Source organism: Clostridium sp. Marseille-P299 (genome assembly GCF_900078195.1).
Taxonomy (GTDB): domain Bacteria; phylum Bacillota; class Clostridia; order Lachnospirales; family Lachnospiraceae; genus Lachnoclostridium.
The window spans coordinates 1,614,800-1,672,470 of sequence record NZ_FJVE01000007.1 but is presented as its reverse complement, the minus strand read 5'-3'; the positions used below and the strand labels follow the sequence as shown (position 1 = coordinate 1,672,470).

General features: G+C 32.0%; 56 protein-coding genes and 1 riboswitch (1 of these 57 cut by a window edge). Of the genes, 1 reads left to right on the top strand and 55 read right to left on the bottom strand.

From position 1 onward, the window contains the following. Nucleotides 1–189 precede the first annotated feature (189 nt). The 16 genes from spoIVA to BN4220_RS15130 all read right to left on the bottom strand — a co-directional run bounded on the left by spoIVA (nucleotide 190) and on the right by BN4220_RS15130 (nucleotide 18,703). Nucleotides 190–1,665 (bottom strand): stage IV sporulation protein A, encoded by a 1,476-nt coding sequence (gene spoIVA / locus BN4220_RS15205; RefSeq protein ID WP_066718236.1) that lies wholly within the window; start codon nucleotides 1,663–1,665, stop codon nucleotides 190–192. 175 nt (nucleotides 1,666–1,840) lie between these two features. Beyond that, nucleotides 1,841–2,584, bottom strand: coding sequence for an ABC transporter ATP-binding protein (locus tag BN4220_RS15200; RefSeq protein WP_148401751.1), 744 nt, complete (start codon nucleotides 2,582–2,584; stop codon nucleotides 1,841–1,843). Nucleotides 2,585–2,869: 285 nt separating this feature from the next. Continuing rightward, entirely contained in the window at nucleotides 2,870–3,637 is a 768-nt protein-coding gene (locus BN4220_RS15195) for a hypothetical protein (RefSeq protein ID WP_066718220.1), read from the bottom strand. Beyond that, on the bottom strand, nucleotides 3,634–5,445 hold the full coding sequence (locus tag BN4220_RS15190) for an ABC transporter ATP-binding protein (RefSeq protein WP_066718217.1): 1,812 nt from the start codon (nucleotides 5,443–5,445) through the stop codon (nucleotides 3,634–3,636). Before BN4220_RS15190 ends, BN4220_RS15195 begins: the two co-directional genes overlap by 4 nt. Before the next feature lie 202 nt (nucleotides 5,446–5,647). After that, nucleotides 5,648–6,064, bottom strand: a complete 417-nt coding sequence (locus tag BN4220_RS15185; RefSeq protein WP_066718214.1) for a hypothetical protein — start codon at nucleotides 6,062–6,064, stop codon at nucleotides 5,648–5,650. Between the two features lie 277 nt (nucleotides 6,065–6,341). Next, a complete protein-coding gene (locus BN4220_RS15180) occupies nucleotides 6,342–7,568 on the bottom strand; it encodes an MFS transporter (RefSeq protein ID WP_066718211.1) in 1,227 nt (408 codons plus the stop codon). Between the two features lie 223 nt (nucleotides 7,569–7,791). Beyond that, a complete protein-coding gene (gene udk, locus BN4220_RS15175) occupies nucleotides 7,792–8,421 on the bottom strand; it encodes a uridine kinase (RefSeq protein ID WP_066718196.1) in 630 nt (209 codons plus the stop codon). 149 nt (nucleotides 8,422–8,570) lie between these two features. Continuing rightward, nucleotides 8,571–9,212 (bottom strand): RpiB/LacA/LacB family sugar-phosphate isomerase, encoded by a 642-nt coding sequence (locus BN4220_RS15170; RefSeq protein ID WP_066718193.1) that lies wholly within the window; start codon nucleotides 9,210–9,212, stop codon nucleotides 8,571–8,573. A gap of 37 nt (nucleotides 9,213–9,249) precedes the next feature. Then, nucleotides 9,250–10,254: an NAD(P)H-dependent glycerol-3-phosphate dehydrogenase gene (locus BN4220_RS15165; RefSeq protein WP_066718190.1), complete on the bottom strand. Its 1,005-nt coding sequence runs from the start codon at nucleotides 10,252–10,254 to the stop codon at nucleotides 9,250–9,252. 128 nt (nucleotides 10,255–10,382) lie between these two features. Next, nucleotides 10,383–11,021 carry a glycerol-3-phosphate 1-O-acyltransferase PlsY gene (plsY, locus tag BN4220_RS15160; protein ID WP_066718187.1) on the bottom strand — a complete coding sequence of 213 codons (639 nt, stop codon included), beginning with the start codon at nucleotides 11,019–11,021 and terminating at the stop codon, nucleotides 10,383–10,385. 26 nt (nucleotides 11,022–11,047) lie between these two features. Continuing rightward, entirely contained in the window at nucleotides 11,048–12,373 is a 1,326-nt protein-coding gene (gene der / locus BN4220_RS15155) for a ribosome biogenesis GTPase Der (protein WP_066718183.1), read from the bottom strand. A gap of 118 nt (nucleotides 12,374–12,491) precedes the next feature. Beyond that, the gene (locus tag BN4220_RS15150; RefSeq protein ID WP_066718181.1) at nucleotides 12,492–13,811 is read right to left on the bottom strand and encodes a DUF512 domain-containing protein; all 1,320 of its coding nucleotides are present in this window, start codon (nucleotides 13,809–13,811) and stop codon (nucleotides 12,492–12,494) included. A gap of 342 nt (nucleotides 13,812–14,153) precedes the next feature. Next, nucleotides 14,154–15,710, bottom strand: a complete 1,557-nt coding sequence (locus tag BN4220_RS15145) for a nitrite/sulfite reductase (RefSeq protein WP_066718178.1) — start codon at nucleotides 15,708–15,710, stop codon at nucleotides 14,154–14,156. A gap of 289 nt (nucleotides 15,711–15,999) precedes the next feature. Continuing rightward, entirely contained in the window at nucleotides 16,000–17,148 is a 1,149-nt protein-coding gene (gene fucO, locus BN4220_RS15140) for a lactaldehyde reductase (protein ID WP_066718175.1), read from the bottom strand. Between the two features lie 260 nt (nucleotides 17,149–17,408). Beyond that, entirely contained in the window at nucleotides 17,409–18,200 is a 792-nt protein-coding gene (gene lepB / locus BN4220_RS15135) for a signal peptidase I (RefSeq protein ID WP_066718172.1), read from the bottom strand. Then, nucleotides 18,200–18,703, bottom strand: coding sequence for an RNA polymerase sigma factor (locus BN4220_RS15130; RefSeq protein ID WP_066718170.1), 504 nt, complete (start codon nucleotides 18,701–18,703; stop codon nucleotides 18,200–18,202). The genes lepB (BN4220_RS15135) and BN4220_RS15130 overlap by 1 nt, the downstream gene beginning before the upstream one ends. Before the next feature lie 154 nt (nucleotides 18,704–18,857). Between BN4220_RS15130 and BN4220_RS15125 the strand changes: the two genes are divergently transcribed. After that, complete coding sequence (locus tag BN4220_RS15125) at nucleotides 18,858–20,039, top strand: ribose-phosphate pyrophosphokinase (protein WP_066718169.1); 1,182 nt, start codon at nucleotides 18,858–18,860, stop codon at nucleotides 20,037–20,039. Nucleotides 20,040–20,191: 152 nt separating this feature from the next. Here BN4220_RS15125 and BN4220_RS15120 read toward each other — a convergent pair whose 3' ends face one another. The 39 genes from BN4220_RS15120 to BN4220_RS14930 form a co-directional block, all read right to left on the bottom strand. Beyond that, the gene (locus BN4220_RS15120) at nucleotides 20,192–20,593 is read right to left on the bottom strand and encodes a hypothetical protein (protein ID WP_066718168.1); all 402 of its coding nucleotides are present in this window, start codon (nucleotides 20,591–20,593) and stop codon (nucleotides 20,192–20,194) included. Nucleotides 20,594–20,762: 169 nt separating this feature from the next. Next, entirely contained in the window at nucleotides 20,763–21,293 is a 531-nt protein-coding gene (locus BN4220_RS15115; RefSeq protein ID WP_066718167.1) for a GNAT family N-acetyltransferase, read from the bottom strand. A 578-nt stretch (nucleotides 21,294–21,871) separates the two neighbouring features. Continuing rightward, complete coding sequence (locus BN4220_RS15110) at nucleotides 21,872–23,290, bottom strand: lipopolysaccharide biosynthesis protein (protein WP_066718162.1); 1,419 nt, start codon at nucleotides 23,288–23,290, stop codon at nucleotides 21,872–21,874. Next, on the bottom strand, nucleotides 23,287–24,414 hold the full coding sequence (locus tag BN4220_RS15105; RefSeq protein ID WP_066718154.1) for a hypothetical protein: 1,128 nt from the start codon (nucleotides 24,412–24,414) through the stop codon (nucleotides 23,287–23,289). Before BN4220_RS15105 ends, BN4220_RS15110 begins: the two co-directional genes overlap by 4 nt. A gap of 16 nt (nucleotides 24,415–24,430) precedes the next feature. Then, nucleotides 24,431–25,525 (bottom strand): glycosyltransferase family 1 protein, encoded by a 1,095-nt coding sequence (locus tag BN4220_RS15100; RefSeq protein ID WP_066718151.1) that lies wholly within the window; start codon nucleotides 25,523–25,525, stop codon nucleotides 24,431–24,433. 14 nt (nucleotides 25,526–25,539) lie between these two features. Further along, on the bottom strand, nucleotides 25,540–26,613 hold the full coding sequence (locus BN4220_RS15095; protein ID WP_066718149.1) for a sugar-transfer associated ATP-grasp domain-containing protein: 1,074 nt from the start codon (nucleotides 26,611–26,613) through the stop codon (nucleotides 25,540–25,542). Nucleotides 26,614–26,658: 45 nt separating this feature from the next. Next, complete coding sequence (locus tag BN4220_RS15090; protein WP_066718147.1) at nucleotides 26,659–27,531, bottom strand: ATP-grasp fold amidoligase family protein; 873 nt, start codon at nucleotides 27,529–27,531, stop codon at nucleotides 26,659–26,661. Nucleotides 27,532–27,612: 81 nt separating this feature from the next. Next, nucleotides 27,613–28,101, bottom strand: a complete 489-nt coding sequence (pssE, locus tag BN4220_RS15085) for a PssE/Cps14G family polysaccharide biosynthesis glycosyltransferase (protein WP_066718146.1) — start codon at nucleotides 28,099–28,101, stop codon at nucleotides 27,613–27,615. Then, entirely contained in the window at nucleotides 28,098–28,562 is a 465-nt protein-coding gene (pssD, locus tag BN4220_RS15080; protein ID WP_066718144.1) for a PssD/Cps14F family polysaccharide biosynthesis glycosyltransferase, read from the bottom strand. Before pssD ends, pssE begins: the two co-directional genes overlap by 4 nt. Further along, nucleotides 28,563–29,126: a hypothetical protein gene (locus BN4220_RS15075; RefSeq protein WP_066718141.1), complete on the bottom strand. Its 564-nt coding sequence runs from the start codon at nucleotides 29,124–29,126 to the stop codon at nucleotides 28,563–28,565. A 26-nt stretch (nucleotides 29,127–29,152) separates the two neighbouring features. Further along, nucleotides 29,153–29,884 (bottom strand): YveK family protein, encoded by a 732-nt coding sequence (locus BN4220_RS15070; RefSeq protein WP_066718138.1) that lies wholly within the window; start codon nucleotides 29,882–29,884, stop codon nucleotides 29,153–29,155. Nucleotides 29,885–29,888: 4 nt separating this feature from the next. Then, nucleotides 29,889–30,560: a sugar transferase gene (locus BN4220_RS15065; protein WP_082812335.1), complete on the bottom strand. Its 672-nt coding sequence runs from the start codon at nucleotides 30,558–30,560 to the stop codon at nucleotides 29,889–29,891. A gap of 490 nt (nucleotides 30,561–31,050) precedes the next feature. Then, the gene (gene leuS, locus BN4220_RS15060) at nucleotides 31,051–33,465 is read right to left on the bottom strand and encodes a leucine--tRNA ligase (protein ID WP_066718135.1); all 2,415 of its coding nucleotides are present in this window, start codon (nucleotides 33,463–33,465) and stop codon (nucleotides 31,051–31,053) included. Between the two features lie 218 nt (nucleotides 33,466–33,683). Further along, nucleotides 33,684–34,526, bottom strand: coding sequence for a peptidoglycan editing factor PgeF (pgeF, locus tag BN4220_RS15055; protein ID WP_066718132.1), 843 nt, complete (start codon nucleotides 34,524–34,526; stop codon nucleotides 33,684–33,686). 95 nt (nucleotides 34,527–34,621) lie between these two features. Next, entirely contained in the window at nucleotides 34,622–34,981 is a 360-nt protein-coding gene (locus BN4220_RS15050) for a YraN family protein (protein ID WP_197467945.1), read from the bottom strand. Between the two features lie 5 nt (nucleotides 34,982–34,986). Beyond that, nucleotides 34,987–35,310 (bottom strand): EscU/YscU/HrcU family type III secretion system export apparatus switch protein, encoded by a 324-nt coding sequence (locus tag BN4220_RS15045; protein WP_066718126.1) that lies wholly within the window; start codon nucleotides 35,308–35,310, stop codon nucleotides 34,987–34,989. Between the two features lie 167 nt (nucleotides 35,311–35,477). Next, a complete protein-coding gene (locus BN4220_RS15040) occupies nucleotides 35,478–36,233 on the bottom strand; it encodes a ribonuclease HII (RefSeq protein WP_066718122.1) in 756 nt (251 codons plus the stop codon). Further along, entirely contained in the window at nucleotides 36,217–37,083 is an 867-nt protein-coding gene (ylqF, locus tag BN4220_RS15035) for a ribosome biogenesis GTPase YlqF (RefSeq protein ID WP_066718120.1), read from the bottom strand. The genes BN4220_RS15040 and ylqF overlap by 17 nt, the downstream gene beginning before the upstream one ends. 43 nt (nucleotides 37,084–37,126) lie before the next feature. Next, on the bottom strand, nucleotides 37,127–37,828 hold the full coding sequence (gene lepB / locus BN4220_RS15030) for a signal peptidase I (RefSeq protein ID WP_082812425.1): 702 nt from the start codon (nucleotides 37,826–37,828) through the stop codon (nucleotides 37,127–37,129). 316 nt (nucleotides 37,829–38,144) lie between these two features. After that, the gene (gene rplS / locus BN4220_RS15025; protein WP_066718117.1) at nucleotides 38,145–38,492 is read right to left on the bottom strand and encodes a 50S ribosomal protein L19; all 348 of its coding nucleotides are present in this window, start codon (nucleotides 38,490–38,492) and stop codon (nucleotides 38,145–38,147) included. A 287-nt stretch (nucleotides 38,493–38,779) separates the two neighbouring features. Further along, nucleotides 38,780–40,447, bottom strand: a complete 1,668-nt coding sequence (locus BN4220_RS15020; RefSeq protein WP_066718115.1) for a peptide ABC transporter substrate-binding protein — start codon at nucleotides 40,445–40,447, stop codon at nucleotides 38,780–38,782. A gap of 50 nt (nucleotides 40,448–40,497) precedes the next feature. Continuing rightward, nucleotides 40,498–41,487 (bottom strand): ABC transporter ATP-binding protein, encoded by a 990-nt coding sequence (locus BN4220_RS15015; protein ID WP_066718113.1) that lies wholly within the window; start codon nucleotides 41,485–41,487, stop codon nucleotides 40,498–40,500. After that, on the bottom strand, nucleotides 41,474–42,571 hold the full coding sequence (locus BN4220_RS15010; protein ID WP_082812334.1) for an ABC transporter ATP-binding protein: 1,098 nt from the start codon (nucleotides 42,569–42,571) through the stop codon (nucleotides 41,474–41,476). The genes BN4220_RS15015 and BN4220_RS15010 overlap by 14 nt, the downstream gene beginning before the upstream one ends. Before the next feature lie 12 nt (nucleotides 42,572–42,583). Next, nucleotides 42,584–43,594 carry an ABC transporter permease gene (locus tag BN4220_RS15005; RefSeq protein WP_066718111.1) on the bottom strand — a complete coding sequence of 337 codons (1,011 nt, stop codon included), beginning with the start codon at nucleotides 43,592–43,594 and terminating at the stop codon, nucleotides 42,584–42,586. A 132-nt stretch (nucleotides 43,595–43,726) separates the two neighbouring features. Further along, nucleotides 43,727–44,653 (bottom strand): ABC transporter permease, encoded by a 927-nt coding sequence (locus BN4220_RS15000; protein ID WP_066718109.1) that lies wholly within the window; start codon nucleotides 44,651–44,653, stop codon nucleotides 43,727–43,729. Between the two features lie 726 nt (nucleotides 44,654–45,379). Further along, the gene (gene trmD / locus BN4220_RS14995) at nucleotides 45,380–46,156 is read right to left on the bottom strand and encodes a tRNA (guanosine(37)-N1)-methyltransferase TrmD (protein WP_066718107.1); all 777 of its coding nucleotides are present in this window, start codon (nucleotides 46,154–46,156) and stop codon (nucleotides 45,380–45,382) included. A gap of 86 nt (nucleotides 46,157–46,242) precedes the next feature. Then, complete coding sequence (gene rimM / locus BN4220_RS14990; RefSeq protein WP_066718094.1) at nucleotides 46,243–46,752, bottom strand: ribosome maturation factor RimM; 510 nt, start codon at nucleotides 46,750–46,752, stop codon at nucleotides 46,243–46,245. Nucleotides 46,753–46,821: 69 nt separating this feature from the next. Further along, the gene (locus BN4220_RS14985; protein ID WP_066718091.1) at nucleotides 46,822–47,781 is read right to left on the bottom strand and encodes a Gfo/Idh/MocA family protein; all 960 of its coding nucleotides are present in this window, start codon (nucleotides 47,779–47,781) and stop codon (nucleotides 46,822–46,824) included. A gap of 245 nt (nucleotides 47,782–48,026) precedes the next feature. After that, nucleotides 48,027–48,788, bottom strand: a complete 762-nt coding sequence (locus BN4220_RS14980; protein WP_242867840.1) for a sirohydrochlorin cobaltochelatase — start codon at nucleotides 48,786–48,788, stop codon at nucleotides 48,027–48,029. 261 nt (nucleotides 48,789–49,049) lie between these two features. Beyond that, a complete protein-coding gene (locus BN4220_RS14975) occupies nucleotides 49,050–49,901 on the bottom strand; it encodes an energy-coupling factor ABC transporter ATP-binding protein (RefSeq protein WP_066718085.1) in 852 nt (283 codons plus the stop codon). Further along, nucleotides 49,901–50,686, bottom strand: a complete 786-nt coding sequence (gene cbiQ / locus BN4220_RS14970) for a cobalt ECF transporter T component CbiQ (RefSeq protein ID WP_066718083.1) — start codon at nucleotides 50,684–50,686, stop codon at nucleotides 49,901–49,903. Before cbiQ ends, BN4220_RS14975 begins: the two co-directional genes overlap by 1 nt. After that, nucleotides 50,679–50,963, bottom strand: coding sequence for an energy-coupling factor ABC transporter substrate-binding protein (locus tag BN4220_RS14965; protein WP_066718075.1), 285 nt, complete (start codon nucleotides 50,961–50,963; stop codon nucleotides 50,679–50,681). The genes cbiQ and BN4220_RS14965 overlap by 8 nt, the downstream gene beginning before the upstream one ends. A gap of 11 nt (nucleotides 50,964–50,974) precedes the next feature. Next, nucleotides 50,975–51,739, bottom strand: a complete 765-nt coding sequence (locus tag BN4220_RS14960) for an energy-coupling factor ABC transporter permease (protein WP_066718072.1) — start codon at nucleotides 51,737–51,739, stop codon at nucleotides 50,975–50,977. 299 nt (nucleotides 51,740–52,038) lie between these two features. After that, nucleotides 52,039–52,236, bottom strand: a riboswitch (cobalamin riboswitch). Between the two features lie 173 nt (nucleotides 52,237–52,409). After that, complete coding sequence (locus BN4220_RS14955) at nucleotides 52,410–53,177, bottom strand: ABC transporter ATP-binding protein (RefSeq protein WP_082812332.1); 768 nt, start codon at nucleotides 53,175–53,177, stop codon at nucleotides 52,410–52,412. Then, nucleotides 53,170–54,165: a FecCD family ABC transporter permease gene (locus BN4220_RS14950; RefSeq protein WP_066718069.1), complete on the bottom strand. Its 996-nt coding sequence runs from the start codon at nucleotides 54,163–54,165 to the stop codon at nucleotides 53,170–53,172. Before BN4220_RS14950 ends, BN4220_RS14955 begins: the two co-directional genes overlap by 8 nt. Then, complete coding sequence (locus tag BN4220_RS14945) at nucleotides 54,152–55,207, bottom strand: ABC transporter substrate-binding protein (RefSeq protein WP_082812331.1); 1,056 nt, start codon at nucleotides 55,205–55,207, stop codon at nucleotides 54,152–54,154. The genes BN4220_RS14950 and BN4220_RS14945 overlap by 14 nt, the downstream gene beginning before the upstream one ends. 101 nt (nucleotides 55,208–55,308) lie before the next feature. After that, a complete protein-coding gene (gene cobI / locus BN4220_RS14940; RefSeq protein ID WP_066718066.1) occupies nucleotides 55,309–55,998 on the bottom strand; it encodes a precorrin-2 C(20)-methyltransferase in 690 nt (229 codons plus the stop codon). A 34-nt stretch (nucleotides 55,999–56,032) separates the two neighbouring features. Then, entirely contained in the window at nucleotides 56,033–56,674 is a 642-nt protein-coding gene (locus tag BN4220_RS14935; protein ID WP_066718063.1) for a precorrin-8X methylmutase, read from the bottom strand. A gap of 167 nt (nucleotides 56,675–56,841) precedes the next feature. Continuing rightward, nucleotides 56,842–57,671: the 3' portion of a cobyrinate a,c-diamide synthase gene (locus tag BN4220_RS14930; protein ID WP_066718060.1), read on the bottom strand. The gene runs 544 nt beyond the window's last position; only the last 830 of its 1,374 coding nucleotides appear in the window; the start codon falls outside the window, past its right edge; the stop codon is at nucleotides 56,842–56,844.

Here is a 57,671-nt window from a genome sequence, read left to right as displayed (position 1 = left end):
CTCCTCTATAAGACACAAAATATTACTTAATTTACTGTTAACACTATTCTAAAATTTTGATTTTCTTCAGGACTGAAATTTTCAAAGCTTATTGTTTTAACGGTTATAACAATTCGCTGCTATAAATAAAAAAAACAAGCCTATATCCGCTTGAAAAAGCTTGGGTATAGACTTGCTTACTAAGATAAGCTAAATTATTATGCAGATCAATCCACCACGACTGTCATTGATGATTTTTTGCATCGTTTCTTGTAGTTTCATTTGGCTTTCTTCTGATACTCTATTAATCTTAGTAGAAATGCCCTCTTCAACTAACTGACGCATAGTTTTACCAAAGATGTTCGTTTCCCATATTCCTTCTTTACCATTTTCTTGTTGCTCTTTCATATAACGGATTAAATCTCTAGCCTGATCTTCACTACCAACAATTGGAGCTATTTCAGTCTCGATATTTGCTTGGATCATATGGACAGAAGGAGCATTGGCACGTATTTTTACACCAAACTTATTACCATGACGAATAATTTCAGGCTCTTCCACTTGAATTTCATCCTGCATAGGTGATACTACACCATATCCTTTATATTTTACTTGTTCACAGGCACTGCTAACCTTTTCATATTCTTGTTTCTTAGCTGCAAGCTCTCTAATAACACTTAAGAACTCGTATTCGCCACAGATTGGCTTTCCAACAATTTCACTAATGATTTCATAATAAAATTTGTCATCAATATCAATATTCATACGTACGGTACCATCTTCCATCTTCATCCTATCAATTTTTATGCCATTGATATTCGGACTATCAACTGCACAATTCGCATTTGTTACATCTCTCATAACATGTAGTCTTGATAACACGCCCTTAACAGCACTAATGATTTCGCTCTTTAAATAGTGATCTCTTGGAAGCATTTCAACCCATTTTGGTAAGAAGAATCCAATTTCTGTTACAGGAAAAACTGCTAGTACATTTATTAAAATTCGTGTAATATCTTCCTTTTTTAATTGCTCGCAGTTTACTGGAAGTACTGTTTCATTATATTTGCTACTAAGTTCCTCAGCAAAAATTCTAGTTTCCTCTGAAAAAGGCCTATTTGTATTTAATAGTATTACAAATGGCTTACCAATTCTTTTTAGTTCTTCTATTGTTCTTTCTTCTGGTGCCACGTAATTACTTCTTGGGATATCACCAAAACTTCCATCTGTCGTAACAACAATACCAATGGTGGAATGATCATTTATTACTTTTTTAGTTCCAAGCTCCGCTGCTTGAGTAAAAGGAATCTCATAATCAAACCACGGGGTTTTTACTAATCTCTCTTGTTCATTTTCAATATGACCAATGGCACCATCTACCATATATCCGACACAATCTATCATTCGAATAGATAAATTTGTATCGTCTGATACTTGAATGTTAACTGCTTCCTTTGGTATAAATTTTGGCTCTGTTGTCATAACAGTTTTACCAGAAGCACTTTGTGGTAGTTCATCAATGGCTCTTTCTTTACTATGTACATCTTCAATGTTAGGAATAACTAATAAATCCATGAAGCGCTTGATAAATGTGGATTTTCCGGTTCGTACCGGTCCAACAACACCGATATAAATTTCTCCGTTTGTACGCGCTTTAATGTCTTTATATACATTATAATTGTCCAAATGAAATCCCTCCTAATATTCACTAATACAATGTATGCTAGGAGGGATTATGCTATTCCAATTATTTATATTATATTTTCTAGTAAAATGTTCTACCTACAGACCGATAAAATCTTAAAACTGTCTACTATAATTAAGTAATAGCATATCAAAAAACTTTTCTACAACCATCCGATTAATATTGTAAATTATACTTTTCTGCCTGCATTTGAAACATTTGCGCATACTTTCCATTTAAACTTATTAACTCATCGTGGCTACCTTCTTCAATGATACTACCCTTTTCAAGCATGTATATACGATCCACCATCCTTGCGCTAGATAATCGATGTGATATTATAATAACGTTTTTGTTCTCTGTTGCTTTTAACATTGTTTGATTAAAATTATATTCACTAATTGGATCAAAGGCGCTTGAAGGTTCATCTAAAATGACAATCGGTGTATCTTTAAGAAATATTCTTGCAATCGCTATTTTTTGAGCCTCACCACCTGAAAAATTAATTCCTTGTTCGTTAAACCCTTTAGTAACAGGAGTATCTAGTCCCTGATCTAAGGAATTTAATCGTTTCTTAAAACCGCTTTGATCTAGTGCATGTTCAATTGCATTATAATCCTCTTTCATAACCTTATCCATTTTCACATTCTCGGATAAAGAAGCAGCATATAATTTATAATCTTGAAATACACTTCCGTATAAATCTCTATAATCGTTTAATATAAAGTCTTTGATATCCTTACCATTAACATCAATTCTACCAGCACTCACATCATATAATCTCATAATTAATTTAATTAATGTGGTCTTACCTGCACCATTATAACCAACAATAGCTATCTTCTCCCCTGCTTTTATATGAAGACTAATATTTTTTAAAGTAGGTTCATCATTCCCATATGCAAATGAAACATTATGCATCGATAAAGACTCAAATTCATTGGTTTTTATAGAGTACTTCCCGTCTTTAACGTTTCTTTCAAACGCTAAAAAAGTTCGAATCTTCTCTATATATAAACTATGTTTTTGAAATTGAGGGATTAAGAGTGCAAATGATCGTAAGCTGTTCTTTAAATTTGAAGATGCATTAAACAAAGGAACAACACTACCATAACTTAGAACCTTTTTCACAACTGTTAAATAAACTAGATATCCTAAATAAAAAACCTCTAAACAAAGTGAGTTCCCTACAATTTCGCCCAGACTTCAAAAAAACGCTTGCTTGCCACCATATTTTTTTATAATTGGTGAAAATTTTTGATTTGTTTCTTTAAAGTCTTCTTGTAATTGCGTCCCAATCGGAGTAAGTCGTAGTTCTTTAGCATAGTCATTTAAATAAAAAACTCGACTAAAATAGTTTCGCTTTCTCTTTAAAGGCTTTAATTCATTTTCCATTTCAAACTCTATTTTCCCTAATTTAGAATTTGAAAACATAGTAATACCAAGTGAAATTAATACGATAAGAATTCCTAACTTATCTAATGCTATAATAAAAACTCCATTTATGATAATTCTTGTGATAAAACTAAAAAACTTTCCAATATCTACAATCAACTCATCAATTCGTTTGTCTGCTTCACTAATGCTCCATACAAAATCATTATAGCATTCCGGATTATCATATCTTTCTAAATCCAGCTCAACTGCCTTTTTATATAATTCATTTCTCATTTCTTTATGTAATTTTTCTTTTGCATTTGGTTCAATTTTAAAGGAATTAATTGCTGCCCAAAATAATTTAATTACGATTACGATACTAATAATTGTTAGATAAATTACTGCATCCTTAAATTCACCATTGTATTGAATTAAATCTACTAGGAATTTTATACAAAACGTAAACTCAAAAAATACTTCGACGGATGCGAACACCTCATACAAACATAAATTAACAATATAAAGTGGAGTGTATTTAAACGCATATTTTAACATAAAAACTATATTAGAAATCATTCGTCGAAAATTTACTTTCATAAATTCACTCCTTCCTGATAACTCTCGGCTTGCCTTTTAAACATGTCCGCATACACACCATTCTTTGTCATTAATTCTTTATGATTTCCTTGCTCAATGATTTGCCCCGCATCAAATAAATAAATTGTATCCGCAAGTACCGTTGACGATAAACGATGAGATATAAAGATAATCGTCTTATCTTTGCATACCTCCATTATGCTCTCATATAAGCGATATTCTGCAATCGGATCAAGTGCGCTTGTTGGTTCATCAAAAATAGCTACATTGCTATTTGATACAAATGCTCTAGCCACTGCAATCTTTTGCTTTTCTCCACCTGATAAAACTGCACCAGTACTATCAAATTCTTTTGTTAGTACAGTATCCATACCCTTTTGTAATGTCATTACCTTTTCATAAATTCCAACTTGTATTAAGGCCTTCTTCACCAAGTCATAATCTTGTTGATTTTGAGGTCTCCGTAACAAAACATTTTCCGCTACACTCATAGCAAATACCTGATAATCTTGAAATGCTGTTGTGAACACTTGTCGATATTTTTTTAGATTGTATTCCTTAATATCGACGTTATTATATAGAATCTTTCCATTCGTTACATCATATAAACGCATTAATAGTTTAATAAATGTAGTCTTACCTGCGCCATTAACACCAACGATTGCAATTTTTTCACCTGTATGAATCTTAAAATTAATATTCTTTAATACTTTCTCTTTCGACCCACGGTACCGAAAACAAACATCCTGAAAACATAGTTCTGCCTTTGATGTCTCTGGAATCACCCCATCTTGATCTTCTGATAATTTAGGTTGATAGTTTAAAAAGCTTCTTAAATTATCAATAAACAGTGCATTTTCAAGGCTTAATACGATATTGTTTGATAAACCAATCAATATCCAAGAGGCACTAACCATAGCACTACTTAAGACAATAAAGGAACTTAGATCCATTGACTTTACAACCATAGTCTTATAAACACTGTAAAATAATACACCTTGAAATATCACAAGAAATGAAAACACATTTTTTACTACCGCAAGTTGAATAAAAGAATTTGCAAATTTATCATTGATTTTTACTACTTCTTTATAACCATGTTCATAAATACCTTCCAAGACACGAAAGATATTTGACATTCGTATTTCTTTTGCATATTCTTCTAAATATAATGTTCGATTCACATAGTCCATCTCTCTTTGATATGGTATGCTACTTTTCGATTTTTGAAAGATACGTTTATTTAGCCATTTACCAAAAACAAAATTTCCGATGAATGGTGATATCACAAACAATGAAACAAAATGATCTACTTCATACATCATAAGTAGGACTACAATTGCTGCAATAATACCGAAAATAATATCAGCTATGGTCTCTAGAGAACTAACAATTCTAACCTCTGCATCTTTCATCGCTAAAGTATATTTGTTATAAAATGCAACATCTTCATAACACTCTAGTTCTACTTCCCTTGCTTTATCAAATAGTTTTTTATTTATCTGCTCATAAATAACAACGTCCGTTTGATTACGATAAATTCCTTTGTACCATTGACCAAAGATATTTAAAATTCCAAAGATCAATGCACTAATAACAATAAACGAGATAATCTGACTATAACTTTTACCACTCTCGATATATTGAAAAGTAGTTCGGATAAAAAACACACCATAAAAAACCCACGATGCATAATGAATTGCTTTCATAATAATATCTGCTATTACTCTCCCGGGACATATCCCCCATAAAAAGGATATAATATACCAGTTGTTTGCCATACTATTTACTCGCTTCACGTTCTCCATGATTAAGAATCTCCTTAATAGGTGAATTTTTATGTAAAAATATGTATCTTATCTATTAAAGTATAATTGCAATATGATATCAACTTATTTTCATATATAAACTATGCGGTTTAAACCTTTATACTTAGTTTTCCTAAAATAAAAAAGCCCTTAAGATAAAGATATTAAAGGCTCACACATTAAGTTTATTTAATAAACAAATTTAATATTTAGAATCCGGTATATAAACCGGCTTTTTTAAGTGTACATATATTCTATTAATGCTTAATGTTAACAACGGCACAAAAATTACATATGCACTTACCCAAAACCAAGTAGCTGTTTGCGGTTTTGCATTCCCTTCTTTTCCTTTATAATAATAAATATTAACTGAATCTTTTCCAGTTTTTATCGGAAGGCCGCTAAAATCGACGTAATATATCTGATCGTCCTCTGCAAGAAAAGATACGCTTATCATATTTTTAGAATACGGTAATGTTAACTGTTCCCCATTATGTACTAGCAAACCTTCTTTTACATTTAGAACTAATACGAACAAAGTTATAAAACCAAATATAATCGTTAAAATGAACCATAGTATCGTTTTATGCCTCTGTTCTTCATCCTCAACATCATACATAAAAAATACCTCCTTCTAGTGAATTGATACATTTACTATTGTTAAGTACTTCTTTTATACTTGTCTCAGTATTGTCAATATTATACAACATTCAACAAAATATTTTAATTAAAATCACATAATATACTAGTATTTTTATGTATTGATTCATTTTTAACTATTAAGCTAATTTCTATGATAGATGAAAGGGAATACAGCATCAATTCATGTAATGCAGAAAAATACTTGCAATGGAGTAATATACTTGTAACACAGAAAAATACTTGTAATGTATAACTTAATTCTCTCTTTGCCTATGTAAAAAAAATAATAAAATACAAAGTGCCAATGGAAACAAAATTGCAAGCATTAATCCTGATTTTAAACCGATTTCAGATGGACCTAAGTTATGAAAAATTCGGTGAAAAATTGTAGCATCTTTCGTAGAAACACGTGAAGATATTAGCCCAACAAGACTCGGCCCGCTCACACAACCAATATCTCCTGCAAGAGCTAGATAAGCAAACATTGCTGTTCCACCATTTTTAAAATATTTTGCTGTTAAGCTAAATACTCCAGGCCACATTAATCCCACAGATAAGCCTGTAAGTGCGCAGCCAATCAATGATAAAACTGGACTTTTTGAAAAAACAGTTACCATATAACTAGTTATACATAAGCCACCGCTTATTAATAAGGCATGTTTTAAATTTATTTTTGTCCCTTTTATCCCATAGAAAACTCTTGAAATCCCCATTAAAATTGCAAATGCACACGGACCTAATAAATCCCCCATAGTTTTTGAAACGTGAAGTCCTTTTTCAGCAAACATCGATGCCCATTGGGACATAGCAAGTTCAGAAGCACCTGCACAAACCATCAATAATATAAATACCCAAAATATACGTGCTTTCATTAACTTTTTCATTGGTATCACATCTTCCTCTTCCACCAGTTTACAAAGAGGAACTTTAGAAAATAAAAATGCATTCATCATAGGAATAATAGACCAAATTGCAGGTAAATAAAACCAATGCTTTGTACCTATTACTACAAAAAATAAAGTGGATAACAAAACAACTGATACTTGTCCCCAACAATAAAAAGAATGCAATAAGCTCATACTAGCTTCCTTTTCATCTCCAGGGAGTGATTCAATAATTGGACTAATTAAAACTTCAATTAATCCACCTCCGATTGCATTCAGTACTGTAGCCAAAACTAATCCTAAGTATGGACTAGGTAATATGTTCGGCAATACCCCCATAGATATTAATCCAACAAAACTAAAGGCATGAGCTAGTACTGCACCAGTACGATAACCAATACGATCAATATATCTTGCCGCTAGAATATCTGTAAGTATTTGTGTTCCGAAATTTATGACAATTAATAAACTAATATTGGCAAGGGATATTTGAAACTCTTCCTGAAATGTTACAAATAGTAACGGAGCTAAATTATTAACAATTGCTTGTGTAATATAACCGATATAACTTGCATATTTCGTATGTTTGTAATTCATCTGAATCTCCAATAATTTTCATGTTTTTAATTTCTACGTTAATATAGTACAAAGCTTTCATGCTATTATTTCCCTAAAAACTAAAAAAAGCTGTTGTAAAATAGAGTTCCACATGCATTATTTCTTGTGTCTTTAAAATGATATAAAGAAAACATAGAAAAACACATATAAAACAAATCTATTTTTCAACAGCTTTAATTAAATGTAAATAAGCGAATGCTCTTTACATCTTTTCACCTTCAGCAACAATTGCCTTAATACGATTCATTACCATAGTAAGGGCAACTGTATTTTCACCGCCTCTTGGAATAATAATATCTGCGTACTTTTTGCTTGGTTCAACAAATTGTTCATGCATTGGTTTTACAGTATTAATATATTGTGAAATTACAGAATCTAGGCTTCGATCACGTTCTTTAACGTCACGTAATATTCTACGAACTAAACGCTCATCTGCATCTGTATCAACAAATATTTTAATATCCATTAAATCTCGCAATGCCTTATTTTCAAATATTAAGAATCCTTCTACAACAATTACCTTAGTTGCTCTAACAGGTACTGTTTCCTTCGCACGGTTATGGTTAGAATAGGAATAGACTGGCCTTTCAATCGGAATTCCTTGCTTTAATTTTTTGATATCTTCTATAAAACGTTCTGTATCAAAAGCATTGGGATGATCATAGTTGATTTTTGCCCGCTCTTCAAATGGCATATCGTCATGTGCTAAATAATAACTATCATGACAAAGCAATTCTACATCGTTTGCAAATTCTTCTTTTAATCTTGTTGCTACCGTTGTCTTCCCAGAAGCTGAACCTCCTGCAACTCCAATGACTATGGCCTTTTGCATTCTTTTATTCCTCCAAATCTAATGCCTAACTAGTTAACTAATATCATGCTCCTAAAAGAACATGATCAAAAAGCACCTCTGTGCTTTTGCAGGGTGAAATATTTTATATTGAAATTTCTTTCATATGAGAATAATATTCAGAATTCAACCTATTCTCCAATAATTTCTTTGATGCAAGCTTTGATTTCATCGCATTTGCAGTTTGCATAAAAGTATTCTTTAAATTTAGGTCCGCTAATAGCGCCCTTTAATAATTCTTGGTCAATGTTCTTTAAGATAGTAACCATATCAACATGTGTAACTTTCTTTACTTGATCAAGGATTTTTTTGTTACGTTGTTCTGGAATAACTCTTTCCTTTGGATATCCTTGTCCACTTTCACCAGCGAATAATTTTTCGAAGATGTATTCAAGATTTAATTCAGCACCCCATCCAAATCCTTTTGCAAAAGGTAGCGCAATTGCATTACCATCGTTGATTTGTGCAAACATGTATGCATCAGAAGGATCTACAACGTGACCGCAAAGCACATTTGGGAAAGAGTTTGCTGCTAACATTGCACCTTCGCCTGTACCACAACCAGTGATAACATAATCTGCGGCACCAGAGTTAAGTAAGATTGCTGCTAATAAACCAGCTTGAACATATGTTAATTGTGCTTCATCTTCTGCACTGTACATACCATAGTTGAATACTTCATGTCCTTTTGGTTCAACTACTTTCTTTAAAGTTTCGCAAATTAAACTATTTTTTGCTGCTTGACTGTTTTCATTAATTAATGCTATTTTCATTATGATTCATCCTTTCATCTTATGCTTTGGTATAAAATTACCATTCCAATGAGTTGTTTTCTTGCGTTTTATCGCGTAATAATAAATCAGCAACCGCACTTTTCGCAGATTTATTCTCAAATAAAACGAGATTAATTTGTTCTACAATTGGCATTTCTACATTATATTTTTTCGCTAATGCAAGTGCAGCTTTGGCAGAGAAAACTCCCTCTACTACTTGCTTCACTTCTTCCATGGCTTCATTCATTGTATAACCTTTGCCAATCAGATAACCTGCATTGCGGTTACGGCTATGTTTACTTGTGCAGGTAACAAAAAGGTCCCCTACACCAGACAATCCTGAGAAGGTTTCTAACTTACCTCCCATTTGGATACCCAAACGTCCAATCTCAGCAATTCCTCTTGTCATTAGCGCAGCCTTAGTATTATCACCAAATCCTAAGCCATCTGCAATACCAGCTGCAAGTGCTATAACATTTTTTAAAGATCCACCAAGTTCTATCCCTATAATATCTGGACTAGTATATACACGAAAATTATCCGTCATAAACGCATCCTGTATAAAAGATGCAGTTGCTTTAGAGCTTGCTCCAACGACACAAGTCGTTGGTATTCCTCTACTAACCTCTTCTGCATGACTAGGGCCAGATAATACTGCAATATCTACATCTTTAATTTCATCTTGTATAATATCTGTTAAGGTCTCTAAGGTGGTTTCTTCAATACCTTTTGCTACATTAACTATAATAGTTCCTTTTTTGATAAATTGATTTGCTTTCTTTGCTGTCTCTCTTACATAAGGAGATGCAACTGCAAATACAATGATCTTTGGTTCTTTACAAGCTAATTCTAAATCTCCTGTAACCAGGATATTCTCTGGCAAAATAGCTTCTGGTAAATTGGGTACATTGTTTCTGTCATGATTAAGCGCTTGTACTTCTCTTTCTAGGGCTGACCAAAGAATAACTTCATGTCCATTATTACTAAGTAAAATTGCAAGAGCGGTTCCCCAAGTCCCTGCACCTAAAACACTTATCTTCATCTTAACCTCTTTTCTCAAATATTGCAAGTTTTTACACAATATCTGTTTTATTAGTACCTATACGTATCTGTTTTTTACTCATCTGTTTATTTCTTGGCTACTAAAGCTTATCAAGTCAACTTATCTATTTATTGCTTTTCTTGATTAGGATCTATTTTAACTTTTTGACCTAATTTATTTTCTGTACCATTTAATAAACGCTTTATGTTTGCACGATGTGTATAAAAAGCAGATGCCGCATATATCAAACCAATAATCAGCATATGTATATCACCAGGATGTCGAATTGCTATCCAAATTGGGAATAAAATAGATAACAATAAAGATCCTAGTGAAACATATCTAGTAATTGCAACAGCAACAACAAATACAATGATAAACGTTGGTATTAATAATGGATCAAAGGCTGCCATAACTCCTGTAGTAACGGCAATCCCCTTTCCTCCTTTAAAATGTAACCAAAAAGGATAGTTATGTCCTAATACAACTCCAAGTCCTGTATAAAGCCCTAGAAGCTGTGCATAATCCACATCCGCAAAAAGAATATTACGAAATAAAAGAATTGGTATAATCGCTTTTAGGAAATCCCCTAAATAGGTTAATGCGCCTGCCTTCCACCCTAATGTTCTTAATGCATTAGTTGTTCCAGCATTCCCACTACCATACTTGCGAATGTCCACATGATTCGCTTTTCCAACTAAATAACCTGTGGAAATACAACCAAATCCATAGCCACATATTAGGCAAATTAATATTCTTGCAACCATTGCTGTCATCCTCCAATGAATGATAATTAAGCGTTTTCTTTTCGTTCACGAATGAAAAACTTCAAGGACGTTCCCGAAAATCCAAAGGCTTCTCTTATTTTATTCTCCATATATCTAGTATATGAATAATGCATGAGTTCTTTATCATTAACAAAGATAACAAAAGTTGGAGGTTTAACCGCAACTTGTGTAATATAAAATAGTTTTAAGCGTTTTCCTTTGTCTGAAGGTGGCTGCTGTAGTGCTGTAGCTTCCATCATAATTTCATTTAATACACCTGTGGAAACTCTTAGGTTACGATTTTGAATTACAACTTCAATATGGTCAAACATTTTAGTTAAACGTTGTCCAGTCTTTGCTGAAATAAACATAATTTCTGCGTATGGAATAAAGGATAAAATTTCACGAATACGATTTGTATGCTTATAAATTGTTTTATCGTCCTTTTCAATTGCATCCCATTTATTTACCGCAATAATAATACCTTTACCGCGTTCATGTGCGATACCCGCAATTTTAGCATCCTGTTCCGTAACACCTTCTGTTGCATCAATAACTACAATTACAACATCTGCTCGTTCTACTGCACTAACGGTACGTATAATACTAAAGCGTTCAATTTCTTCTTTAATTTTACTTTTTCTACGTAATCCTGCGGTATCTATAAAAACATAATCTTTATCATTCCAAGTTACCGCTGTATCAATTGCATCTCTGGTAGTACCTGCAATATCAGATACAATAACACGATTTTCTCCAAGAAGTTTATTGATAATCGAAGATTTCCCTACATTCGGTTTACCAACGATTGCGACTCTTGGACGTTCATCTTCTTGTTCTTCTAACATTTCTGGTGAGAAATGACTTACTACTTCATCTAATAAATCACCAAAACCTAACATAGATGCTGCTGAAACTGCCATAGGATCACCAACACCTAAATTATAAAATTCATAAACGTCTGCCATGAATTTTTCAAAACTATCTACTTTATTTACTGTTAAAATAATTGGTTTTCCAGATTTTCTAAGCATATCTGCTACTTTAAAATCTGCATCTACTAAACCTTGACGAACATCCACAACAAAAAGTATAACATCTGCGGTTTCAATCGCGATTTCTGCCTGTTCACGCATATATTTTAACATCATGTCTTTGCTCTCAGGCTCGATACCACCAGTATCAACCATTGTGAATTGCTTGTCTAACCAAGTTACTTCAGCATAGATACGATCTCTTGTAACACCTGGTGTATCTTTAACGATGGATATTCTATCTCCTGCTAGTGCATTAAACAATGTAGATTTACCAACGTTTGGTCTCCCTACGATTGCTACAATTGGTCTACTCATTCTTACCTCTTTTCTGTAAATACATAAGTCTCAGTCTTGTATTTACTTAAAAATATATTATCTATTGTAATGTAGTTTCAATTAGAAACACATAACACTTCTGTATTATATAAAATCACTAATCCAAAATTACGTCAATAAATGACGCTCCTTCTGATTTTACAATACGAATAGGTGTTTGTAAAGCCTTTTCGATATCATTTACAGTTAAATCATCTAGTAATACATTTTCCCCATCTCGTAATAATACATTCGGTAAAACTAAGTATTCTCCTAAATCTTTATCTGATAATTGTTTAATAATGTCTTGTCCAGTTAGTAATCCAGCAACGGTAATTTCAGGTCCAAAAAAATCATTGATAATCGTATAAACATTCACTTCGATATTTGGGTACTTCTTAGTGAGTGTTTCACTAAGTTTTGTAACAAGAGGCGCTGCTAAAACACCAGTTGCCATTGAAATTTTCTTTCTTCTATCATCTCCAAGAAGATTGCTATAAGCTAATTTAAACTCTTCCTCTAGTGACCTTACCATTCCTACTCCATTTTCAATCTGAGGATATCCTTCATAAGCTTCTTCTTTTGGTAATTCACGTTCTGCTGTAATATACCATTCATCACTTGCAAAAATAAATCTTGTTCCATATTTACGTTTTATTTTTGCTTGCCATCCCTCAATTTGTTCAATTAATTTTATTGAGTCTTCTTTATTAAATTTCTCAAGAGGTGCTAGCTTTTCACGGAATTTTGTCAAGCCAACTGGCACAACAGATACGCTCTTCATATAAGGAAGGTAATTCATTAAATCACTGATGGTTTTATCTAGTTCTTCACCATCGTTATACCCCTTACATAAAACAACTTGTCCATTCATTTCAATGCCTGCATCATAAAACTTCTGCAATTTTTCTAGAGCATCTCCAGCGAAACGATTGTGTAGCATTTTCTGTCTTAATTCTTTATTTGTTGTATGAACAGAAATGTTGATTGGTGATAATTTATAAAAACAAATACGTTCCACATCTTCATCGCTCATATTCGTTAAAGTGATATAATTTCCTTGTAAAAAGGATAATCTAGCATCATCATCTTTAAAATAAAGCGTATCTCTCATTCCAGATGGCATTTGATCTATAAAACAAAAGATACATTTATTTTTACAAGAACGATATTGATCCATGAGCCCTTCTTCAAACTCAATTCCTAAATCATCCTCGTAGTTTTTTTCAATTTCAAGTTCCCATTCTTCGCCGTTTTTCTTTTTAACAATAAGTGTTAAAAATTCATCATTGATTAAGTAATGGTAATCAAATACGTCCTTTATCTTCTGTCCGTTGATACGTAATAATTCGTCACCAACTTCTAATTCTAACTCCATTGCAATACTATTTTCTTGCACTTTTTTTATGACATGCCTTGTTTCGGCTTTTCTTTGCATTTAGTACTATCCTTCTTTCTAAAACTCAATATACTTTACTTAGTTTATCATGCAATTTGGAAGCATGCAATATTAAAACTTTTTTGCATGCAATATTAAAACTTTTTTACATACAATATTTAAACTTATTTGCATATAATATAAATTTTTTTTGCATGCATTATAAAAACTTTTTTGCATGCATTACAAAAATTCTTTACATGCAATTTAAAAACTTTTCGCATTCTTATAATTATTATTTCAAAAGACTAGAAATTCAATTACTATATAAAAAAGAAAATATAAAAACGGTGTGAGCTTTTGGTTCACACCGTTTTTATATTTTGTATTATGAATATCACACTAAACTAGATAATTTGAAGCTAGATTTTGAAAGCTTTCTTTATTCTCTATTATAAATTGTTCATAGCTAACATTATTTTCTTCTAACATCTTAGCCAAGTCAACAATAAATGATGGAATTTCTCTAACTAGCATTGTACCTAGACTCTCTCCTAGTCTCGTATTGGTCTTGCTTACATCACCGCCAATATATAACTCGAAAACTTCTTCTAAGGTATCATTTACTTTTTTCTTTCTTCCAACAAATCCAAGCTGACTCACTTGATGTCTAGCACAACTATTTGGACAACCTGAGATATAAACTCTTGGAAGTAACTTCATGTCAACGCCTGCTTCTTTTACTACTTTAATGATATTTTGACATAATGATTGACTTTGTAAAATACCAATTTGACAAGTTGGAACGCCTACACAGGATACACTCATTTCAATGTTCATCTTATCAATTAATTCAGGTAATAACTCATGTAATTCTACAACCATTTCTTTTGTTAAGTTACGTAGATACATATCTTCATGCATACTAAGTCTAATTTCAACATTTTCATCGTCATGAGTATTCACAAAATCTACAATTGTGTCATAATCTTTAGAAGATAATTGACCACATACTGGATGTAACATTACGCTATAACGTCCTTTTTGCTTCTGTGGAATTACATTAATGTAATCATCAAGCTCAGATTCCCATTCTTCAAAATGTTCTATGACAGGTGTTATTTCTTTGAATTCTTCCTTCTTTTTCACTTGTTCCACATAATTACGATAACATTCAAGGAACTCTTGTTCTCCCATTTCTCTAGGGATAAATCTTGTTCTTGCTTTCATTTTATTCTCATAATTACCATGTTCCATAAAAAGCTGAACCATTGCTTCTACATAATAAAGAACTTCACTTGGACGGATTAAATCAGGATATACAAGTGAAATAGCAGGTGCATTTCCTAATCCCCCCGCTAAATACAGTTTGAAATATGCTTCTCCATCTTTTTCAACTGCCATAAATCCAACATCATCAATGGTTGCACAACCAGAATCTTTTAAATCACTTGAAAATGCAACTTTCAATTTTCTTGGTAAATGATAGGTGGAAGCGTTGCTAGTAAAATAATCACCAATAAGTAAGGCATATGGAGTTACATCAAACACTTCTCCTTTTTCTACACCAGCAAGTGGGGACATAGAAACATTTCGTGGGAAATTGCCACCGCCACCTCTTGTAAACAAATCATGATCAATAGCATCATGCATAATATCGCACACAGCATCGATATCAAGATCATGTAATTGAACTGCCTGTCTTGTGGTAATATGAATACGTTCTAGATTATATTTTTTAACATAAGATTGAATCAATCTCATATGTTCTTTTGTAATTATTCCTGAAGGTGTTTTTAGGCGAATCATGAATGTTTTTCCACCCTTTTGAGCATAAACTCCCATTCCACCTGATTTTGCTTTAAACTCAGGTACGGTTAGCTCGCCATCTAAAAATCTATGGCCATTTTTCCGAAATTCAACAATTTCTGATTTTAAAAGTTCTTTGTAAGTTTCCATCATGTTCCTCCTGTCGATCTTTTACCTAAAATTCCTATATGAAATTTATCACTCAACTTCTATTATACTGCGAAATTAAAAATTCTTAAACTACTATTCCACTACTTTTATGAGACAATTACTTCCATACCGTTTATTATTATTTTTACTTATGCAATATATACCAATTATTTTATAGAAATTTCTATTTTCCCAATAATTAAACAATAAAATAGCTATTTACAAGACTCTTTGTCGTATAAATAGCTATTTTAATTTATGTATATTTGTAAATATTTATGTATTTTATCTAAATTAGTGATTCATAAAGTTTTGTTATATCTTCTACGCTAGTTTCTCTTGGATTACCAGGACGGCAAGCATCATCATATGCAGATTGTGCAAGAAATGGTATATCTTCCTTCTTTACAATGTCTTTTAAATCTTTTGGTATTCCAACATCCTCTGATAATTTTCTCACTGCATCAATGGCTGCTTTTCTATATTCATCTTGTGTCATGTTTTCTGTGCCAGCAACACCCATAGCAGCTGCAATATACTTGTATTTATCCCCAGTTGTTTCTGCATTATATTCCATTACTGTAGGTAGAATAATTGCATTTGCAATACCATGAGGTGTATCATATAAAGCACCTAATGGGTGAGCCATAGAATGTACGATACCTAAGCCAACATTAGAAAATCCCATTCCAGCAACATATTGACCAAGTGCCATTCCCTCTCTGCCTTCTGGAGTATTATCTACTGCTCCACGCAATGAACGTGAAATTATTTCTATAGCTTTTAAATGGAACATATCAGAAAGCTCCCAAGCACCAGCGGTAGTATATCCTTCAATTGCATGAGTAAGTGCATCCATACCAGTTGCTGCTGTTAATCCCTTTGGCATACTAGACATCATATCAGGATCTACAAAAGCTACAACAGGAATATCATGAGGATCTACACACACCATTTTACGGTTTTTTTGCACGTCTGTAATTACATAATTGATGGTTACTTCAGCTGCTGTACCCGCTGTAGTAGGAACTGCTAAAATTGGAACTGATTTATTTTTAGTATCTGCAACTCCTTCTAAGCTTCGTACATCAGAAAATTCAGGATTATTAATAATAATACCAATTGCCTTTGCAGTATCCATGGAAGATCCACCACCTAAGGCAATGATGTAATCTGCATTGCTTTGTTTAAATGCATCTACTCCACTTTGTACATTCTCAATTGTTGGATTTGCTTTAATATCAGAGAATAATTCATAAGCTAGTTCACTATTTTCAAGAACATTAATAACTTTTTGTGCTACCCCGAATTTTACTAAATCTGGGTCAGTACATAATAAAGCTTTTTGAAAACCTCTTGCCTTTACTTCGTCAGCAATACTGTTAATTGCACCAGCTCCATGATAAGATGTTTCATTTAAAATAAATCTGTTTGCCATTTTTATCTTCCTTTCTAATCTAATTTGCTACCAGTTGTTTTAATAGGATTTACATAATATTGTTTATTTTTTAACATAGTGTTTTAGATAAAAAGGATTTAATTTATAGAAGATATGAATCAAATCCTTATTTATAAATTATTTTATCAAATTTAAACCTAAACTTGTTATTAAAATCGGTCTAAATCTATGCAAAAAGAACTTTAATTGTAAGAATTTTAACAATGATTTTTATCGTGCACCTTTGTAAATTCTATTTTTTAATTATTAATTCTAGCTGTAGATTCCTTAGTTGAAATCATGTATTTTTTAAGGTTAATTAAACTTTTCACTTTAATTTCTCCTAATAAATTTGATTCTTTTACCAATCCAAATCTCTCATTCCTACTATCCAGAGAAATATCCATGTTATCACCTAATACAAAATATTCATCATCGCCTAAAATTATTGGACGTTCCAAAATACCTGCATCTTTAATGAAGTCTTTTGAGTAATCTTCTTCCAAAAGTTCATTGTTGATATAGATTCTTCCATCTATGATTTGTAACTTTTCATTTGGTAATCCTATGATTCTTTTCACAAACAAATTAGAATCTTGTTTTGCAACAACGATATCTCCTCTTTCTGGTTTTTGAAACCAATAAGCAGTTCGATTTATTAAATAGCTTTCACCATTCATTAAAGTAGGTTCCATGCTTTCCCCACTAATTATCATATTAGGAAAAATAAATCTTTGGATAATTAAAATCAAGCCAAAGATGATAGCGAAACTAACAGCAATCAGTATTCTCCTTTTTCTTAATTTCTTAGCTATATGTTCAAACTTTAACGTCTGTTGATCTGAGATAAAGTCTTGTTCTGATGTATTACCACGAGCTAAAAGAATCTCTTTCTTTGATGTTCCATCCTCCTTAACTTCGCCTATAAACCTTTTACATTCCTCGCATATTTCCAAATGTTCCTCTATAATCTGGTTACTATCATCACTCGTTGCTCCATCCTGATATAAAGGTAATACATCTTTTATAATTGCACATATATTTTGTTCCATTATAAATATCCCTCCAAACTCTTTCTTAAAAGTTCCTTTCCGCGAAAATATATTACTTTTGCTGAGCTTTCACTAATTTGCATTATATTACCGATTTTTTTAAACGGCATTTCAAAAAATAATCGATAAACTAAAACATCTTTATATTTTATATTCATTTCATTCATGCATTTAATGATTAATTGATGAAGTTCGTTCCCTTCTATTTGATTTTCTGGTGTGATAATGCTCTCCAACACATAATCCGTATGAAACGCCGAAGTGTCCATGCTAATATGTATTGGATTCTTCTTATAGTACTTATAGCAAGTATTTTTTGCTATTTGACAAATCCATGTTTTTATTTCACATTCCCCTTTAAATCGATGTAACGAAATGCATACTTGATAAAAGGTTTCTTGGGTTAATTCTTCTGCCAAATCTTCTTTATAATTTACCATTTTAAGTAGAAACAGAAAAATCATGTGACTATACATTTTGTATAGTTCTTCTACATCATTCATTAATTTTTGCACCTCCTACCCATTAGTATCCAAAAATTAGAAAAGGTTACATTTATTTTTAAAAATAACAGAAAATTATTTCCATGGCATGGCTTGACTTCCATTTCAGGTAGGCATACAATAAGTACGAAATCAGATTTGGAGGAAACAATACATGAGTAATAGAAAAATCTCAGAAACCATTCCGATTGCTCCTTTAAAAATTATTGCATTAGAAAACATAAAGGAACTTGGTGAAAAAGTAAATCAATATATTGTAAATTCAAGACATAATACATTAAGTAAGAATCCATCCTCTCCCATATATCTTGGGTATCAAAATGATTCTTATTTAGTTGATTATACACTTCCTCGTTTTGGAACAGGTGAAGCAAAAGCTGTTATTAATGAAACAATTCGCGGTACTGATTTATTTATTATAGCCGACGTAATGAACTACAGTAATATGTATCATATGTTTGAAGAAGATAATCATAAGTCTCCTGATGATCATTTCCAAGATTTAAAACGTGTGATTGCTGCTGCTAAAATAAGTAAAGCGAAGCGTATTAATGTAATTATACCATTTTTATATGAAAGTAGACAGCATAGAAGGGACAAATTGGAATCTTTAGATTGTGCACTTGCTCTTCAAGAGTTGTCCCAAATGGGAGTTGAAAATATCATTACGTTTGACGCACATGATGCTAGAGTACAGAATGCAATCCCAATTCGTGGATTTGATAATTTCTTTACTAGCTATCAATTTGTACGTGATTTATTACGTTATGTTCCAGATATTAAAATTGAAAAGCAACATTTAATGATGATAAGCCCAGATGAAGGTGGTATGACAAGAGCTGTATATTATGCAAATGTTCTGGGAATTGAAATGGGTATGTTTTATAAACGTAGAGATTATTCTACAATTGTGGATGGTAGAAATCCTATAGTATCACATGAATTTTTAGGATCCTCTGTTGAAGGAAAAGATGTGTTTATCGTAGACGATATGATTTCATCCGGTGATAGCATTTTAGAAGTAGCTGCAGAATTAAAAAAACGTAAAGCTGCACGTGTCTTTATTGGCGCAACCTTTGGTTTGTTCTGTAATGGCTTAGAACGCTTTGATAAAGCTTACGAAGAAAAAGTGTTTGATCGTATCTTTACTACAAATTTAGTCTATAATCCACCAGAACTTTTAAATAAACCTTATTATAACAACGTTGATTTACATCGATACTTATCATTGATCATTGAATCCTTAAACCACGATACTTCAATCAATGATATCATTAGTCATCCAGCGTTAATTAAAGAACTTTTAGATGAGCATAATAAGAAAACAAATGCTTAAAACAGCAAACAATAATGGATGTTACATTAGTGGTTAAAAATCACTGATGTGACATCCATTTTCTTTCTATAAATATTTTATTTTTTATTCGTCTTTTAAATCTTTTCAGTACTATATATTTAAAATTATTAGATACTATCGTGACAAAATAACTAGCTAACTTGTACTTTCTTGATCACAACTTCATTCTTTTCTACCACTACCTCATAATACTTCTTACTTATGTAATTGAAATCTTCCGTAAATTCCTCACTTACAGAATAACCATCTTTTAAATTCACAGTTATTTTAAAAGAACATTTTTCATCTTCTTTCATAGTGATTTGCGTGCTTTCGTTAAATTTAAGACCATGTATTAAATAAGCTTTATGTTCTTCCTCATTATCTTGTACTTTAACTGAGATACTTTTAACCTCGTCTGGTAATTTATATGTAATCACTAAATTGGGCTGTTCTATCACTTCTTCTTGCTTGTATACCCTTGTCAATATAACGCCAGTAAAAATAGCACCTATTAATAATAATATACTAGCTGCAATGTGTTTAACTTTCATATCGCTTCTCCTTGTAGGCATAAAATATAGTTTATATTTAGATGCCTTTATGATAATTACTAAAACATGCTTTGGGTTATCTTCTATTATGATGGATTAAGCTTAGAAAGTAAATGCTTTTTTACATAATATAGTAATTATTATCTATTATTACAATTTTAATACTAAGTTAAACTAATAACTTCTCATATAGTTTAAACCACTTTAGACCAATTGCTTCTAACCCTAAATCTACTTTTCCCTTCAATTGATATCCACATGTTTCATATAACTGAATTGCAGGAAAATTTCCTTCATGAACATCCAAACGTATGGACTTTATATTTGCATCTTTTCCATACTGTTCTGCAAAATCCATTAATCGTTTTCCAATGCCTTGTTTCATAAACTCTGGATGAACTAAGAAGGTATGTATTACTAACACATCTGTGTAGTCGGATTCAAATCCCCACTCTATTTCCTTGTACGCTTCTTCTGATTCATGATTTAGTATTATTGTACCAATAATTCTATCCATGTATTTTGCAACAAATAAAGTTCCTTGTTCAATTCCTTTGTCTGCATCTTCACGAATTGGATAAACCCCTTTCTTCCATCCAGGATAATTAACTCCTTTTTCTAAAGCATCATTTAAAATATCGTATAATCGTTCCAGTTCATCCACATCTTTTAAAGTAGCCTGTTCAATAATTAATTCCATATATAATCCTCTCAAAATATTGTTATAAGCGTAATTTATTTTAATCTCTATTAACTTTCTGAATTTAAATTAACGGTCTTCTAACTTGGATAATAGATACTAAAATCTTCTAACGCGGATATTAGCCAATAAATTTATAATATAATCTTATTCATTATACAAAACTATATTAATATTTTCAATTATTTTCCATATTTGATTAAATTTGTACTCTTTTGAGCAAGCTTCTATACTCCAAATGCATAAGTCTATAAGAACAACGAATATGTCAAAATATTCAACCATTTTTTAAAAGGAGCAACATAGTGCTTTAAGAGATATATTTTAAACTGCACACAGGTGCATCAAAGCGGAGGATTTTTACCTTAAAGGATGTACTCCCAATACAAAAAAAGTGCTAGAAAAGACTGCATACAGCCTATCTAACACTTTCTATCTATTATAATTTACAACCTATTTTAACATGCACTAAAATAATTACTTTATAGCATACACTTATGATTAAATGTTAACTAAGGTTTTTATTAATCTTTTGGATCCTTAACATCCATATAATCACTTTATTACAGCACTTATAATTATTTCTTAACAAACGCTTTTATTTCTCGTATTGATTCACTAACATCCATCCTTTTTATCATAAAGTACATAATATAGCATCCAGCATAAAGTAAAGTACTTAAATAATTTTTAAATATCCAACCCGATATCATAAAAATCACACACATTAGCGATTCTAAGTAAATATCTTTCTTTACATCCACCTTAATATATTTTGATAAAATCATTTCGGCGAATATACAACGAAACGCAATCACCAAAACAATAGATACAATTGAAAGGAATAAATTACTTAATACATAAATTGATATTATTGTAAATAGAAAACTTACTAGTACAGAAACTAAATTTACAATCAAAATCCACTTTTCTTTTCTTAGTATCTTTAAATAAGTACTCACTAGCATAGACATTTTACTTTCATAGATACATATCGGAAAAAGTAAGGCGATATAACTTAGACTTTCAGCATAACTTGGTAACCACAATGCCAAAAGTTCTTTCATTGGATAATAAAAAATCATAATACCTAATAACGGTACCATAAAAAGATTACATAAGATAGAATAAAACTTTGGCAAATCATCATTATCCGCTCTGCGAAGAATTGGATATATTACAATGCTTACTGCGTTGATAACCACCATCATTAAATTTGAGATGCTTAAAGTAAGAGATATTTTTCCAAAGGTTGCAATATCCCAATGATCTTCAATTCCCATTCGCATAATCCCGATAATTAACATACTCGCTATATTGGATAATAAGATTTTACTTCCTACAACAATATTTAAATAAGCTTCATAAAACCCTGTTCTCAACTGTCCAATTCGTTGGAAAATCATATCTTTACATTGATATACTAGCCAAGTTAATGCGACAAGTTTTCCGACTAGATCAGCTATAATTAGCATCGTAAAATCTAAAGTACTAAAAGCAAGAAAGAAAAAAATTGTGGCGATATAAATAATGCGGTCAATTATAGTAGCTTTTACATATTCCTTAATTCGATTGGTTGCCATCAATAAAAATATGATAAAATCCCTAGGGATAATAATTACACCACATAAACATGTCATCAATAAAACAAGTTCTTTCTTTTCTGAACCAATAAAAAGTAGAGCACAAATGCTTCCTATGGCAGCAAATAACAATGTATAAAGTACTATTAACCAAAACTGTTTTGATAAGATTTTCTTATCTAAATCCTTATACTCTTTTCCACCATATCTAAGATAAATTCCATTTGGTAATCCAAGATGAAAAAATATAACATAGGAAGAATATAAAAGATAGAGCTGAAAATATCCATATTCCTCAACCCCTAATACTTTTGGTATCACTAAAAGAATAAATACAGAAACTAAAAATGTAACGATATTTGCCATTAAGGTACTAGAGAGATTTGATAGGAAATTTGAAATATTTTTATTCAATGTAATGCCCTCTCTATTTTGTATTTTTCAAATATTAATTCACCTAAAAAAATCAAGGATACATTGGAAAATAGATTTGGAATAAAAGATTCTGTTATTCCATAAATGGAGAGGCTTATAATTAATAATAGCTCCCTATACTTTTTCATTTTCACGTATCGATAAATAATTACCATATTAGCTACTACATAAAAAGTGGTAAAAATGAGTCCATAATTTAAAATAAGTTCCACATAACCACTATCTAAAACGATGGGATCAAAATTTAGATTATTACCAAATAGTCGAATGGAGTAAGTATCCAAATAATATTTACTAAAAGTAATTCTCCATTGCATTAATCGATCAATTGTTCTTAGATTGGGAATGTTATTATAAAAAACTGCTGGGATAATACTAATTAAAAACCCAAAAGGAACCATTGCAAAACAAAATGCATTCTTAAGCCTCGGTAAATGATTACTTTTAAACCATATCATGATTGCAATTGCAAAAAAACCAATTATCGTTGATGTTCGACTATAAGACCTTGCATATACTGAAATATTCACTATACCTAATAAGAAAAGATGAATTAAATTTAACTTTTCATAATATATGTACATAAATAATAGTAATAAAATGATAAAAGATAAATGAAATTGGTTCGGATGTGAAAACCCCATACTGTAACGAATTACGGAAGCTTCTCCTCTTAAATGAGTTATCATCGTATTCTCAATGATATCAAAGGACGAGAGACTAAAAAGCAAAAGAAACGCTGACAACCGAATCCAAAAACAAAGTTTCATTAACTTTTTTATATCTACTCCTTTTAAGCCAATGAGTGCTAATACACTCAAAAAACCACCCGCTTTATTTGTCTGATAAAAAATAAGTATCCCCAGAACACCTAACGTAATTATAATTAACAATTCTCTGAATTCATACTTAGAGTCAATCAGTTTGTATATTAAAAATAGAAATCCTACGAGTGAAAAAGCAAGGAATATTTTATTATCAGAACCTTTGTTGATTGCTTCTCCAAATTCTAAGATAATAAAAAAAAGATAGTATTTTACATCTGTTTTTTTCAATTTCGACAACTTTGGATATATGCTCCGAACCTCTATACCGTGTTCCATTTTCTCTCCTAGGCACCTATTTTTCCACATACTCAATATATAATTTTCTTAATTTACATGCTTCATTCTCAATATTATAATGCGAATTTTTAATGACTTGGTTATTTTCTTTTATATATTCTACTCGGTCAAAATTACGATACTTTAATATCTTGTTTGCCCAAATCTCTATAGCCGTATTTAGATGAACAAAATCAAAATGTTTTAAAATCTTTGCCTCACGAGGTACAGCAGAGGACACTACACAAGGAAGTCCCACCGATTGTGCTTCTATTGCTGCAATCCCTAAACCTTCAAAGCGTGATGGAAACACAAAAACATCCATTGCCTGTAACAAGTTAGTTATTTCCTGGGTTTCCCCATAGATACATACTACTTTTTCAAGTCCTAACTCTTTTACCTGTTTCTCTAAACTCTCTCGTAAATCGCCATCTCCGATTAACAAAAGCCTACATGAACTGTCTTTTTTATATAGTTCGTTAAATATGTTTATAAGAAACTCATGATTTTTTTGATAAGAAAAATGTCCAACATGACCTACTACAAAGTTATTTTCAAAATTTAGCTTCATTCTTACATCATTTCTTACTTCTTCATTATAAATATATCTAGAAATCGGTATTCCATTATGAATGACTGTATATGAATTCTTTCCAAACAGCCATTTGCCTGCTTTTTTACTGCAGGCAAATGCATGAGTGTAGCTGTTTTTTAATAGGAGTTTTAAAACTTTGTTAAACACTTTATGATCACAAGTACTATTATGGCAATGTGCAATTCTTACCTTTACCTTACATAACTTTGCTGCTGCCATTTCAAGTCCTAAGGTATTGCTATTTCCATGGGCATGCACAATATCATACTGTCCTATACTTAAAATAACCGCCAACTTTATCATGTATTTCATTGGATTATCGTTTCGTGTAATATTTTCGTAAATGGTTCCCCCGTTATTTTTTATCTCTTCTTTCATATTTTCAGGAACTTCACTTGGGGATAGAAAATCGATTTGCATATCTGACTTATCCATCTCCCTATAATAATTCATAATGCTATTGGTGATTCCATATAAGCCAAATCCAATGGTAGAGACTATCAATACCTTGATCATAAAATCCCCCTAACTTATTTCTTTTTCTTACCAAATACCTCATCAAGAACATCTTCTGTAAGATTTTGAAATAAAGGCCCCCTTGCCAATTGCGCATAAGTAATACATGTATCTATTAAGTTAAATTCTATAAATATTGGGTCTGCATTCTCATCAACAGCAATATCCCAGCCAATAAATCCAAAATTTGCAAAACGTGGATGTAATGATTTCACTTGTTCAATCATTTTATCAAATCCTGGCATTTTCTTACCTTCAAAGGCATAAGAACTTGGAATATTTTTGACCTTATTACCACCATCATCATAAGCATCCAGAAAAAAATCACCATTTTCCTTGATCGCTATGGATACACCACCTTGCACTATATTATCCAATCTACTCCCTGATCTTCCCACCCTTATAAAGGAAGACAATATATATACTTGACCCTTATATAGAAAAGACTGAATTCTCACAGAATTTAAAGAAGAAGGATTCAATTTACTTAATTCCTCATGTTGAGTAATAACTTGCTGTATAACAAAATCCTTTTTATATCTTTTTAAATTCTTAACTAGTTCTCTTACACTATCCGTATCCTCCATAGATATAAAAGTAATATTACGTCCTCCTCCAGAATCAATCGAAGGCTTAATAATGACTTCTTTTTCTCTCCTACACAACCTAATTACTTCACTTAACGTAATCGGCTTAAAATTATCATCCATCAGCATTCCATTGATGTTTTTTGCAATTGTATACGGTACTTTGTAGCCTTGAAAAAGCAAGTTATAATAGCATTTATTAGAAAATGCATCCATAGTTTTTAAATTATTAAAATGAGGCTCAATTTTAGAATGAAAAATTACATCAGGAATTAATCTGACATCCTTTAAATTATTCTTTGTCTTGTACCACCTAAAATCTTTCGTACTTGTTCGACAATATTTTTTCCAAAAAGAACGAATTTCTCTTTTATATTCAGGGCTTATATTCTTCACATTTTTGCATTTTTTTAATGTTTTATATTTATAAACCACCCACATAATGCTTTGATAAAAATGGGTGAATACTTTATATACCCAAATAAATAATTTATCTTTCATATCCTTCTCCTATCCATCTTCAATTTATTTCTTTTAGGCTGGCTATTATGGGATTTTCATATAGCTCCCTAATTCAGCATCAAATGAATAAGGAATTATTTTATCAAATCCTGCTCCATCGGTAAAAGTAATCTCACCAAAATAGATTTTTTCATTTATAATATAAAAATCGACTCTAGCCATATGAAAGGACTTTGATAATTTCTTTGCATATTCTATTAATAGTTCCAGTTCCTTCGGCTTTTCTACTTTCAACTCGGAAGTATAGGAAAATTTTGTCCTACAATGAGTCAACTCTTTCCACTCAAGATCATAAAGCTTCATTTTATGCTCTGAAAATCGATCCATATGAAATTGGATTATCTTAGGCTCTCCATGAAAGCATAAAAGTTTGTAATCATTTGGGCCCTTTTTACTTCTGTCACATAGGTATTCTTCAATAATTATTCTTGGCTTCACAATTCCGTAAAACCACTCTCCATAGCAAGGAAGATATTTTTCCTTTAACCACTTGCTTAATTGCTTTTTGACCTTTGCTTCATTTAGCTTACTTTTATCTTGACAAATAATATTAAAGCCCGATCCATGGGTAACTTTTATAACAAACTGATTTGGAAGAGACTCAAATGGAATCAAATTTGGATCATAGCCCTCCCACAACAATGGAATTAAGAGTTCTTCGCATCCGCATTCCTTTATATATTTCCGAACTCTATATTTATCCGTACAATTTATCATCTCTCTTGTAAAACCATTGAACTTAATCCACTGAATTTTTTCATTATAAGTTACAGGTTTTTTCATATTTAACTTATATCCATTTTTTAAGAAGAACATTATTTTTATTTCCAATAAAGGATTAATTTTATAGAGTATATTCATTGGAAATAGTATTAATTTTTTTAACATCTGATTCATTGCACTTTTAAATACCTTCTTTCAATATGAATCTATCTATTTTACGTCTTAATACCTTCTTTCAATAAGACCCTAACCATCTCACTTCTTTCTCATTTCTAAAATATATTTCTCTATACTATCAATAATTGCATTGGTATTTGACTCATAGTTTATAACGGAAAATGTATTTATTTCTTTTAAAATGTTTTCTAGTTCCTCAAGCTTTAGAACGCCCATAATAATCTTTTCATCCATTAATTGTTTTATAATTTGTTCTTGATGATCATCCACATGTTCATTAAATTCATGTAACCTTGGTACCGCAATTACCTTTTTGCCCAATTTTACTGCTCCCATGATACTACCTGTTCCCCCATGAGTGATTACAAGTTCACTTTCAGAAACTTTTTTTATAAATACATCACGATCTAAAAAGTCTTTGAACGTATAATTATGAGGCTTATAATCACAAAAACCAGTTTGAGCAAATATTTCATCCGTAATTATTTGTTTTTCTACCAACTCATCGAGATATTTTAACAAACGATTAAATTGGAACTTTTGAGAACCAACCGTTACAAAGATCAATATAAGCCTCCTTTATAAATTGCATTGGGATAAAATTTTATTAACTCTTTCCATTGAATATAAAACTGATCTGCAAATTTATATAAAAACTTCCCAGTTAAGGTATGAGAAGTAATTTTTGCAAATGATTCAATAAAGATTATTTTTTTTCGAAATAACTTTGCAAACATGCAAATTGGGATTACAGATAATACTCCAGTAGTGATAATAATATCTGGCCTCTCTTTTAGGTAAATCCCAAGGGATTTAAATATATTAATCAGTATATAAAAGGGATATAATTTTTCTCTTCTATTTACCTGCTTTAAATAATAAGTCTTTTTATTCTCTATATCACATGCCTTAAAGTCCGTCTTTTCAGTAAGAAGGAAGCTATCGTATTTCTCCATTAATGGTTTTAATAACAATAACTGTTCAAAATGACCTCCTGTGGATGCAGCAAAGCATATTTTTAATTTCATTTAGGATCCTCTTAACAAAATAGCACCTATTATCGGTATTCCTGTTAACTCCAATTTTTCTTTATATTTTCTGCTGGATTGATAACTTACTGTATTCGCCTCAATCACAACTACTATTCCTTCACAAAACTTAACTGTTTCCATTACATTTAAAACTTCATCAATTGACGGTAACTCAAGTAATATATAATCATATGACTGTGATAATTTTTCCATTAGCTCTCTAGATTTTTCTATATCTATTCTTACAGTTGACTTTTGAATTGCTTTACTAGATACGATAATGTCTAGATTTTCAAAAGCTGTTTTACATAGATTTTCTATCATTGAAGCGATGTTAAAAAGGAAATAGGAATCAATTAAAATAACCTTTCTTTCTGCTTTTGCCAATGCTATTGCAAGGTTCAATGAAACAACGCTTTTCTTATCATCTTTATTGAAGCTTGTAATTCCAACTATTTTAATATCCTTTTCTAGAAATAAAAGGTTATTTCTTAATGCTTCATATGCTTCGTTTACATGATAATCGGTACTAATAAATCCTTTGATTTCTATTTGCTCCATTTTAACCTCCATACTTTTACCGCATCTCAATTTTTTAGTAAAAGATATCTCCTTATTTTAAACGTTTTCTTCTTTTCTTTCGGTATCGAACCTATTACTTTAATTTCAAGGTATTTTTCAATATCCACAGAGGTTTTTAAAGTATCATCCGAAAGGTGATAGAGCACAATAATAAAAACACCAATCATCCCACCAATTGCTCCTCCTAATACCGTATTAAATTTAATATTCGGTTTTGAAGGAGCTTCTGGTTCATTCGCCTCTACAATCCGTATTGCCTGTTCATTCTGGGTAATCGATGTGATTAATCCTGTTGTTGTATCTCTAATAGAATCGGCGATTCTTCTAGCTATCACTGGATCTTTATATTCCACTTTAATATTCAATATTCTTGTTTCTTCTGGATTTTCTACCGTAATATACTTTAATAATTCTTCATGTTTCATATTAAGTCCAAGATCTGATATTACTTGATTCGTAACTAATCTGCTGGTTACAAGTACCATATAATCCTTAATTAGATACGAGCTTGTTTCAAGGTCTGTATACGTAATCTCTGAGCTACTGTCTTGATTGCTTAGAATATATAACTGTGTAGTAGACTCATACTTCCTATCCATGATAAAATAGCTGATTATAAATAAAAGGAACGCTAAACCTATCCCTGACAAAAAAACAATCCATATTTTATGAACTACTACATGAAATAACTCTTTGACATCAATCTCACGATCATCATATGAATTGTTAGTTTTCATTGGCTTAATACGCTCCTTCTTTCATAATAACTACTTTAAATGTCTTAAGAATAATTATTAAATCTATTTTTAAACACATTTCTGTTATATACTTAAGGTCCAAATACATCCACTCTTCAAATGATAATGTATTACGTCCACCGATTTGCCAATAGCAGCTTAACCCCGGTTTAATGAGATGTCTTATATTTTCATACTCATTAAAATTAGCTGTTTCACTTGTTACAAGGGGCCTTGGTCCTACAATACTCATATCTCCACGAAGGATATTTAGTAACTGCGGTAATTCATCAATGCTGTATTTTCTAATAAATCTACCTACCTTTGTTATTCTAGGGTCTTTTGAGATTTTAAAAACTGGGCCATCCATTTCATTCAGATCGGATAAATCCGCTTTCTTTGATTCCGCTCCTTCATGCATACTTCTAAATTTATAAATCGTAAATACCTTCCCATTCTTACCAGTTCGTTGTTGTAAAAAGAAAATTTTCCCTTTAGAATCAAGTTTAATCGCAATAATGGTAGCCAAAAATATTGGCCATAGTATTATTAAAGCTAGAATTGAAAGCATAATGTCGAATACTCTTTTTACAATAAAATATTTTCTTTTCTGAATAAGATAGGCCTCCATATTCTCTGGAAGTACGATTTGCTTATTAAAATTGTTCTGCTCCATCTTATATTTAACCAGCTTACTTTTATTCAGCTTTATTTTATTCAGCATGTAATGTATTATATGTTAAGTACTTAGAATGTTTAAACAAGGGTACGTAAAATTTATATTATGACGATTAACACTATTTCAAGTTATTCTATAAGATAATTATTGGTATATGATGATCTATTATATTTGTCTTAGTGCAATGAGGCTTATACTAACCCAACAATATTTATACATTAATATTCACAGTTAGAATGTTATATGATGTTTATTACTAAAATTGCAAAGTTAAGCATGTACAGATTTTAGGAAGGGTTTAAAACCTTTAGAATGTTAAGACATAATGAATTATACTTAGTTCATTATTACGAAATAATATTCAGAAGAATCCAATAAAGTCAGTATGAATGCAGGTGTAGCTCCCCGTATCTCAAGATGACAAAAAGTCCATAAAAAAAGTGTTAGAATAGACTGATGTTTCAGTCTACCTAACACTTTTGATAAATTATTTAACAACGATATTATAAATTCTACCTTTTACGTAGATTTCTTTTACAATTGTCTTACCGTCTACAAGAGAAGAAATAGTTTCAAGTGCCATTACTTTTTCACGAACAGCATCTTGTTCATCTTCTCTACCTACAGCGATAGTTGCTTTTACTTTACCATTTACCTGTACAGCAATTTCAATGGTATCTTCTACAGTTTTTGCTTCATCATATTCTGGCCATGTTGCTTGATAAACACGTCCTTCCTTACCAATTGCCTGCCATAATTCTTCTGTGATATGAGGAACAACAGGATTTAATAAGATTAATAATGTTGCAAATTCAGCTTTTGTAACGCTACCAACACGGTAAAAATCATTTACTAAAGACATCATTGCAGCAATCGCTGTATTAAATTTAAGATTTTCATAATCAAGAGTTACCTTCTTAATAGTTTGGTGCATTCTAGTTTCTAATTCCTTAGAATACTCATCACCATCTACTAACATATCTTGAAGTTTCCATACACGGTCTAAGAAACGTCTACAACCTTTAACACCTTCATTTGACCATGATGCACTTAATTCAAATGCACCAATGAACATTTCATAAGCACGAAGTGTATCTGCACCAAATTCATTAATAATATCATCTGGGTTGATAACATTTCCTCTAGATTTAGACATCTTCTCATTATTTTCACCTAAAATCATACCATGAGAAGTTCTCTTTTGATATGGTTCTGGAGTGCTAACAAGTCCTAAATCATAAAGGAATTTATGCCAGAAACGAGAATAAAGTAAATGTAGTGTTGTATGTTCCATACCACCATTATACCAATCAACTGGCATCCAGTAATCAATTGCTTCTTTACTTGCAAATGCTTCGTCATTATGTGGGTCAATATAACGTAAGAAATACCAAGAAGAACCAGCCCATTGAGGCATTGTATCTGTTTCTCTGTGTGCCTTACCACCACAACATGGGCAAGTAGTTTCTACCCAATCTGTCATTGTAGCAAGTGGAGATTCTCCATTATCCGTTGGTTGGTAGCTATCAACTTCTGGAAGCATTAAAGGTAATTCACTTTCAGGAATTGCTACATAACCACATTTATCACAATGAACTAGAGGAATTGGTTCACCCCAATATCTTTGACGTGAGAATACCCAGTCTCTTAATTTATAGTTTACTTTCTTCTTGCCAATGCCCTTTTCTTCAAGCCATGCAATCATTTTTTCTTTTGCATCTGCTACTTCAAGACCATTTAAGAAATCGGAATTAACCATAACTCCAGTGTCTGTATTTGTATATGCTGCCTCTTCTACAGAACCGCCACCTACAACTTCAACAATAGGAAGGTTAAATTTCTTTGCAAAATCCCAGTCTCTTTCATCATGAGCAGGAACCGCCATAATAGCACCTGTACCATAAGTCATTAAAACGTAATCTGAAATCCAAATTGGAATTTCTTTTCCAGTAGCTGGGTTAATTGCTGTAATTCCTTCTAATACAACGCCAGTTTTTTCTTTTACTAATTCTGTACGTTCGAAATCAGATTTTTTAGATGCAAAATCACGATATTCAAGAATTGCATCCCAGTTTTTAACTTCATCTTTATATTTATCAATATATGGATGTTCTGGTGAAATAACCATATATGTTGCACCAAATAATGTATCTGGTCTTGTTGTAAATACTGTTAATTTATCATCCTTATTCGCAAGTTTGAAATCTACTTCAGCACCTACAGAACGACCAATCCAGTTCTTTTGAGAAACTTTTACCTTATCAATATAATCAACAAGATCTAAGTCTTCAATTAATTTCTCAGCATATTCTGTGATTTTTAACATCCACTGACTCTTAACTTTACGAACTACTTCGCTACCACAACGTTCACAAACACCATTAACAACTTCTTCATTTGCTAAACCTACTTTACAAGAAGTACACCAGTTAATTGGCATTTCAGATTTATAAGCAAGTCCTTTTTCAAATAACTTTAAGAAAATCCATTGTGTCCATTTATAATAACTTGGATCTGTAGTATTAATTTCACGATCCCAGTCAAAAGAATATCCAAGTGCTTTTAATTGGCTTTTAAAATGAGCTACGTTATTTTCAGTAACTACCTTTGGATGTATTTGATTTTTAATCGCATAATTTTCAGTTGGAAGACCAAATGCATCCCATCCCATCGGATAAAGCACATTGTATCCTTGCATTCTACGTTTTCTAGCAATAATATCAAGTGCAGTATAAGGTCTTGGATGACCTACATGAAGTCCTTGACCAGATGGATATGGGAATTCTACTAAAGCATAATATTTAGGTTTTGTAAAATCATTTTCAACCTTAAATGCCTTTTCATTGTCCCAAATATCTTGCCATTTTTTTTCAATGTCTTTTGGTGAATATGCGTTTATCATTGTTGTTCCTCCATAAATGTATTTAAAATAAATATAAATATATGAAAATATATCGTATATGTTAATTAAAATGTATAAACACTTACGTTACTATATTTTTAGAATTCACTCTAAAAATATATACTTAACAAGTTTATAATAATAGCTACATATGTGCAAGGATTTCTAATAATATTTTTCATCTTATTCTTGATTTAAAATAATATATCATCCCTATCTTAATCATTGATTGATAAAAATCCAGCTAAACTTCCTCGTTTATCACCACTTTTACGGTGGGAATATAATAAATCTGAATTGCACATAGTACAAACAGCTGAAACTGTAATGTGTTCCTTCGTTAATCCTGCATCCAGTAAAATCAAACGATTGGCTTCCCATAGATCAAGTTGATACTTACCGTCTGGCTTTGCTTCTAAAAAAGCATCCACTTCTTGTTGATTAAATTCCTTTGCAAAAGCATCTGCAACATCTTTACTTACTTCATAACAATCCTTGCAAATACAAGGGCCAATTACTGCAACAATATCTTTTGGATTACTGCCATAGTTTGTTTCCATCTCTTTTACAGTAACTTTACCAATCTTTTGTACAGTACCTCTCCAACCGGAATGTGTTACCCCAATCGCTTTCTTTACTGGGTCGACAAAATATATTGGAACACAGTCTGCCGCAAACACAAGCAAAGGAACCCCTGGTTCATTTGTAATGTGTCCATCAATTTCTTTATAATCTCTTGGACGAATGATTCCTTTCCCTAGGTCATCTTTTGTAGCAACTCGAACATTTGCTTTATGCACTTGATCTGTAAAAACTAAATCATTTGCACGAATACCGATGCTATTACAAATACGTTCATAGTTTTCTCTAACGTTACTATCTTCATCTCCTCGATGAAAACCAAGGTTCATAGACTCATATATTCCTTTACTAACGCCTCCAAGCTTTGTGGAAAAACCATGTTTAATAAAATCAAACTGTTCTAATACAGGAAACTTTAGATAAGGGGTAGACTCTACATTTGCCAGGATGGTAAATTCATTGATTACTTTATCTGCCATCTGATTTCCTACCTTTCATTTTATCAATGGTAAAATTATCTTATTACATTCTTAACCATTTTTATTGTTCTAAGACTTCTGAATTGAAATATGTTCTAAAATGCATCAAATGCATTTTTAATTAATTCTATGTGATTATCTAACTGGACAATTACATCAAATCTACAAGGTATAAACTCAGAATATCCATGAAGGTACATGTAATACTTTGCAGTTAAGATGATTCGTTTCATCTTTCTTATATCTACCGCTTCATGTGGTTGTCCAGTTTTCGTATTACTACGGAACTTTACTTCCACAAAAACAAGATATTCTTTTTCTTTTGCAATAATATCTATTTCACCAGTTTTGCACCTAAAATTATGTTCAAGAATTTCATAACCATTTTGAATTAGGTACTCACAGGCTTCTATCTCCTTCTCGTTACCAAGAATACGTTTATTCTTATATTGCAAAAGATTTATCCCTCCTTAGTATAGACCTTTCCTTTCATTTTGTCCATTTTATCAACAAATACCATAACTTCTGCCACTACTTCATACAGCTCCTTAGGTATATAATCACCAATTTCTAATTTTGATAAAGTATTGGTAAGACTCCCATCCGTATGAATCGGTATCTCTGAATCTTTTGCAACCTCTATTATTTTATCTGCTAAATAGCCTCTACCACTTGCAATAATTCTAGGTGCGTCATCATCGGGTTCATAGGACAATGCAACTGCTGCTTTTCTTTGATTTGAACTTTGGTTCTCTAAATTTACATTTGTTTTTTTATCTTGCATACCTAACCCCCATATGATGTAAGTTTACACTTTTACAAAAAGTATTGTAAGATAGATTCTCATGAAAAGTATTCGATAATACCTTTTTATAAGAAGTATTTGTTAATATGTTCTTATTGAAAATTTTTAATATTAGCTTCTCATGATAGATATTAGTTGATATCTTCTTATAAAAAGTTTTTTATAAAGCTTCTTCGATGAATTGGTGATGGTCCTAATTCTTTTAATGCGGCAATATGCTTTGCAGAACCATATCCTTTATTTGAAGCAAAATCATATCCAGGAAATATCTCATCATACTGAACCATTAATCGATCTCTTGTGACTTTTGCTACGATACTTGCCGCAGCAATTGAAACACTTCTAGCATCACCTTTTATAATAGACACTTGTTTTGTTGTAACTTCTGGAATATGAACGGCATCATTTAGTAAAACATCAGGCACAACGCTTAATTTTGAGATTGCTTGTCTCATAGCCTCATAAGTTGCCTGTAAAATATTAATATTATCAATTGTCTCATGAGATGCACTACCTATTCCAACACTAATTGCTTTCTCCATGATTTCATCATACAACTCTTCTCTCTTTTTTTCACTGAGTTGTTTTGAATCATTGATATAAAGAATTTCACAGTCTTTTGGAAGGATAACAGCACAAGCGATTACAGGACCCGCAAGTGGTCCTCTACCTACCTCATCGATACCACAAATATAAGTATAATCACTATATTTATGTTCAAATTCTTTCATACTTTCAAGACGTATTCGTTCCTTCGCTAATTTATCTAATTGCTTTTGATAGGACTCCACAATACGAATCACACCAGCACGTTCATCTGCTTGGTATTTACTTATCATATCGACTAATTCAGCTTCGCTAGCAAGTGCAAATTTTTCTTTTATCTCAGATATTTTCTCCATTGCTATCCTCTTCTGGTTTTTCTAATGTAATTTTTGCAATACGACCATTTCTAAAATCGTCTAACACAAATCCAGAGGCTTTTAAAAGATCAAGTGCTCCACCTTTTAGTAAGCAAGCTCTCTTTTCTGCAATACGATTTAAAGTCAAGACACCATCTTCAGATTCTTCAATTCCATACTTACTTTCTAAAGCGCCTTTATAATTTGAAACTAAAAACTTACATAACTCATATGCTAAATCCGTTGGTTGTAAAATATCATCATTAATAGAACCAATAAAAGCGATTCTCATTCCAACGTTTTGATCCTCAAACTTAGGCCAAAGAATACCTGGAGTATCAAGAAGTTCAACGTTTTTATTAAGTTTAATCCATTGTTTACCTTTTGTTACACCTGGCTTATTTCCTGTTTTAGTCACTGCTCTACCTGCAAAGCTGTTAATAAAGGTTGACTTCCCAACATTAGGAATACCAACAATCATTGCACGAATTGGGCGATTTAAAATACCACGTTTACGGTCTCTTTCAATTTTTTCTTTACAAGCCAATTTAATTACTTCATGGACATTTTTTACACCGCTACCTGCTTTTGAGTTAACCAGTGCAACAAAATATCCTTTATTCTCATAATAAGCCTTCCATTGCTCCGTTACTTTTGGATCTGCCATATCATATTTGTTTAGCAATAGAATTCTTGATTTGTTTTTTGCTAAGTCATCGATGTCAGGATTTTTACTACTGTAGGGAATTCTTGCATCAACAAGTTCAATCACTACATCAATTAATTTTATATCCTCCTGCATCTGTCTCTTTGCCTTGGTCATATGACCAGGGTACCATTGAAAATGCATATTATTACTCCATTCTTTGCACGTTTGTGCAATCACTTCCTATTTAATTATCTATATTAGTGTTACCACTTAAGGCATCCTTAGATTCATCTGTAGTAGAATCAATTGTGTTTTCCCCAGTGGTTTCATCTGTTGTTTCCTCTGTTATTCCATCCTCAGATGATGATGGTTTCATATTCATCTTATTTATAATTTCAAGTGGATCTAACGTAATCCAAGCTTTACCGATAATATCACCACGTACTACGTTTCCGATGTTAAAAAATCTAGAATCTTCACTATTATTGCGATTATCGCCTAGTACAAAATATTCATCGTCTTCTAATACAATTTTTTCTTCCGCAAGGCCAGGAATGTTAATAGGCTCTACATTCATTGGTTCCTCTAGTAATTCACCATCAATGTAAACTTCACCATCAATGATCTGGACGGTCTCTCCAGGTAGTCCTATTACGCGTTTTATATTATAATAACTATGCTCACTTCCACTTTGTTTAAAAACAATTACATCAAACCTTTTTGGGTCTCTCTTCCAATATGCTAGTTTACTAATTATAATTTTGTCATCCTCTTGTAAAGTATTTTCCATGGATGAACCAAGCATTCGTGTACGTTCAAATGCAAAATTTACAATAAAATAAGCCAGTAATATAACTGCTGCAATTTCAACAATCCAAATGATTGTCCTTTTTACAATCTTATTTATCTTGACACGTTTCGGATCTTTTTCAAAATCATATCTCATAATTTCAAACACCTTTTGCCTTTTTTAATACATATATTATAACGAATCTTTTAATATTTTCAAACATAAATACTACAGGATTCTTTATATTTATAGATAATATCATTTGTTTCAATCAATCGTACTACGAATCTTATCACAATAGTTATATATAACTGCTAAGCACAGTCGTTTTGGCGCACTATGAATTTGTATAACTTACTCTTTCATTTGCACAAGTGCACATCCTATAATCAATAGGTATGAAAGAAGAAAGAGGTCGTCTAAAAGAATTCTTTTAAACAACCTCTTTATAAATCATACCTTATGTGGCAAATTATTTAACTAATTCTTTAACCTTAGCCTTCTTACCAACTCTATCACGTAAGTATGTTAATTTAGCTCTTCTAACCTTACCACGTCTAACAACTTCAATCTTCTCAACGATTGGAGAGTGTACTGGCCAAGTTCTTTCAACGCCTACACCATTAGAAGTTTTTCTTACTGTGAAAGTTTCTCTAGCTCCACCGTTTTGTCTTTTTAAAACAACGCCTTCGAAAACCTGAGTTCTTTCACGGTTACCTTCTTTAACTTTAGCGTAAACTTTAATTGTATCACCTACTGCGAATTCAGCGATATTTTCTTTTAATTGTGCATTTTCAATGCTTTTAATAATATTGTTCATGTTGTGACCTCCTTAAAATTTAGATGTTCTTACTACGTCTTATTCTATGTGTTTTTCACTCCTGTACAGAGGAACATCTCGTCTCACAATTTGATATTATAACATATTGATTTCTTGAATGCAATACAAAAAAATAGCTTTCTATGATTATTTTGTCACAGAAAGCCATTTTTATCAATTTTCATTTTTTACTACTTTGTTATTTTTGTATTTCAACCAATTACATAAGTAAACTTGATATATTTTTTGGTTATTAGTCTTTTAGTTTTGGGAATATTTTATACTTCCTACTCTTCTACGTATGCAAATTTAAAGAATTTAAATCCTAGTGGTGAAGTATAGAACCCTTTCAACTTATCAGCTTTTAAATATTTATCTGTATAGAAGTAAATTGGGATAATTGGCATATCTTCTCCTAAAATATCTTCTGCTTGATGCATGTATGCAATTCTTTCAGCTCTATCACTAGACGCTTTTACTTTTGCAATTAATTCATCGTATTTTGGATTTGAGTAATTTGCATCATTGTTTCCACCATTTGTAACCCACATATCAAGGAAGGAAATTGGATCATTGTAATCTGCTAACCAACCATGACGTGCGATTTGATAGTCCCCTGCATCTCTTGTTCCGATAAATACAGCCCAATCTTGTGCAGAAATTGATGAGTTAATATCAAGTTTTTCTTTCCACATATATGTAATTGCTTCTGCGATTTCTTGGTGTGCGGAAGAAGAGTTTATCATGTACTCAATGGTTGGGAAACCTTCACCATTTGGATAGCCAGCTTCTGCTAAAAGTTTCTTTGCTTCTTCTACATTTTTATCATAATCAGCAGGATCTACACTATACCACTTATTCGCTACATCGTGGAATTCTTTTGTAGTATCTTCATCTGTTAAACCAGTTGCAACAAATGTATCTGCTGCTTGCTCTCCACCTTTAGAAACATAATCAATAACATATTGTCTATCAATTGCAAGAGACAATGCTTTTCTTACTCTAACATCTTTTAAAGCATCAACTTCTACATTTAAACAAAGGAAATAAGTTCCTAATTGACCTTCCACATAGTAACCATTACCTGTCATACGTTCTACATCAGCTGTAGGAAGATCATCACCAAATAAGATTTCACCATTTTCAAAAGATGCTAAAATTGTATTATTATCTTCCATTAACTTAAAGTTAATTGTTTTTGGTCCTAATTTATCAACATCATAATAATATTGATTTTGTTCATATACCATTTCAGATTGATGTGTCCAAGACTTTAACACATATGGTCCATTTCCAATATAAGTTGCTGGATCAGTAGCCCAAGTATCTGGGTTTGCAGAGATAATATCTTCTCTTAATGGATATGTTGTTGGGAATGCACAAATTTCTAAGAAATAAGGTGTTGCAACTGTTAATGTAACTTCTAATGTCTTACTATCAAGAGCTTTAATCCCTAATTCAGATTTATCTTTCTCGTTCGCCATGATTTCATTTGCATTTACTACCATGTCAATCATGTAGTTGTAATCAGAAGCAGTTGCTGGATCAACAGCTCTTTGCCAAGAATATACAAAGGCATCTGCTGTAAGGTCTGTTCCATCTGACCATTTAGCATCATCACGAATCTTAAACGTATAGACAAGATTATCTTCACTTACCGTGTAACTCTCAGCCATACCTTCAACAATATTTCCCTCTTGGTCTAATTTCATTAATCCCTCAAACGCATGATTAATTAAAGTACCACCATCTACAGCGGTGTTCAAGGTTGGATCGATGGTCTCTGGTTCTGGACCAACGCTAACATTAATCCCATAATCTCCTTCTGGCTTGGTTGCATTGCCACCTGAAGAAACTGAGTCATCTTTCTTACCACAACCGGTTAAAATTGTTGTTCCTAGCATAGAAACCGCTAAAAGCATAACAACTGCTTTTTTAAAAAACTTATTTTTCATAGTATCCTCCTCTTAAATTGTTTCTATATAGAATGCAATTAACTGCAACTCTATCCATTGATTTTTTTAATGTTATGACAAGCGACAAAATGACCACTTTCATATTCTCTTAAATTTGGAGCTTCTTTACTACATAGCTCTGTAGCGTATGGACACCTTGTACGGAATGTACATCCACTTGGTGGATTTAGAGGGCTTGGAATATCTCCCTTTAAAATCATTCGTTTCTTTGTTCTACTAGTTTTCGGATCTGCAATTGGTATCGCAGATAATAATGTCTGCGTATATGGATGTAATGGTTTTTTATAAAGTTCACTGCTACTTGTAAGTTCAACTAGATGTCCCAAATACATAACACCAATACGATCACTAATATGTTGTACAACGGATAAATCGTGAGCGATAAAAAGATATGTAAATCCTCTTTCTACTTGTAAATCTTCTAGCATATTAACTATTTGTGCTTGAATAGACACGTCAAGTGCTGAAATAGGCTCATCACAAACGATAAACTCAGGATCAACTGCTAATGCTCTTGCAATACCAATTCTTTGTCGTTGTCCACCAGAAAATTCATGAGGATAACGGTCAGCGTGTTCCTTATTTAAACCTACAGTTTCTAACAATTGATAAATCTTTTCTTGGCGTTCCTTTTTATCTTTACACATCTTGTGGATATCAAGAGGTTCCCCGATAATATCACCAACCGTCATTCTAGGATTTAATGATGCATATGGATCCTGAAATATAATTTGCATTTTTCTACGATAAGGCAACATATTTTCTTTTGTTATGTCTTCGCCATGATATAGTATTTGACCAGAGGTTGGTTCATGAAGTCTTAAAATGGTTCTTCCTAATGTTGTCTTTCCACAACCACTTTCACCTACTAATCCAAGTGTTTCACCTTTTTTAATATAAAGGCTTACATCATCAACCGCTTTTACTTGAGCTGTTTTCATAAATCCATTTTTCACTGGAAAATATTTTTTTAGATTCTTAATCTCTATTAATTTTTCTTCTGTTTTATTTGTTCCCATGAGCTGCCACCTCCTTTTCATATTCTTCTTTCACGCTGAGCCAACAACTACTATCATGCCCAGGTTCAATATGACAAATTGGAGGTACCTTTTCCATACAAATTTTCATACATTGCTTACAACGAGGTGCAAATGCACACCCCTTTGGTGGATGAATTAAGTCCACTGGGTTACCATCAATTGGTATTAATCGTTCATGACTTTCTGTATTTACTTTAGGGATTGATTTTAATAATCCTAAGGTATAAGGATGTTTTGGATTATAGAAGATATCATCAACGGTACCTGTTTCAATAATATTACCTGCGTACATTACAGAAATTCGATCGCATATTTCAGAAATAACACCTAAATCATGGGTGATGAAGATGATACTCATATTTATTTTAGTTTTTAATTCTTTCAGTAATTCAATAATTTGTGCTTGTATTGTAACATCCAGCGCAGTTGTTGGTTCATCTGCTATTAATAACTTTGGATTGCAAGCCAATGACATTGCAATCATAACACGCTGTCTCATACCACCAGAAAATTCATGGGGATATTGATTCATACGCTTCTCTGGCTGATTAATACCTACTAATTGGAATAACTCAATAATTCGTTTTTCACGTTCTTCTTTATTTAAAGAGGTATGCTTTTTTAATGATTCATTGATTTGATTACCAACTGTAAATACAGGATTTAAGGAAGTCATTGGGTCTTGGAATATCATACCGATTTCTTTCCCTCGAATCTTTAACATCTCTTTTTCTGTTAAAGAGGTGATTTCTTTCCCATCAAAAATAATTTTTCCACCAATAATCTTTCCTGGGTCGGGAATAATCCCCATAAGCCCATAGGATGATACGGATTTACCACTACCAGACTCACCTACGATACCCATTACTTCCCCAGCTTTTAAGGAATAATTAATTTTTCTAACCGCTTTTACTTCACCTGCATATGTAAAAAATGAAACCTCTAAGTCCTTAACTTCTAATAAATTATCTTCTGAACTTGATTCATTTAGATTATCGTTTTGAGAATTTAATGTAACGTTTTGTTTATCTTTTTGGAATTTGTTTTCGTTTTTGAAATTCATTCTATCCACCTCCTACTTTTTCATCTTTGGATCAAGTGCATCTCGTAAACCATCACCAAATAAATTAAATGCTAAGATGATGATACTAATTGCAATTGCTGGAAAATATAAGCGGTATGGATACGCTTGAATACCATTAAGTGCATCCGATGCTAAAGATCCTAAACTAGCCATCGGAGCCGCAACACCAAGTCCAATAAAGCTTAAAAAGGCTTCTGTAAAAATAGCGGATGGTATTTGAAGCATTGTTGTAACAACTAATTGGCCAATACAGTTCGGTAATAAATGCTTTTTAATTAAGCGTGCATTATTTGAACCTAAAGCCTTTGCAGCATTTACATACTCCATTTGCTTTAATTGAAGTACTTGACCACGAACGATTCTAGCCATACCAACCCAATATAAAAGACCATATACAATAAATATAGCTACAATACCAGGTCCTAGCTTTTGCAATCCCCCCAAAGCCTTACCTGAATCAAATGCTTTCTTAAGGGGATCTTCAATTACTAGACGAAGTAATATAATAATTAAAATATCTGGAAGGGAATAGATAAGCTCAACAATTCTCATCATAAAGTTATCTACAGCTCCACCAATTAACCCTGAAATTGCTCCATATATAGAGCCAATAATCAATACGATAATCGATGCACCTACACCAATAATAATCGAGATTCTAGCACCGTACATAACTCGAACCAATAAATCACGACCTAAGTTATCCGTTCCAAAAGGATGTGCAAAGGATGGCTTTAAGTTATTTTCTCCTCTTAATTGTTGGTCATATGTATAAGGTGATAGCATTGGTCCAATAAACGCAAATAAAATAAATAATATTATTACCACGAGAGAGACCATTGCAATCTTATTCTTCTTTAATCTTCTCCAAGCATCTTGCCAGTAACTCGTGTTTTCTGACATAACGTTTAAATCTTCTTGCTCTTTTGATGTAACTGGTTCAAAATCCCTTCCGCTAACATCAACTTGCACACTTAATAATTTTGTATTCTTTAATATCATTGTATCCTCCATGTTCCATTAGGCAGTTCAATTCTAAAACAAAAGTAACTCTGTACTTATTGCTGATTGAGATGTCTTCTTCAACCTAGCTCCTTATATAGGCTGAATTAACATTCTTTGATTTCTACTCTATTATTCTTCTCCTAATTTAATTCTTGGATCTACAAGTTTATATAGGAGATCACAAACCAAATTCATTAGAATAATAAAAGTAGCTAAAAAGATTGTCGTACCCATGATTACCATATAATCTCTTGCAGTGATTGCTTTTACAAAATATCTACCAAGACCTGGAATGTTAAACACTTGCTCTACAACAAATCCACCAGTTAAAATACTTGCAACCAATGGTCCTAAATATGTAATTACTGGAATTAAAGAATTCTTGAGTGCATGTTTAAATGTTACGATAAATTCACTCATTCCCTTTGCTTTTGCTGTACGAATAAAATCTTGCCCCATGGCGTCTAACATACTAGAGCGCATTAACCTGGTAATGTAACACATCGGATAAAAACCCAGCGTAAATACAGGAAGAATATAACTAGATGCTTTTCCTGACCATGTAGCTGGGAGCCATTTTAATTGAACTGAAAATAGAATCATCGTACCAGTTGCAACTACAAAACCTGGTATTGCGATTCCTATCGTAGATAGTACACGAATTGCGTTATCTTGCCATTTTGATCTTCTAAGTGCAGCTACGCATCCAAGTGGAACACCACATGTTACTGCAAATAAAACAGCCCACATCCCTACTTTTGCAGATACAGGAAACGATTCACCGATAATTGCGGAAATTGGGCGGTTTTTCGAAAGCTTATAGCTGATACCGAAATCACCTTTTAAAAGGTTTTTCATATAATTAAAATATTGTACAATTAGTGGTTTATCTAATCCATACTTTGCGTAGAGTGCCTCCTTTACCTCAGGTGTTGTTGCCTTTTCTGACATAAATGGATCACCTGGCACAAAGTGCATAATGAAAAATGTAATAGTTGCAGCAACAAATATTGTAAAGATAGCAGCACCTATTCTTTTAATTAGATATTTTCCCATCTCTTTCCCTCCAAAACATTAATTCGATGATTACAACAAGAAATGCTGTAAACAACTGTGCTAAAGAGTTTTTCTTTTGCACTTTTTATTCCTATCACATAAAGTAATAAAATCTTACTTCCAGCAGTATTTAAGTAAATCATATGATATTAATTAAATTTAGAAAAAACTTACTTCACACGTAAAGTAAGTACATCGTTTTATTCTTCAATTATTTAATGAATCAATACTTTAGTGTATTAAACAATGCTAGATATATGTATTTTAAGTTTTTTGGTTATGATTGTCAATCTTTTTTTGTATATTTTTTCTTTTCTGTGTATAATTTGGATAGAGATACATGAATCATGTATAATTATAAATTGATTATTTTTAATCTACTGTATATAAGCAACTTAATCGACTTTAATGTTGATTTTAATTTATAAAAATTCATTTCTTGTTATTGATAATATTTATCATAAGATTTATATAAACTATATTTTCTATAAATTTTATTTTTCTTACATTTACAACTAATATATTGTATATTTATCTATATATTTACTCATATTTTGTTATATTTTAGCATTAATTATTATAAAGCATTAATTTTTATGCATTTTTATTCTTATGATTATTAAATTAAATGATTTTATAGTAAATGAACGAAAAAAAATCATGGCTAAGATAAGATTGATCTTAACCATGATTTTTTGTGTTTTTTTAGAATTAACTAAACTCCACTTAGTACTTTTCTTCCTTTAACAGCTGTTCTAAAAACGCTTTTTCTTTTTTCGATAATACAGCATCAGCTAATAATTCTGGGCGATTCTTTAAGGTCCGAATAATAGATTGTTCTCGTCGCCAAGCCTCTATCTTCGCATGATGTCCAGATAACAATACTTCAGGCACCTTTTGATCCATAAAAGTTTCTGGACGCGTATATTGTGGATATTCTAATAAGTTATCCTGTAAACTTTCAAATTCTGCAGAAGTCTCATTATTTAATACTCCAGGTATTAATCTTGAAATTGCATCGATCATAACCATAACAGGAAGTTCACCACCTGTTAAAACATAATCACCAATGGAGACATAATCTGTTACAATCATATCAAGAACCCGTTCATCAATTCCTTCATAATGTCCGCATAAGAATATTATGTCCTCTTCTTTTGCATATTCTTCTGCCATAGTCTGATGAAATAACTTTCCTTGAGGCGTTACATATACAACTCTTGGTTGCTTTTTCACTGTTTCATCTTTTACAGCATCCTGTCTATCATTGATTTGTTTCATCACATGTTGATATGTTCGATAAACAGGGCCTGCAGCCATTACCATTCCTGCTCCCCCGCCGTAAGGATAATCATCCACTCGATTATGTTTATTTTCAGAAAAGTCTCTTATATTAATTGTATTTAAATGAATCAAGCCTTTTTCCATCGCTCTTCCCATAATACTCGTATCAAGCGCTTGATTAATCATATCTGGGAACAATGTCATTACATGATAATTCATGTATCCAAACCTCTTTCTATTTTAAAATATCACACCTTCAAACTAGTCAAACTATTATTTATATGATATCCCTTTAATTTTAATAATTAACTATCAAGTCCGTCTAAAACATGAACAGTTATCTTCTTTTCTTCTATGTTAACATCTAACACGCAATCTTTAATATATGGAATTAATAATTCTTTTCCATTTTCTTTTTTAATAACAAATACATCATTTGCGCCCGTTTGCAAAACTTCTGTTAAAGTACCAAGTACTTCACCGGATTCATTCACAGCAGTACAGTCAATTAAATCACATATAAAGAATTCTCCTTCATCTAAATCAACTGCATTTTCACGTGTCACAAGCAAGTCTTTTCCTTTATATTTTTCAATGTCATTGATATTATCGATTCCTTTGAACTTTAAGATAGCGAATTGTTTAAAAAACTTCACGCCTGTCACTTCAAGTTCTTTCATTTCTTTCCCTGTATCTAATATAACCTGTTTTAGGTCCTTAAAACGTTCTAAATCGTCTGTTGTTGGAAATACTTTTACTTCCCCTCTTACACCATGAGTAGAGGAAATAACACCAACTCTTAATAATTTTTCCATTGCTTTTTTCCTTTCGTTTCGTTCGTTGTTTATTATATTATTTATTTTAGTATCTGTAAAGTCGCCCTTTTATTTTCGATATATTGTATCCGCAATATATAAACTTCTAAGTGATGATTCAATCGTAGCTGGAAAACTGCCACAACCATTTAGTTCATCTACAATCAGCTGCTGCATATTAAGTCCAACATGAGCTGAATCTTCTACAACTATAGTTTCTGTTCCATTGTTATCAATGACTAAGATTGGTGACGCGCCATTAAACACTTGGAATTGCAAAATACCTTCTCTACCAATGATTTCAAAACGATCTAAACTTTTTTCACAGTTATATAGCCACATCCCAGATCCAATACATCCATTTTTAAATTTTAAATTAAGGGATAAGGAATCAAAAGAATGATTCTCTTTATTTGAAATATGTTTCGTATACTGAAACTCTTCTATTTCACCCATGATATAATCAATAAAATCTAGTGTATGGATATCGGTTTCTGTAAAAATATTACCTCCTGAAATACATTCTTTCATTCTCCATTGCTCTTTATCTTTTAATGCAGGAACATATCTTATCACATTAATTGCTTCTACTTTACCTATTCTGCCACCTTCCATCAACTGTTTTACCTTTTGGAATTTATTCAGTGACCTTCTGTAAAAAGCAACAAACGCTTTCTTGCCAGCATCTTCGAATGCCTTCTTAATTTCTAACCCTTGTTCATAATTCATCGCTAAAGGTTTTTCAATCAAGCAATGCTTACCAGCCTTCGCACAAGCAAGTGCATATTCCATATGCTTATCTGGAGTAACTGCTATATATACAATATCAATATCATCGTCTGCTAATAGCTCGTCCACTGATTGATATACAATTCCATGATTATGACGTTTCACCCATTCTTCTGCTTTTGAAATTGTTCGATTCGTAATTCCTTTTAAACATGAATTTTTTGCAAGGTAGAGACCCGGTCCATTTTTAATTTCTGTTACGTCTCCGCAACCAATCATTCCCCATGTTATTTGTTTCATAATATCCTCAATTCTGGTACTTTATCGACCTTTTTTCGTAATTAGATTAAATAATTGTCAACTATAATTATACTATAAAAATCACCATCTACAACGTATTTATTCGAAATAGATGGTGATTATAGAATTTATTTTAGAAAAAACGTATTTTGTTACTGATAATATCGCAACTCTAATTATAATCTTTAGTAAAATCTTTATTAAGATCTTTATTAAAGTCTTATTTATAGTATTGAAAATCTATATTACACAATATGTTTACAATATAACTCTTTTATTCTCTCGTATTCCCCGAGTCCTTTAAGCACTGTCGTAGTTTCAATACCATTTTTAATCAATTGATTTACCCAACTAGTTTCTTTTTCGCCAGCCATATCATTTATCGCATGATCACCTGCTACAAACATAAATGGTATTAATGTAGCCTTTTTATAATTGTTTTCTTTCACCTTTTTAATAACAACATCTAATTCAGGATATGCCTCTATTGTTCCAACAAACATATTTTTATATCCTTGTTCATGACAAGTATATTCCATTGCCGCATAAACTGTATTACAAAAATGCTCCGTCCCATGCCCCATTAATACAAGACATTCATCCTCCTCCATAGGATACTCCGTATGTAAAATGTTTGCAATGGTTTTTATATCCTCTGCATCTTTAAGTAACGGAGCTCCTAATCTTATGTCTTCAAACAGTAATCTATACTTATCAACCATTCCTTGGATTTTTTCATATTCCTCACCATATATAAGATGTGTTGGGAGTATGGATACTTCTCTTATACCATTCTCCTTTAGGATATCCAAGGCTTCTTCTATGCTAAGAATAGTTTCACCACGTTTTTTCATAATTTTTCGTATGATAGTACTTGTGTATGCATGAAGGATCATACTATTATGATAGCGCTCTCTTATATACTTCTCTAAAGCTAATATACTTTTTTCTTCTGCATTTTTATTTGTTGTCCCAAAACTTACAATTAATATTCCATGATCTTTCATTTTCAAACTAAATACAACTGCCACTTATAAAGGGATTACATTTAAGAAATGGCAGCCCTTTCTATTTTTAAAATTTTATTTTGCTATTCTATTTATCTATTTTTTAAATTTTATTTTACTATACTATTTATCTATTTTTCCTATTTTCTTTATCTATTAAATTTATCTGTTCAATTTATCCTCAACTGATTTATCTTTTATATAGTCTGTAACAAAGCTCAAAAGAGAATCTAATTATATCCTATTTCCAGTCTCTTTATGTTAAATATGCATTGTACTTACTTGAGTAATAAGCCCCTCTAATTGTTTCTCATCCTTAGGTATCATGAAAGGTAAATCTTTATTAAACTTCTTACATATCAACTCAGTAAACTGATACAAAGCTGGTTTTTTTAATGAAGCTTTGACAAGAAGTTCTTCATTTGCAAATATCTTTTCAGGTATATCATCCGCTATTATTTCACCCTCATGAAATACTAAAATGCGATTCGCCCATTTCCAAGCAAAATTAATGTCATGAGTGGAACTAAGAATAGTGATTCCTTTTAATGATTGCCCCTTTAAAATTTCTTCAAATACTCTAATATTCTTACCATCTAAGGAGGCTGTTGGCTCATCTAGCAAAAGTACCTCTGGATTCATAACTAAAATATCGGCTATACTGACTCTTTTCTTCTCACCGCCACTTAAATAATGTGGAGCTGTCTTTCTTAATTTATCTAAATCAAGTTCTTGAAGGATTTGATTTATTCTATTTTTTACTTCTTCCTTAGGTAAATTTCTATTCATTAAGCCAAAGGAAATTTCACTTTCAACGGTAGTAGCTATCATTTGGCTATCTGGATCTTGAAATACAAACCCAACTTTTTCTCGAAGCATTGCTAAGTCTTTTTTCTGGCGTTTAATTTTATATTCATTTATAATTAACTCTCCATTTTGGAGTGGTAAAACCCCATTTAGACAAAGGAAAAAGGTTGATTTTCCGGCTCCGTTGTTTCCTAACACAGCAATACGCTCCTCTTTATTAATTTTAACATTAATATTATGCAGTGCCTGATGCTCTCCATCATAGGAAACAGAAGCATTTTTTAATTCTAATATACACTCCTTCATTACAATTTCCTCTCTATAAGAAAAACAAAACCAATAAGAATTAGATATACAATTGATAAGATAAGTTCTTTTTTATGTATTGGTTTATCTTCCCTATAAAAATTTAACTTACCGATATACCCACGTGATTCCATAGCATCAAAACTTACGGATGCCTTTTGAAAGGAAAGAGATAATAAATTCATAGCAATCCCTTTCATCGAAATATAAGTATTTTTAAGATTTATATATCCTAGCCTGCTATCCGCTGCTATCGTCATTTTACTGTGGGCATCGAATAATATCATTATAAATCGGTAGATAAGATACATTAATTCTATTATAATTTCAGGTATTTTGATTTGTCTACATACATGTATGATGTCTGACATTGGTGTTGTTAAACTAATCATAAATAAGCAGGTTATGGATGCGTATGCTCTTATGATTACTATTAATGTTTTACTAAGTGAGTTTACAGTAATTGATAAATACCAACCTGCAAAGGGGATATCTAAAAAACCGAGTTTTACAGGAGAAAATAGAATCAATATTGCAATACCACTTAACAGTATAAATAGGGATGGTACTAATAACAATCTGATGTAATTATTAATTTTAAGATGTGAGTATCTTATCACAGTAATCATCATAATGACGGCAATCATTATATGAAATACCCAAGCTTCTGATAAAACACACAAAATCAATGATAAAATACCAACACCAATCTTTAACCCTGGATTTACATTATTTAATTTGGAGTTTTGCGCTATTGTGTCAATATGAAGCATATGATTATGCATATTTTTTCCTAGCTACTAAGTATCCAAAACCATATCCTAGTATAATACAACCGATTCCTGCTTGTAAACAAAACAGTAAACTTTCAGTTTCTCCTCCAGGGGGCGCGATCAAACTCGCTGCCCATGGTTCATAGTCTGGCTTAATTTCAGTTATTATTTCTTCTGCTGCTCCATCAGCACCTCCAAACTCTGAGTCTTTAATTAAAATCAATGGTATCACTGTAATCATTACACATAAAACTAATAATATAAGAACTAGTTTCCCTCTTTTTTGCATACGAACCTCCATTATCGTTCCACAGAACTGGCATAATTTTTAAAATACTTTAACTCCGTTAATTCTGGTTTTGCATAGGTTTCTAAACCAATCACTACCACAACGGTTAATATTCCTTCTATGATTGCTAAAGGAATTTGAGTTGCTGCAAATATTCCTAAAAACTTGCCAACGGAAGCAATCACTCCACCGACTTCACTTGGATATGCGAAACCTAATTGAAAACTTGTCATACAATATGTAAATAAATCCCCAATTGAAGCTGCTAAAAATATTCCTACGAGTTTATTTATTTTTAATCTACTACATAATTTATATATTCCAAAACTGACAATTGGCCCTGCAACCGCCATACTAAAAGTATTTGCACCTAAAGTCGTTAACCCGCCATGAGCTAATAAAATAGCCTGAAATAATAGTACAATGACTCCAATTACAGCCATAGGCGTCGGACCAAATAATATTGCCCCCAGCCCTGTTCCAGTTGGATGACTTGAGGAACCTGTAACACTTGGGATTTTTAATGCAGAAAGCACAAAAGCATAAGCCCCAACCATAGCTAAAATTAATAAAGTTTTTCGTTGGTTTACTATAATCTTCTTGATTCTAATGAAACCTGTTACTAAAAATGGTAAGCATATTACCCCCCATGCAATACAAAATCCAAAAGGTAAATACCCTTCCATAATGTGCATCGCATAAGCTTTTTGTGTTACACCAAAAAGGCATGCAATGAGGATTGACAAAGCAATCCATTGTTTTTCTTTTCTTGTCATTATAGACCTCCTTGCTACCACTAGGCAGCTATTCCTAAGCAAAAAGTATGTTATATGCTTTTTGCCGGTTGAAATGATTTTTTTCAACCTAGAACTCCATCTTTTCTAGAGTTCTTTATAATAAGGTATCTGCTCTTTTTAACAAAATTGCTGTTGATCTTCTATGAAATAAAAAAACCTTTTCTATAATAGAAAAGGCATCATAAAAAAGCTTACAAAAGAGCAGCTACTTTTATTACACCTGCTATAATCCGTAGCTGTGCAACTTGAAGTTAGTATTACAATTAATAACGAATACTTAACTTCTATGATTATTAGGCAGGTCTTCTGGCTTAAGCGTCATCAAGCATATCATGCCTTCCCGTGTGTAACCACAGTGGCATATATGATAGCTCTGATACTAATACAGCGGCGGTACCGCGTGGGTATTTCACCCAACTTCCCTATTCTTACAGTTATATATACATATAACGTACACCTAATAATATTTTTCAACCCATTTTATATGATAATCTATAAAATGTCAATTTCTCAAGTTAGGCAGGTGCCTCATGCGTTTTGGGGCAATTGCCTATCTTAGCTTCTATATTAATATACGAACCCCATGCTTGTATTTCATAATTAATTCTATTCATGTGGATTCAAAAATATGATAATTAATAATATAATATTACGATTTAAAGGTAAAATAGTAATGCTTTTTCTTATTTTCATCGAAAAAGCAATGTTCTTTTATATGAAATACTTGTTCTAATATCCCAGATTCATAAATCTTTTCTGGCACACCACTCATTTTAATTTTACCAGCTTCCATAACTACGATTTGATCAGCAATTGATAATGCTGCTCCAATATCATGGATAACAGTTATTACAGTCTTACCCTCGTTTTTTAAGTCAGTTAATAATTTCATTATTTCTAACTGATAATTAATATCTAAAAACGTCGTAGGCTCATCTAGTAAAATAGTTTTTGTTTCTTGTGCAAATGCCATGGCTAAATACACCTTTTGACGTTCTCCACCTGATAACTCTGCCATATTCCTGTCTTTTAACGCTGTAATTCCAATTCGTTCCATGGCACGATTTGCAATATCATAATCTTCTTTTTTATAACGTCTTGGATAAGATAGATACGGAAATCTACCATGTAAAACCATACGGCCAACACTTATTACAGGAACGTTTCGATTTTGAGGTAAGTATGCAATTTGCTGTGCTCTTTTTTGGTCAGATAATAACTTGATATCCTGATTGTCAATAAAAACCTGACCATTTAAGGGTGTCATTAATCCAACCATAGTCTTTAGTAATGTACTTTTCCCACAGCCATTCATACCAACTATTGCAGTTATTTTACCTTCTGAAAAGTCATAGTTGATATTGTCTAATGTAATCTTTTGTCCATATCCGGCTTTTATATTTTTTAAACTAATCATGGAATCCTTTTCCTCTCTTTCGTATTAATAGATATAAGAAGAAAGGTGCACCAAGAAATGATAAGATAATTCCTACTGAAATTTCATATGGTGCAAATAATTTCCTTGCAACCAAATCACAAAAGGTTAGAAAGCTTGCACCTAATAGCGCCGATGTAGGAAGCAGATATTTACCTTCTGACCCAACAAAGTGTCGTGAAATATGTGGAATGATTAATCCTACAAAACCTAATAAACCTGCAAAACTTACCGAGGCTCCTGCAAGCATAGCCGCAAGTAATAAAAGTAAAAAGCGATACCATCCAACTGGCAAGCCCAAACTTTTTGCAGTATCCTCTCCAAGTGATAGAACATCCATTTCATTATGCAAACATATTGCTACTAAAATGCTAATACCAATACAGATACAAGCAGGAATTAAAACTTTGCTATTTACTCCACTTAAACCACCAATACGAAATGCATAACTATTTACCAATGCATCTGGCACAAAGGTAATTACTGCATCAGAAGCAGCATTTAAAAGGCTATTAATCGCTATTCCAGCTAAAACTAATGTTATTTTAGAAACTCCTGTCTTTCTTGCCATATAATAGACAAGAAGTACAGTGATTAAAGCTCCAATAAAGGCAACGAAAGGTAGTGCTGATATACTATAAGGAAATATGGAACTAAATAATACAATAGCGAAGCCAGCTCCTGCATTTACACCTATAATATTTGGCCCAGCTAAGGAGTTATTAAGTACGGATTGAATGATGCTACCAGATACCGCTAGTCCAGCTCCTGCAAATACTGCACCAAAAACTCTTGGAATTCGTACATATAACATAATTCGTAATGCCTTACTATTTTCTCTATTTACAATCATTGAAAACAATTGCTTTGGTGAAATGGATGCACTTCCAACAAATAAGCTTATGATAATTATAAAAATTAAAATTACTCCAAAGACAAGAATCCATGTCCTTTGCTTAATTTTCTCCATATAAAATATCAGCTAATATTTCATAGCTTGCTCCCCACTTATTATTTGGTTTTAAGTGGAATAATTGTTTTGGAAGTACCACATAATGATTTTCTTTCACCGCTTTTAACTCACTCCAAGCTGGGTTAGATGTTAGGGTTTTATCAATCATTTCAAATGCTTTTTCTTCTGAACTACCCATAGTAACTACGAAGATATAATCAGGGTCTTCTTCAATAATTTTTTCCATACTTATGTCTTCTAATAAACTTTCATCACTGTCTGCAATATTTATGCATCCCATATCTTTTAGCATGATACCAGTCATACTGTCGCTTCCCTTAGCTTTAATACCAGTGGAAAAAGCTCGTAAAAATAAAACAGTAGGGGCAGCGCCTTGTGGTTTTCTAGCAATGGCTGCGTCTATTTCTGCCTTTACATTTTCACCATTTTTTGTGTAGCTGTCCTTATCTCCAGTGATATCTGTGCAAATCTTTAACATGGAAAGATAATCATCAAAGCTTTCAACATTAAAGTACGCACAATTAATTCCTGCTAGTTCAAGTGTATCTTTTAATTTCACATGTTCTGCAACATTAGAAGATAAAATAACAAAATCAATATCTGCTTCAATAAGCTTTTCAATATTTGGTGCTTGCATTGTACCAAGTAGAGTCACATCATCACCTAATGTAAGCTCTCTTTCACTTGTTGCATCCTCTGTAACTCCAGCCAATTCACCGCCGGATAACACCCAAACTTCTGCAAAACTACCCATAAGGGCTGCAACCTTTTTCGGCTGATCTACAGTAACTTCTCTTCCTAAAGCATCAGTAAATGTCACTGCAGTGGTAGATTCATTCGTATTGTTACTATTATTTGATTCAGCGTTTCCTTCATTGTTAGTATCATTACCTGTATCATTATTTGATTCAGTGTTTGAATCGTTATTTACTTCATTATTCACGTCATTCTTCGGATTCGTAGTTTTACTACATCCATTCAGAGTAAGCCCAAATAATAATACAACTAAGCTACCATAAAATAATAAGTTTCTTTTCATAAAATTACCTAATTCGGAGATAACTCCCCTAACCTTTCAAATTAAAATCTCTTTTATTTTAACATATAATATGAAAATCTCAATTCATATAAAATGTCAATTTATTTCATTATAACAGTTGTATAATATCCAGCAGTAGTTTCTATATTCTCAGCTCCTACTGCAATCTTTTCATCTTCCATACCACAATTTTCTACCATCGCAAGATAAGTATTTTTATCTTTACTTCTCTCTTTAATGGCTTCTAATTTTCTTCCAGCTTTCATAAAAATCTTTGTTCCGTCATAATTGCATGCATTTTGCACACCATAAGTCGCTGGTATGATATGTATTTCTTCCTCTGCTTCACCAAGTGAAATACCTAATTTTGCAGCGATTGCACAAAACGAAGGTATCCCATTTATAATTTCTGTATCATAACCAAACTCCTTAATTTTATGGTACAAATACATAAAGGTGGAATAAATTGTCGTATCACCTAATGTAATAAAAGCTACATCCTTACCAGCTTTTAACTTTTCTTCTACCTGTTTTACAATTTTATTATGACTATATTCTAAAATGTCTTTATCCTTTGTCATAGGAAACTGTAAATAAATACATTCTTTTTTATCAATCTGCTCAACGGTATCTTTTACAATTCCATACGCAGTACAAGTTTCCTTGCTCTCTGCTGGTAGTGCAAGGATAGAGCATTCTTTTAAAACTCGAACTGCTTTTAAAGTTAAGAGTTCAGGATCTCCCGGTCCTACGCCAACGCCATATAATTTACCTTTTTTTAGCTCATCCATTCTTGTTTCTCCTTTTAGTCTCTTATAACCTCTTTCAATCCCTGTTATTATCTAACATATATAACAATGCATTGCATATCGATGCAGCAACATTGCTGCCACCTTTTCTGCCCTTCGCAACAATATATGGAACATCTGTGCTCATAATTAATTCCTTGGATTGAACTACATTTACAAATCCTACAGGAACTCCAATTACTAATTCTGGTTTTATTTTATGTTCCTGAATTAATTCATGAATTCTTATAAGTGCTGTAGGAGCATTTCCTATCGCAAAAATTAGCTTTTTGTTTAAAGTTGCAGCTTTATCCATACTTGCCACTGCTCTAGTGGTACCATTTAATTTCGCCATCTTTGCTATTTCTTCGTCTGAAATATAGCAAATTGCTTCACCGCCAAAACGCTCCAAGGTTTTTTTATGAATTCCCGACTTTACCATGTTTGTATCCGTAACAATGCAAGCTCCATTCCTAAGTGCATCTAAACCCCTTTTCACTGCATCTTTTGAAAATGTCATAGTATCTGCATATTCAAAATCTGCGGTGGTATGAATCACTCTTTTTATAATAGGTTCTTGCTCTGGTAAGAATACTCTTTCTTTTAACTCTTCCGTTATAATTTCAAAACTTCGTTTTTCAATCTCACTTGGAAGAACTTGATCCAATTTAATATTCATGTATGATTCGTCATATTCCTTTCTACAGATAAAGCGGATAACCTAAATCTGCTTATACTACTTGTTGTAAACTTTATTTACTTATAACTAAAAGCTTTTTAACCTATAATTTCTCAGCTTTTATCTGCTCCCTAGTCAAGTAAAAAACTTCATTCCTAAGTACTCTATCACTTTATTTCGTCTTTAAACGTAGCACAAGCTACCAAGAATTGATACGCCATTTCAATATTACCATAAAGGTATAAATGAGGAAATCCTGCAAATAAATTTCCATTGCAGTGAATGCATGGATATTCTCGATCTCTTCCACGTTTATTCGCTGTGCAATCGTTACCCGGGTTCTCACTATCCCAATAATGATATTCATGGGCTGGAAAATGTATGAAGGCTTCACCAAGGATTGATGTTTTATTCGTTGTCACATCAACATACCCAAATCGCTGTAATCTTTCCGTTTTATAGGCTTTTGCATCAATCACTGATACCATTTTATAAGACTTACAGCTCTCATCCTCTAACTCTTTATGAAGATATAAAAAACCTCCACATTCTGCAATACATGGCATTCCTTTTCCAATGGCTGTTTGAATACTATCTCGCATTGTAACATTCCTTGAAAGTTCTTTTGCAAACCTCTCTGGATACCCGCCACCTAACCAAATACCGTCACATTCTTCCGGTAATTTTTCATCCTTCAATGGCGAGAAAAATGTAAGTTCTGCTCCCATCTGCCTGAGCAAATCAAAATTATCCTCATAATAAAAGGTAAATGCTTCATCACTTGCAATCCCAATACGAACCTTATCTTTTATTCGCGGTATCTTAGGTTCTTTAAACTTAAGTTCCTTTGCATTATAAGCAAGTTCTAATATAGCATCAATGTCCAAAGATTTTTCAAACACCTCTGCTAAATGCTCTAAATCTTCCCTAAAATGCACCACCTCATCTGGTGAAACTAAGCCTAAATGTCTGCTTTCAATTTTCATTTCTGGAAGTG

Bases quoted from the DNA above. Each gene is read 5' to 3' on its own strand.
- BN4220_RS14935 (WP_066718063.1), bottom strand. From the start codon at position 56,674: ATGAATATTAAATTGGATCAAGTTCTTCCAAGTGAGATTGAAAAACGA.
- BN4220_RS14945 (WP_082812331.1), bottom strand. From the start codon at position 55,207: ATGAAAAGAAACTTATTATTTTATGGTAGCTTAGTTGTATTATTATTT.
- pssD (WP_066718144.1), bottom strand. From the start codon at position 28,562: ATGAAATTAAAAATATGCTTTGCTGCATCCACAGGAGGTCATTTTGAA.
- BN4220_RS15005 (WP_066718111.1), bottom strand. From the start codon at position 43,594: ATGATATTAAAGAATACAAAATTATTAAGTGTGCAAGTTGATGTTAGC.
- BN4220_RS15130 (WP_066718170.1), bottom strand. From the start codon at position 18,703: ATGAATGATGTAGAAGAACTATACAAAATGTATAGTCACATGATTTTT.
- lepB (WP_066718172.1), bottom strand. From the start codon at position 18,200: ATGGAACAAAATATATGTGCAATTATAAAAGATGTATTACCTTTATAT.
- BN4220_RS15185 (WP_066718214.1), bottom strand. From the start codon at position 6,064: ATGTATGATGTTGAGGATGAAGAACAGAGGCATAAAACGATACTATGG.
- plsY (WP_066718187.1), bottom strand. From the start codon at position 11,021: ATGGTTGCAAGAATATTAATTTGCCTAATATGTGGCTATGGATTTGGT.
- BN4220_RS15075 (WP_066718141.1), bottom strand. From the start codon at position 29,126: ATGGAGCAAATAGAAATCAAAGGATTTATTAGTACCGATTATCATGTA.
- BN4220_RS15015 (WP_066718113.1), bottom strand. From the start codon at position 41,487: ATGGGAACAAATAAAACAGAAGAAAAATTAATAGAGATTAAGAATCTA.
- leuS (WP_066718135.1), bottom strand. From the start codon at position 33,465: ATGATAAACGCATATTCACCAAAAGACATTGAAAAAAAATGGCAAGAT.
- BN4220_RS14950 (WP_066718069.1), bottom strand. From the start codon at position 54,165: ATGGAGAAAATTAAGCAAAGGACATGGATTCTTGTCTTTGGAGTAATT.
- BN4220_RS15105 (WP_066718154.1), bottom strand. From the start codon at position 24,414: ATGGAACACGGTATAGAGGTTCGGAGCATATATCCAAAGTTGTCGAAA.
- BN4220_RS15145 (WP_066718178.1), bottom strand. From the start codon at position 15,710: ATGGAAACTTACAAAGAACTTTTAAAATCAGAAATTGTTGAATTTCGG.
- BN4220_RS15020 (WP_066718115.1), bottom strand. From the start codon at position 40,447: ATGAAAAATAAGTTTTTTAAAAAAGCAGTTGTTATGCTTTTAGCGGTT.
- ylqF (WP_066718120.1), bottom strand. From the start codon at position 37,083: ATGCATTTTCAATGGTACCCTGGTCATATGACCAAGGCAAAGAGACAG.
- BN4220_RS14975 (WP_066718085.1), bottom strand. From the start codon at position 49,901: ATGAAGGAGTGTATATTAGAATTAAAAAATGCTTCTGTTTCCTATGAT.
- udk (WP_066718196.1), bottom strand. From the start codon at position 8,421: ATGCAAAAGGCCATAGTCATTGGAGTTGCAGGAGGTTCAGCTTCTGGG.
- BN4220_RS15095 (WP_066718149.1), bottom strand. From the start codon at position 26,613: ATGAAAGATAAATTATTTATTTGGGTATATAAAGTATTCACCCATTTT.
- BN4220_RS15165 (WP_066718190.1), bottom strand. From the start codon at position 10,254: ATGAAGATAAGTGTTTTAGGTGCAGGGACTTGGGGAACCGCTCTTGCA.
- BN4220_RS15190 (WP_066718217.1), bottom strand. From the start codon at position 5,445: ATGGAGAACGTGAAGCGAGTAAATAGTATGGCAAACAACTGGTATATT.
- trmD (WP_066718107.1), bottom strand. From the start codon at position 46,156: ATGAATTATCATGTAATGACATTGTTCCCAGATATGATTAATCAAGCG.
- BN4220_RS14985 (WP_066718091.1), bottom strand. From the start codon at position 47,781: ATGAAACAAATAACATGGGGAATGATTGGTTGCGGAGACGTAACAGAA.
- BN4220_RS14955 (WP_082812332.1), bottom strand. From the start codon at position 53,177: ATGATTAGTTTAAAAAATATAAAAGCCGGATATGGACAAAAGATTACA.
- fucO (WP_066718175.1), bottom strand. From the start codon at position 17,148: ATGGCAAACAGATTTATTTTAAATGAAACATCTTATCATGGAGCTGGT.
- BN4220_RS15195 (WP_066718220.1), bottom strand. From the start codon at position 3,637: ATGAAAGTAAATTTTCGACGAATGATTTCTAATATAGTTTTTATGTTA.
- BN4220_RS15150 (WP_066718181.1), bottom strand. From the start codon at position 13,811: ATGCAAAGAAAAGCCGAAACAAGGCATGTCATAAAAAAAGTGCAAGAA.
- BN4220_RS15170 (WP_066718193.1), bottom strand. From the start codon at position 9,212: ATGAAAATAGCATTAATTAATGAAAACAGTCAAGCAGCAAAAAATAGT.
- BN4220_RS15010 (WP_082812334.1), bottom strand. From the start codon at position 42,571: ATGAATTTCAAAAACGAAAACAAATTCCAAAAAGATAAACAAAACGTT.
- cobI (WP_066718066.1), bottom strand. From the start codon at position 55,998: ATGGATGAGCTAAAAAAAGGTAAATTATATGGCGTTGGCGTAGGACCG.
- BN4220_RS15180 (WP_066718211.1), bottom strand. From the start codon at position 7,568: ATGAATTACAAACATACGAAATATGCAAGTTATATCGGTTATATTACA.
- BN4220_RS15040 (WP_066718122.1), bottom strand. From the start codon at position 36,233: ATGGAGAAAATATCTGAGATAAAAGAAAAATTTGCACTTGCTAGCGAA.
- BN4220_RS14965 (WP_066718075.1), bottom strand. From the start codon at position 50,963: ATGCAAAAAAGAGGGAAACTAGTTCTTATATTATTAGTTTTATGTGTA.
- lepB (WP_082812425.1), bottom strand. From the start codon at position 37,828: ATGAGATATGATTTTGAAAAAGATCCGAAACGTGTCAAGATAAATAAG.
- BN4220_RS15090 (WP_066718147.1), bottom strand. From the start codon at position 27,531: ATGAATCAGATGTTAAAAAAATTAATACTATTTCCAATGAATATACTC.
- BN4220_RS15115 (WP_066718167.1), bottom strand. From the start codon at position 21,293: ATGGAATTAATTATTGAACAGGCTACTTTAAAAGATGTGGATGAACTG.
- rplS (WP_066718117.1), bottom strand. From the start codon at position 38,492: ATGAACAATATTATTAAAAGCATTGAAAATGCACAATTAAAAGAAAAT.
- BN4220_RS15120 (WP_066718168.1), bottom strand. From the start codon at position 20,593: ATGAAAGTTAAACACATTGCAGCTAGTATATTATTATTAATAGGTGCT.
- der (WP_066718183.1), bottom strand. From the start codon at position 12,373: ATGAGTAGACCAATTGTAGCAATCGTAGGGAGACCAAACGTTGGTAAA.
- BN4220_RS15065 (WP_082812335.1), bottom strand. From the start codon at position 30,560: ATGGAGCAGAACAATTTTAATAAGCAAATCGTACTTCCAGAGAATATG.
- BN4220_RS15100 (WP_066718151.1), bottom strand. From the start codon at position 25,525: ATGATCAAGGTATTGATAGTCTCTACCATTGGATTTGGCTTATATGGA.
- BN4220_RS15200 (WP_148401751.1), bottom strand. From the start codon at position 2,584: ATGCATAATGTTTCATTTGCATATGGGAATGATGAACCTACTTTAAAA.
- BN4220_RS15125 (WP_066718169.1), top strand. From the start codon at position 18,858: ATGAGTAATAGAAAAATCTCAGAAACCATTCCGATTGCTCCTTTAAAA.
- rimM (WP_066718094.1), bottom strand. From the start codon at position 46,752: ATGGAAAAATTATTAAGAGTTGGTGTTATTTCCTCTACTCATGGTGTA.
- BN4220_RS15070 (WP_066718138.1), bottom strand. From the start codon at position 29,884: ATGAAAACTAACAATTCATATGATGATCGTGAGATTGATGTCAAAGAG.
- pgeF (WP_066718132.1), bottom strand. From the start codon at position 34,526: ATGGCAGATAAAGTAATCAATGAATTTACCATCCTGGCAAATGTAGAG.
- BN4220_RS15000 (WP_066718109.1), bottom strand. From the start codon at position 44,653: ATGGGAAAATATCTAATTAAAAGAATAGGTGCTGCTATCTTTACAATA.
- cbiQ (WP_066718083.1), bottom strand. From the start codon at position 50,686: ATGCATAATCATATGCTTCATATTGACACAATAGCGCAAAACTCCAAA.
- BN4220_RS14980 (WP_242867840.1), bottom strand. From the start codon at position 48,788: ATGAAAGATCATGGAATATTAATTGTAAGTTTTGGGACAACAAATAAA.
- BN4220_RS15045 (WP_066718126.1), bottom strand. From the start codon at position 35,310: ATGCAAGATAAAAAAACAAATGTAAATTTAGAGAACCAAAGTTCAAAT.
- BN4220_RS14960 (WP_066718072.1), bottom strand. From the start codon at position 51,739: ATGACAAGAAAAGAAAAACAATGGATTGCTTTGTCAATCCTCATTGCA.